The following is a 57,671-nucleotide window of genomic DNA, read 5'->3' on the forward strand; positions in this document are numbered from 1 at the left end:
CCTTTCGGAATGTTGGTTTGGCGATTGACATTATACCATAAAAAGGGAGGTCAATGCTCTTTTATTTGCAAACTCCCATAAAATCAAGGTTTGAGTAACAAAAAATTAGGTAGGATTTGACACTACCAACAAGCGATTGGGGGTAAAAGGTATGATGAAAGCATTATTGGGATTACAGCTCTTTGAAGTCAGTGCCGTTACAGGTGCAGGGACGGTTCCGCTTTTGGGAATTGTGGGAGGCGTGTTTCTTCTGTTTCTCCTGCTGATATTTGTGACGGGATATGTGAAGGCGCCGCCGGACACCGCAATGATCATCTCCGGACTGAGAAAGAATCCCAAAGTACTGATTGGAAAGGCCGGCGTTAAAATTCCTTTTTTTGAGAGGAAGGATGAACTGAATCTGCAGTTGATTCCCATTGATGTAAAGACTTCAAATGCCGTTCCTACAGCAGACTACATAAATATTAATGTGGACGCAACAGTAAATGTCAAAATCAGTGACAATGAAGAGCGGCTGAAGCTGGCGGCTCAGAACTTCCTGAACAAGAATGCCGAGTATATCGGCAGAGTGGCCAGAGAAGTTCTGGAGGGTAATGTCCGTGAGATCGTGGGGAAAATGGCTCTGGAGGAAATGGTTTCTGACCGTCAGAAATTTGCCGTACTGGTGAAAGAGAATGCAGAACCGGATCTGGCGGCTATGGGACTTGACATTATCAGCTTTAATGTTCAGAATTTTGTGGACGGCAACGGTGTCATTGAGAACCTGGGTGTGGATAACATCGTGAAGATTCAGAAAAACGCCGCCATATCCCGCGCGGAAAGCGAAAAGGAAATCGCAAAAGCGCAGGCCAGCGCCAAACGGGAGGCCAACGAAGCCGAGGTGAACGCAGCATCCGAGATTGCCAAAAAGCAAAATGAACTGGCAATTCGTAAGGCTGAGCTCAAGAGAGAAGCCGATATCAAGCAGGCGGAAGCGGATGCCGCTTACCGTATCCAGGAGGAAGAGCAGCGTAAAACCGTTGAAATCACCACGGCAAATGCAAATATTGCAAAACAGGAAAAGGAAATTCAGCTGAAACAGCGCGAGGCTGAAGTCATGGAGCAGTCTCTGGACGCACAGGTTAAGAAAAAGGCTGAGGCAGACAGATTCGCCAAACAGCAGCAGGCCGACGCAGGCTTATATGAACGTCAGCGCGAAGCCGAAGCAAAGAAATTCGAGACTGAGAAGGAAGCCGAGGCCATGAAGGCACAGGCCGAGGCAAAGCGCTATACCATGGAGCAGGAGGCCGACGGTATCCGGACAAGGGGACTGGCCGAGGCGGAGGCCATTCGAGCCAAAGCGGTTGCCGAGGCGGAAGGTATCGAGAAAAAAGCGGAAGCTATGGCTAAAATGGGCGAGGCCGCTGTACTGGAAATGTACTTTAAAGCTTTGCCTGAAGTGGTTAAGAATGCCGCCGAACCCCTTGCAAATGTGGATAAGATTACCATGTACGGAGATGGAAATTCTTCTAAGCTGATGAAGGATGTCATGGGAACTGTGGTACAGATTACGGACGGTCTAAAGGAATCAACCGGCGTGGATCTGCAGGCTGTTCTGTCCGGATTCCTGGCAGGCAAAGTGGCGACCACGCAGAATGTGAAAAAGCAGCCGCAGGAGAATACTCCGGAAGGCTGACAAAGATTCCAGGCAGAGAATTTTATAACACATGCTAAATCAGTTGAAGATATTTTTTCAGTTCAGGCCGCCCGTTTGGGCGGCCTGAACTTCTTATCTCAGCAGAACTCGGCAGGATTATAGTCTATTCCTTCAGATATTTCCATAGAGTAGTGCGGCTGATCTGCAGCTTCTTTGCCGCCGCACTTTGGTTGCCGCCTGTTTCCCTGACGGTTCTGTGGATAGCCTCCCTGATGATATCTTCCAGAGAGCCCTCCGGAAGACTTCCGCTTCCGGAGTCGGTATTCTGTCCCGGAACGTTGAAGCAGCGTTCTGCCTCCAGAAGACGATTTACCTCGTGGGCCTGTATGTAAGGTGTGGTGGCAAGCACTGCCAGTTCCTTGAGAACCCGTTTGAATTGCGTGTAGTTGTGAGGCCAGGGATATTGCTGTAAAAGCTCCATGGCGTCCGGCCGGAAGCCTGCAATCTGTTTGGAGAGCTCGATGTTCAGGGAGTTTAGATACAGGCTGGAAAAAGAGGGGATATCTTCCATATTATCCCTGAGAGGAGGCATATTCAGGATCAGGCAGGACAGATCATGGATAAACTCCAGGATCAGAGGGGCAATTCCGCTTTTCTCCGTTGTGGTGCAGGAGAAAAGGATTTTGTTGGTTTTGTGCAGTTCCTGTTCGATGATGGTGGACAGAAGCTTTTGCAGCTTCTCCTCCGGAAGACTGTCAAGATGATCGAAAAACAGTGTATTCCCCCGGTCATTCAGAGGAGAATTATAGTGACTGATCAGGAAATTCCATTCTTTGCCGCTAAGTCTGACGCAGTCTATGACGATGAAAGGATGTGTCTTCATGGTGCTTTGGGAATAGAGTACTTCCGCGGCGTATTTTTTCCGGGTTCCGCTCTCACCCAAAATCATGATGGGATAACGGTTTTGGGCATAGGAGGAGATGCATCCGCACAGGCCTTCGGACAGGGAGACGACACCGTAGAAGCTGTTGAACATGGACTTTTCCGCATCCTTCAGATTCAGGTAGGAGACTCCATGTCTGGTTTTCAAAAGGGATGAGTGGCTGTCGGCAAGGTAGAATGCCACATACTGCTTCTCGCCGGTCTGAAATTTTCGACTTTCCACGGCATAGAGAATGCCTCCACAGAGCTTGAAGCATTTGTAGTCTGTGCCGGCTGCGGCTGCGGGAATCTCCTGGGACAGCAGAGAAAGCAGCTCCGTGTTGAGCTGCAGACCGGAGGAGCTGTAACACAGCTCCCCTGCCGGGGTGAAGACAGCAGTCTGCATGGAAGAGTGCTGTAACAGGCTGTCCAAAAAGAGTTGTCTTTCCTCCATATGTCGAAATGTTCCATGGGTTTTCACGGCGCGGTTCAGGGCTTCCTGAAGGCTTTCCATTCCTGAGGTAATCAGAATAGCGTTTATCTCAAGAGACCTGGCAATGCTGCTGGTAACCACATCGCAAAGTACAAGCCGGAAGCCTTCTTTCTTCAGCTCTGCCAGCAAATTCTCAGCTTCCCGTGAGCTGTGTATGGTGTGGATGGGAATATCATACTGCAGCAGATCACATAAAAGTCTCGCACTGGTGGTAATGCTGGGGAAGCCAACGATGGCGTATTTGCCCCGATAATTGTCCGCCAGCCGGATAGTGTGCAGAATGTCATATACGGAAATATTGATTTCCACTACAGGTATCGTGGTATTCTGTTCGATAAGCCGGGAAGTGCCGCCTCTGGAGATGATGATGTCATAATCTTCCATATGAAGGCTTTTTACAATCTCAACGCCTTTCGACAGGTCGCCCACATAAACATCCAGAGACAGGTCATCTCTGTTTTCCGCCAGAGATTCCAGGGCGGGCTTCATGGCTTCATAAGGTACAATTCCCAAAATATTTGTTTTCCGTGAGTTCATGAATTTCTCCCTTCTGCTACAGCTTCTATTTCCGTATTTTATCACAGATATCAGGAAAATCAATCATTATGTACAATATTTGTACACATAATTTACAAAAAACTCTTTTCATAAAGAAAAATATGGTTTATATTATAAACATAGTATAAATAAACTATAAACAAATAACGCAGAGAAAAGGGTATGTTCATATTTTGAACATCAGGCTGATGAATGGAGAGCAGATTGAAATTATTGGTGATAGCGGATGATCTGACCGGTGGTCTGGATACCGGAGTGCAGTTTGCTTTGAGGGGCATCACATCCCGGGTGATGGTAAACCGGCGCAAATGGCAGAACGGAAAAATCGATGAGGGTCAGGTGCTGATTTTGGACACGGAGACCAGAGGCATGGAAGGGCCAAAGGCATATAAGACGGTGAAGGATATCGTGAAGGATGCCTGCAGGGATGGCGTGAACTGTATCTACAAAAAGACGGATTCCGGGCTTCGTGGGAATATCGGTTACGAGCTTCAGGGAGTGCTGGACGGTTTGGACGGAGGGCTGCTGCACTATGTGCCGGCCTATCCGAAGAAGGGAAGGATCACGCGGCAGGGGGTTCATTATGTGGACGGGGTGCCGGTGGCGGAGAGCTCCTTCGGGGCGGATCTGTACGAACCGGTGAAATACTCCTATATTCCGGACATTATACATGAACAGAGTCGGATTCCGGTGGAGAGGGATGGCAGCCAGAGTATCGCGGAAGACGGCGAGAAGAGAATCCGGCTGTATGATGCATCCGATGAAAAGGAATTGGACAGGATTGCAGGCCGGGTGGCAGGCTGGGAGGATGGAGGAGTCACATTGATGGCAGGCTGTGCGGGATTTGCGGAAGCACTTTGCCGCACGATCCGGTACGAACCTGAAGAGGGGCTCAAGCTGGAGAAAAAGGATAAGTTTTTAGCAGTGATTGGAAGTATCCACCCTATGGCAGAACGGCAAACGGATTTTGCGCTGCGGTCGGGATTCGAAAGGTTAGAACTTTCGGAGGAACATTTGAGAGAAAGGTACTGGGAGAGGGAAGAAGGATGTATGCTTTTGGAAATGTGGAAAGAAAAGTGTCGTGAAAGTCAAAAGATTCTGTTGGATGCCGGCAGACTGTTTGGAGAGCATGACATTACGGATTATGCGGAAAGGGCCGGCCTGGAAAAGGAGACAGTCAGAAGGCGAATTGCCGACTGTCTCGGCACGGTGACATGCGCTCTGATGCAGGATACGGAGAGTGTGGCTTTAATGGTTACGGGGGGAGACACTCTGGCAGGGGTGATGCGGAGCCTGAAGGTAGAGGAACTGATTCCCAAAGGAGAGCTTCTGCAGGAGGTAGTGTATTCGGAGTTTGTCAGGGATGGCAGACATGCCGGTCTGCTGTCGAAATCCGGCAGTTTCGGGGAGGAAAGCCTTTTGGCGGATCTGGCAGCCATTCTGCTGAAGGAGGAACCGGCGTAAGCCCCATCTGAAACGGGATATTCTATGGATATCATATAAATCATATTTACTTATTAAGAAGATTGGAGGAAGAACATGAAGAAAAAGATTGTATCAGCTTTACTGTGTGCGACTCTTCTGTCAGGTCTTTTGACCGGATGTGGAAACGTGGGGGCGGAACAGCAGGGAAGTGGTGAGACCGGTTCGTCGGATCAGTCCGCGGAGAAGACATCGGAAGTGTCGGAAGATTCTCAGAGCAGTGCCACAGAGGAGACACCGGCGGTGCCGGAGGATTTTGATCCCAGGACCGCTGGGTTGAGCGATATTTTCCCGCTGGAGGAGCCCATTACCCTCACCTATCTCATTCGCCAGAATGATGCCATGGCGGCGACTATGGATACCTATGCGGACGTGGAGTTCCTGAAGCGATTAGAGGAGCTGACCAACGTACATATCGAGTGGAACCATAACTGCAGTGAGGAAGCCTTCGCGACCATGATCAGCAGCAAGCAGTATCCCGATCTGATCAACTATCCGTTGATGGGCGTGGCGGGAGGCCCGTCAGCTCTGATCGAGGACGGTGTCATCTTAGACCTGACAGAGATGATACCTCAGTACGCGCCCAACTATTGGGCATGGATGAAGAATAACCCGGACATGGATCTGGCGAACCGTCTGGATGACGGAACCATTTTTTCCCTGGGATGTCAGCTGGGCAACTGGGAGACTTTGAAGTTTGAGAAGACCTATATCTCCGGCCCTCAGATCAGAAAGGACTGGCTGGATAAACTGGGGTTGGAAATGCCCACTACCATTGACGAGCTGTATGAAGTATTGGTGGCTTTCAAGGAGAACGACTGTAACGGCAACGGAGATCCTGATGATGAGATTCCCTACGTCATCGCAGGCGGCGACAAGCGCCTTGGCGAGACCATGTATACCCTGGCTCAGTGCTTCGGCACAGGCAACAGCTTCATCATGGACGGGGACACAGTGGTGTACGGACCTCTCACGGATTATTACAAGGACTTTGTGACCTTCATGAACAAGCTGTATACGGAAGGTCTGATCAATTCCGATTTCCCCATCAATGAGGATGCATTTAATCTGATCCTGCAGGATCAGGGCGGCTTCACTATCGACGCCATGAACTCCGGCGTGATCGCGGCTCATGATCTGCTGAAGCAGACAGATGATTCCTACAATTACGTCTCCATGGCATGGCCCACCGGTCCCGACGGACAGCAGGTAGGCATGGGCAGAAGCGGCGGCGGCGGAAGAATGACGGCCATATCTACCCAGTGCGAGTATCCTGAAATCGCTTTGGCATGGTTAGACTACGCTTACTCCTATGCAGGAAGCCTCAACGCCACCTTCGGTATCGAGGGCGAGAGCTATGACATGGTGGACGGATATCCTACCATCAGAGAAGAAGTGAAGACTACCAACGACGCATGGAACGTGGAAGAAAATCTGTGCAGGTGGATGGTAGGTTCCATCAACTACCCCTGCATCCGCGACATCCGCTTCTATGAGCAGATGAACTTAGTGGAGGATTACCAGAAGGAGATCCAGGCGAACTGGGGACCTCAGAAGGAGGAATATGGTACCGGCATGCCTGGCGTCGTGTTGACCGCGGAGGAAAATGATGAATTCTCCGACATTATGGCGGATGTCAAGACTTATGTGAGTGAGTGTACCCTGAAGTTTATCAGGAATGAGATGAGCCTGGACGAATGGGACAGCTTCACGGACAACATTGAGAAGATGAATATCGGCAAAGCCCTGGAGATCCAGCAGGCCGCGGTGGACAGATTCAACAGCAGACAGTAATAAACAGCTGAACAGGCATTGTATTTGAAGGTTATGGTTCCTTTTGCTGAGACCTGAGACAAAAGGAACCATATTATATAAAATCGGTTTTCATCTTTATACCCCTGGCACGCTTCGGCGCGCATACCTATCAATATTTGAAAGGAACTTTCAAACTTATATGCAGGAGGAATCAATGAAGATAAGAAAAAAAGAAAAGGAAAAGAAGAGGAAGATAACCCTTGCGATGCTGAAGAAGGATTTAATACGATATAAATGGCTGTATCTGTTCTTTGCGCTGCCTGTGGTGCTGTGGTACGTGATTTTCCACTATGTTCCCATCTACGGAATCCAGATCGCCTTCCGGAACTACAAGCTCACGAAGGGAATATGGGGCAGCCCTTTTGTGGGATTTGACAATTTCCTGAAGTTCTTCGAAAGCATTTACTTCGGACGTCTGATCAGGAACACACTGAAGATCAGTATCCTGCAGATGGCAGTGACTTTCCCCTTTCCCATCATATTTGCTTTGCTGCTGAACGAGGTGCGGAGCAAGCTCTTCCAGAGATCTATCCAGACCATTACCTATCTGCCGCATTTCATTTCTTCGGTTGTCATCTGCGGTCTGTTGGTAACTTTCTCAGCGAAGGACGGTCTGTTCAATATTATCATGGAGTTCTTCGGACATCAGAGAACTGATCTGCTGCTGAGTAACTCGAGCTTCCTGCCGATCTACCTGGCCAGCGACGTGTGGACCAGCTTTGGCTGGGGAAGCATCATCTATTTTTCCGCGCTGGCCGGCGTGGATCAGGAGCAGTACGAGGCGGCTTACGTGGACGGCGCGGGACGATTTAAGAGGATGTGGCATATTACTCTGCCCGGAATCATGCCCGTAATTGTGATTCAGCTTATTCTGAAAATCGGTGGTCTGATGAGCGTGGGAGGAGAGAAAATCCTGCTGCTCTATTCCCCCCTCACCTATGAGACGGCGGACGTCATTTCCACCTTCGTATACAGGAAGGGTATTTTGGACGCCGACTACGGCTTCAGTACGGCGGTGGATCTCTTCAACTCCATCATCAATATCATACTGATAACGACGGCGAACAAGATCAGCCGCAGGGTGAACGAGACCAGCCTGTGGTAGAAAGGGGCGACATATGAACTTTTATAAGAAGAAACCTTCGGATTACGCGTTTTCTATTTTAAACGGGGCGTTCATGATCTTTCTGGCGGTGATCACCATATACCCTTTTCTGTATGTGTTGTTCGCCTCTCTGAGCGACGCGACGAAATTCATGACCTACAAGGGCGTGCTGCTGCACCCCATTTCCCTTAGCCTGGATTCTTACAAAGCTGTTCTGAATAATCCCAATATCCTCACGGGGTATCGGAACACCCTGTTTATCGTGGTCGTGGGTACAACGATCAACGTGATATTCACCAGCATGGGAGCTTATTTCCTGTCCAGAAAAGGCCCGCTTCTGAAGAAGCCGGTCATGCTCCTGATCATGATTACCATGTTCATCAGCGGCGGAATGATCCCCAAGTATGTGCTGGTACAGAATTTAGGGATGTATAACACGCTCTGGTCCCTGATGATCCCCGGAGCGATTTCCACCTTCAACATGATCATCATGCGGACGGCGTTCCAGTCCATTCCGGCCAGCTTAGAGGAATCTGCCATGATAGACGGAGCCAATGACTGGGTGATCCTGTTTAAGCTGATCCTGCCTCTGTCCCTGCCCACCATGGCGGTAATCGGGCTATACTACGCAGTGGGACACTGGAACTCCTGGTTCACCGCCAACCTCTACCTGGCGGACAGAAAGCTCTATCCTTTGCAGCTGATTCTGCGTAATATAATAGTGAACAGTGAAGTGGACGATATGACGGTGGGTATCGGCTCGGGACAAAGCTATGCCATGAGCTTTACCATCAAATATGCCACGGTAATGGTAGCCACGGTGCCGATTTTACTAGTCTATCCCTTTATCCAGAAATATTTTGTAAAGGGCGTGATGATCGGCTCATTGAAGGAATAGTTTTTCCGACAAAAGTGCATGAAAACACCTTCGCGGAAACGACTGTAAACAGGAACAACAAATTATAACTCGGGGAGGAAATGCGGAAATGGAGTTTGTCAACAGCCAGGGCATGGCTTTCGTAAAAGTAACGGCGGGAACCTTCCGAATGGGCGGCGGCGATCCGAAGGATAATCCGGACGCTCTGCCGGTCCATGAGGTAGAGATCACAGAGGATTATTATATCGCCAGGGAGCCAGTGACATTGGAGCAGTTTAAAGTGTTTCGGGAAGAATGCCTGGGGACGGAAGATGTAAGCGACCTGGACCAGTGGATGGGATATCTGCAGAGCGTGAGCTACAGGGAGGCGGAATGCTATACAAAATGGCTGTCGGAAAAGGAAGGGCGAAGATACTTCCTGCCCACGGAGGCGCAATGGGAGTACGCGGCCAGGCACAGCGGGGAGCTTTCCATAGACAGGATGTGTGATCCTCACATTCGGGAATGGTGTTATGACTTCTATGCCCCTTACGGGGAAGAAAAGGAAAAGGATCCTGCGGGGCCCGGGGATGGGATGCTGCGCTGTGTACGGGGCGGCTTTCTGGACAGGCCGGACAGGTATAATCAGTACCCTACGGATCCCTGGTACCGCTGTGCTCTGCCGCCGGATTACCGACATAAAAAAGAGGATACGGAAAATCCTTTCGGAAGACATCCCATTGGCTTCCGGGTGGTCTGCGGCCCGGAGCCGAAGCCCTGCGGCAAAACAGCTCCGCTTTTCTTAAGCCTGGGCGTCAGGCAGCAGACGGAAGAGTTCCGGTGTGCAGGACCCTGCAGTGAGAAACCCTACTACCGGAAACGGTTTCTGTTCCCGGTTCCGCCGGACAACTGTACGGCGGAAGAGATAAATGCGGCTGGATTCTCCTCTTCCTTCCGCCATCACCACCACTCCCCGGGCTTTACGGCGGCGCCCAACGGAGATTTGCTCTATTCCGTATATTCCACCTATCATGAATACGACGCGCAGTCCGGGCTGGTGGGATGCAGGTTCCGCGTGGGAGCGGATCAGTGGGAGTATCCGGACCTGTTCCTAAATCCGGTGGGCGTCAACGACCATGCTCCCATGTTTTACACAGGATCAGACGGTACGATTTATCATTTCTGGGGATGGCCCCGGCTGGAAAACGCTTATCCTTTCCAATATATAGAATCTCATGATAACGGGGAGACCTGGAGCGAGGTAAAATTTCCGCTTTTCACCAATCATGTGGACAATCTCTGTTCTCAGCCGGTAAACAGTTGCGTGGAGACCTCCGACGGGACTTTCTATATAGTCTCGGATTCGGATTTCCGCAGGGAGACAGATGACACAGGAGTGCAGCATCTGGGGGCTGCGTCGGTGCTCTGGCGGTCAAAGGACGGTTGTACCTGGGAGAACCCCAAGGGAAAAACAGCAGGGCGCCACACTACTGCAGTAGAATTAAAGGATGGAAGTCTATTGGCCCTGGGCGGTAAGAATACGGATATAGACGGTTATATGCCCGCCGCCGTAACGAAGGACGGGGGAGATTCTTATCAGGTATACAGAACCTGCTTCCCTGCAATGAACTCCGGACAGCGGCCCTGCATCCTGCGGCTTGCGTCGGGGAGACTTGTGGTGTGCGGAGACTGGCAGACCAAGAAAAACCTTAAGCCTGCCGCATATGCAGACAGGGCGGGAAGCTATGTGGCCTGGTCGGAGGATGACGGGGAGACCTGGCATTTCAGGCAGCTGTGGGGGACGCAGAAGCGGAAGAAGACGCCCCATGAGTTCGGCGGTGCCTCTACCATTGGCTACAGCGTCATGAGACAGAGCCCGGACGGTCTGATCCATGTGGTGTGCAGTAATGTACAGCCTCTGCTGCATCTGACCTTTAATGAAGCCTGGCTGCTTTCAGAGGAAACAGAGGATCCGGGAGACGAAGTGTTGATGCGCTCTTCCGCCGCGAAACTGGTAACGGAGAGAAAGGAATACAGGGAGCATTACCCGGACGGCACCCTGAAATGCCTTTATTATGGCGCAATAGCTGACGATGGACGTTTTCTGCTGGACGGGCCGGAGAGATTCTGGTATCCGGACGGCAGGATCTGTATGGAGTCGGAATATTCCCTGGGCAAAAGAACAGGGATAAATACCTGTTATCATCCGGACGGCACGCCCTGGAAACGGTTTCACTGCTCCGAGGAGGACGGCGTCCCGGTGGAGGTGTACGAAACCTTCTGGCCGGGCGGCGACAGGGTGAGGACACGGACAGTCTTCCGTAACCGGCATGCTTCGGGGGAAGCATTTCTGTATGATCGGGAAGGCAATGTGAAGTCTTCGCATATATTTACGGACGGTAAGTTTACAGAGGACTTTTCCCTGTTGGAAAAGTAAACGGAATGTAAAAAGAAATGGAGAGGGACAGATGGAGAAGCAGAAAAGCGGCGACAGGGAGGAAGCGCTGTACTATGAGAAGCGGTGTCTGCGCACCAGAGAAGGAGCGCTTTTGTTCGGTCCCTGCGGAGACCGCCTGGCAGTGGATGTGCTGAAGCCCGTGCCTGGCTTTCAGGGCTGTATTGATTTTATCCACAAGATGAACGTGACGGAGCTTTTTACAGTGGAGGCGGAAGAGGCGGCCCTTCCGGAGGATCCGGAGATGACCTGGTATCCCGTGAAGAATACAGGGCTCTGGGAAAATGAGGAAATGCGGATCCGGGAATCCAAGACAATCACAGCCCGGGATGTGGCCTTTTCCCTGATACAGTGGGAAAACCTCTCCACCAAAAGACAGAAGATTGTCCTGCGCTCACAGCCGGCTGGTTTTGTGAAAGGTACGAGTATCGGAGCAGACTCCGAAATCTGGACGAAAGCGGAAAGCAGAGGGATTGCCGGGAACAGAGAGGATTCCAGGGCGGCAAAGGGCCGGGAGGCCGGGGAGCCGGAGGAGAATGTCTGTGCCGGACTGTACCGGGAGAGCGGCGTCCTGCGCTTTGGTATCCGTATGGGGATGGCCGTTTTCTGGAGCCTGCCCGGGGAATCCTTTGTGTTGGAGCCGGGAGAGACCGCAGAGTTTTATGTGGCCTGTGCGGTGGGTAACCTGTGCAGTGAAGGAGCGGATTCCTCCAGGGCCTCCGGAGAAGACATGGGAGTGCTTGCCCGGAGAGCGCTGTCCTATGTTAGAGAAGCGAAAAAGGACGGAAAGGCCTGTTGGAATCGAATGATCGCCGAAAATGAAAGATTTTATCGGGAGGCGCCGGCATTTTTGTGTGACGACCCCAGGATGAACGCCTGCTGGAAATATCGCTGGTATATTCTGAAGAACAGCATGAGCCGTCCCGGGATGGGGCGGTTCCGGGAGACGGTTATGTACGAAGGCAGGGATCACCGCATGACAAAGGAGCCCCTGTCTCCCGCCGGATGGGAGTTCAGTAAGCTCATCCCGCTGTCCACACCTCTGCAGGTCACTGATTTGAAGTGGCATCCGGATTACGGACTTACCCGGGAGATCATACGGTCCGCTTTCGCGGCGCAGGATGAGGACGGCCTGATCTTAAGCGCCTATGTGGAGGGAGAACAGAAATCCTATGCCAACTATATGATTCACGCCATATGGCTTTACTATCTGGTAAGCGGGGACAGAGCGCTTCTGGAAGAGCTGCGGCCCGCCATGGAACGTTATCTTGCCGGACATGAAAAGGTATACGGCAATCCTGCCGACGGCCTTCTCACGGAGCATACCCATTCACTGACAGGGAAGGAATATCAGCCCAGTTACTGGTATTTCAAAGGATATCTGGAACTGGGACGTTATCCCGATAATCCTAAGGACAGGCAGTATTTCACACCTTTAAAGCGGGTTGACAGAAGCGTATATCATTATCTGAATCTGAATGCATATGCCTCTATCCTGGGTGTGCTTAAGGGGAAGGAACAGAAGTACTACGCTGAGAAAGCGGAGAAGGTAAAATCGGATATTCTGGAGAAAATGTGGGATCCCGCCACGGGATTTTTCTATGATTTACATTATGAGACAGATGAGAAGGCCATGGTGCGAAATATCGTGGGTATCTATCCCTTCTGGGCCGGAATCACAGGTGCGGAACACAGAGCGGGGATTTTGCCGCTGGCAGACCCGGAGGCATTTCATACGGGCTCGGGATTTTCTTCCGTGTCAAAGGACTGTCCGGTTTTTTCCCCTGCCGGGGGCTGGAAGGGAAATTATTTTAAGGGCAGGGATGGATGTGTCTGGTGCGGTCCCTCCTGGCCCTATACCACGGGAATTGCACTGGAGGCCCTTGGGATGGAAAGTCTTGCCGACGGTCATCGTCTGGACGAGTATTTTGACGAAGTCCTGGGGGAGTATACTTTACAGCATTTCCGGGATGGTGACCGCCACAGGCCGTATCTGGTGGAACATTATAATCCTGTCACAGGAGAGCGGCTCAGCGATGAGGCGGATTACAATCATTCCTTCTGGCTGGATATTGTGATCCGCTTTGTTGCGGGGGTGAATGTGGAAGAGAACGGCATACGGATCGCACCTCTGAGCACCCATCTGAAGCGGTGGAGCCTGAATGGGCTGAAGGTACGGGGACATGAGCTGTCTCTTTCTTATGGGAAATCGGATCGGCCGGGGAAGGATCTGCAGGTATTTGTGGACGGTATCCTGCGGGCGGAGACCGGTCTGGAACAAGGAACATTTCTGGAAATATAACGACTGGGGAATGGGTTCCTTATGCAGGCTGAATGGTATTAACTCATAATGATAGAATAAAGGTAAAAATCAATATCCGCACAAGGATGGAACAGAAAGAAGGACAGGAATCATATGGAGATGAATAAAAAGGGATATCAGGCAGTATTTCCGGGAGCGCTGTATGCGGGCTTTGGAAGCCTTCTGGAGATACCGGACATTCTGGTCAGGGAAGGCGCAGGGAAAGCGGTTCTTCTGTTGGATGACGCCCTGAAGGAGAACAGCGAAATCAGAGGACTGCAGGAGAGGCTGGGCGCTTCCCTGGCAGGCACACTCACAGGTCTTCCCATCGAGCCTTCCCGGGACAGTATCAGGGGTGTATATGACGTCGTCCTGGAAAAGGGAGGAGATCTGCTGATCGCCGCAGGCGGGGGCAGCATCATGGATATGGCAAAAGTAGTGGCGGCGGCGCTTACAAACGAGACGTTTGCGGAGAGTGGATTTTGTGACACTTCCCTGATCCGGAAGAAGGCTCTGCCCACAGTCATGGTGCCCACTACCGCGGGAACGGGTGCGGAAGCCACGCCCAACGCCATATTTCTGATACCTGAACAGGAGCTGAAAGCAGGGCTTGTATCACCGCAGTTTACAGCATCCTATTGTGTGCTGGATCCGGCGCTTACCCTGGGACTTCCCCGGAATCTTACGGCTTCCACCGGGATGGACGCGCTTTGTCATGCGATAGAATCCTATCTGTCGAAAAAGGCCAATCTCTTCAGCCGGATGCTTTCCGGCTATGCGGCGGCGCTGATTGTCGCCAACATAGAACGGGCCTGTGAGGACGGCTTTGATCGGGAGGCAAGGGAAAACATGCTGTTGGGTTCGTTTATTGCGGGGATGTGCCTCTCCACCTCCGGAACGGTAGCTGTGCACGCTCTGTCCTATCCCCTTGGGGGAAAGTTCCATATTCCCCATGGCGTCAGCAACGCAATTCTGCTTCCGGAGGTGCTGAAGGTCAACCTGCCTTACTGCAGGGAGCAGTATAGACAGCTTGCAGACCTTATGCTGCCAGAGGCAGAGTGGAGTCGGGAAGAAAAGCCGGAGCGCTTTGTGGAATATGTGGAGTTGCTGTGCAGACGGCTGAGAATTCCGGAGAATCTGACGGAATACGGTGTCGGGGAAGAGGAAGTGGAATTCCTTACGAAGCAGGCCATGGAAGTCAGAAGACTGTTGGATCAGAATCCCCATGCTCTATCCGAAGAGGAGATTGCGGGGGTATATCGAAAGCTGCTAAAATAAAAAACGACATAACAGGAAATATGCAGAGCTGGAAACGGTAATTGCAGAACAGGAGAGAATATATGTATCGGGAAAAAGTGAAAGGAGTTATCACGCCGCTGATCACACCCATGAGAGAAGACGAATCGATTCATGAAGAGGAGCTGCGCAGACAGATCAGACGGCAGCTTGCGGGGGGAGTACAGGGGATCTTTACCGCCGGCACCAACGGAGAGGGGTATATCCTCAGCGAAAGAGAGAAGGAGAGAGTCCTGGAGATTGCCATAGAGGAGGCCGGGGGAAAAGTCCCTGTCTATGCGGGGACCGGCTGTATCAGCACGGCGGATACAGTCCGTCTCTCCAAACGGGCACAGGATATGGGCGCTGATGTGCTCAGTGTAATTACGCCTTCCTTCGCCCAGGCGTCTCAGGAGGAGCTGTTCGAGCATTATAAGGCAGTGGCCGCCGCCGTGAAGATCCCCGTGGTACTGTATAATATTCCCGCCAGAACCGGGAACGCACTGTCCCCCGACACGGTCCGGAGACTGTCCGGGCTCGACAATATTGCCGGCGTAAAAGATTCCAGCGGAAATTTTGACAATATGCTGCAATACATAGAAGGCACTCGGGGAAAAGATTTCGCAGTGCTCTCCGGGAACGATTCTCTGATTCTGTGGAACCTGCTGGCAGGAGGCACGGGAGGGATCGCGGGCTGTGCCAACGTGTACCCGGAAAATATGAAAAATATTTACTGTAGATTCAGGGAAGGAAATCTGGAGGACGCGCGAAGCTGTCAGGACAGAATCCGCTCCTTCCGCAATTGCTTCCGCTACGGCAATCCCAACACAGTGGTGAAGACGGCGGTGAGACTTTTAGGATACGAGGTGGGAAAATGCAGAAAGCCCTTCGATCATCTTCCGGAGGAGGGAATCCAGGCAATTTCCCGGGTTTTGGAGGAAAATGAAAGGGCAGGTATGCGATGAGACCGATCATAGGAATTACCATGGGGGATCCGGCGGGAATCGGTCCGGAGATCACGGTAAAGGCACTGGCACACCCGGAGGTTTATGAGCGCTGCCGTCCTCTTATTGTGGGAGATCTGTCTGTGCTGCAACAGGCGGCGAAGACGGTGGAACGCGTTTCAGGGGGAGAGATATCCGTGCCTGGATTCCGGGAGATATGGGAGCCGGCGCAGGGAGAGTACCGATACGGAATGGCAGATGTGCTGAATGAAAAGCTGGTGGACATGGAGCATCTGGAGATTGGAAAGGTCAGCTCCATGGGCGGGAATGCTGCCTTTGGATATGTGGAGAAGGTGATCGGGCTGGCCATGGAAGGAAAGGTAGACGCCACAGTCACGAATCCTCTGAACAAGGAGGCCCTGAATCTGGCGGGGCATCATTTCGCAGGACATACGGAGATTTATGCCCATTTTACGGGAACAAAGCACTATACCATGATGTTGGTTCATCAGAATCTGCGAGTGGTACATGTGTCCACTCACGTATCTCTAAGAGAAGCCTGTGACCGGGTAAAAAAAGAGCGTGTTCTGGAGGTGATCCGGATTGCGGACCAGGCCTGCAGGGACATGGGAATCCATACGCCCAGGATCGGCGTGGCAGGGCTGAATCCCCACTGCGGAGAGAACGGGCTTTTCGGCAGAGAGGAATTGGATGAGATTGTGCCTGCCGTCTGTCAGGCGATGCGGGAAGGGATCCGTGCGGAGGGCCCTGTCCCGCCGGATACGGTTTTTTCCAGGGCAAGGGGAGGCATGTATGACATTGTGGTGGCCATGTATCATGATCAGGGGCATATTCCGCTGAAAGTGGTGGGCTTTGTGTATAATCAGGAAGCTGGGAAATGGGATACGGTGGAGGGAGTCAACATTACCTTGGGACTTCCCATCATCCGTACCTCCGTGGATCACGGGACAGCCTATGATCAGGCGGGCAAGGGAACGGCCGGCGAGCTGAGCCTGTTGAACGCCATCGACTATGCCGCGCGTTTTGCCGGGCGGCCGGGGGAAAGTAAGTATGCCATGCAGGAAAATGCGGGAGAATGACCTGTGGCTTTGAGCTTGTCTGGTCGTAGCGGCAGGCAGAGGCAGGTCGAAATAAAGGAGCAGGGGAGAAATGGAAGAGAAAAGTGTAATGAGGACCGTCAGAATCCCTCTGACATGGATGAGGAATACCGTTTGCGAACTGGAACCGGCCCGGATGCTCTGGTACAGCACAGGGAGACCCTGGAAGCTGGAGGAGCAGGAGTGGAAGGTACTGTCCTGGGACGGGATTTCGGAAACGATGGTTATGATATCGGGACAGATACGGGCAGAGCTTCGGGTGGTGAAGCCGGAAGAAGTGCCGGAAGGATACGGCTGTCTCAGGCTGAGAGTACGTTTTGAGAACATGGGAAAGGAGCCTTTAGCCTGCTTTGCCGGTGGGATTTCCCTGCCGGTCCGCGGGAAGCCAAAGCAGAAGGTGACCATTCCACACATGATATACAATGACAATCCTTCCGCAGACCCGGAAAGGGTCGTTCCACACATCGGCGATGAGCCCGGAAAGGGACTTATCGTGGAAGAGCACAGGCTTCCCATCCCTGCTGTGAACGTGGAGTGGCGGAAGAAGACAGGATATCCTTTTCTGACGTTGCTTTCCCTTCCCCGGGTGGAAACCGGGGAGGATGAGGACTACTGGTCTCTGGGCGCTCTGCGTGAGGAGGATGGGGTCCGTATCACGGCGGCAAGCGGCGTCCTGATGTTCAACGGAATGAAAGATGTGTTCTACGGCGGCAGATGCACGCCTCTGTCCTATATGAAGGGGTATCGGACTCTGGCATCCGGGGAGTCTTTAAAAAAGACCTTTTACATAGCCTGGGGAGTGGGAAAAAAGGAAGGAAGAGGGTACCGTAATCTCACGGACCTTGGCTACCGGGTTCTGAAACCCAGGCTGGAACCTTTCCATTCCTGTGAGGAAATGATCGAATATAAACGCAGGGTATTGGACAGCAGGTATGTGGAAAATGAGAAATATGCCGGATATCTGACCTTTGGCTCAGCCAATTCTTTCGGAAATATATCGGGCAGGCCGGAATATTTCCTGTATGGCTGGACCGGGCAGGCTATAAAGCTGGCCTGGTGTGACTGTATGCTGGGACTTGAGGCAGAAGAGAAGTTCCGCCTGAAGCGTGGAATGCAGGTGACGGACTTCTTCCCGAGAAATGGGGAAAGCGGCACCATTCCCGGGCTGATGCGTGGATACTACATGATTGATACCGGAGAGTTCAGAGGCGCCTGGAATGATAAAGCCGCGCCATTGTCTTCGAGGATACAGGGGGAGAGCATTGCCGACTGTCTGGAAGTCATGTTGCTGCTTCGAGCCCATGGAATTGATATCCCGGCGAAGTGGGAGGATACAGTGCGAAGAGCCTGTGCCTTTCTGATGAAAGAGGAGGGCCGGACGGATAAAGGGCTGTATCCTCTGGCCTGGACACTGGATGGGAAGCCGGAAAGCCATGAGATCAATGCGGGCGGAATGCCCTGTGTGCTGGCTCTTGCCGCGGCGGCGGAGTATTTCAGAGAGGAGGCATATCTTGCCTGCGCCTGTATGCAATATGAGAGATATGCGGTCTGTCACATGGATACATTTGAGATTCCGTTTGCTCATGCCACAATGGATGCCCGGTGCGAGGATAAGGAAGCGGGACTGTACTTTTTCGTCACAGCCGCGAAGCTGTATGAACTGACAGGAAGGGAGTGCTTCCGGGAATGGGGAAAGCTTGCGGCGGACTGGATACTAACCTTTGTATATCATTGGAATACAGGATTCCGGCCGGGGACACCCTGTGCGGAGAAAGGCTTTCGTTCCACAGGCTGGCCTGGAGTGAGCGTCCAGAATCATCATTTGGATGTGTTTTTCCCCACCTATGAGTTGTACCGGTTCGGGAAGCTGACAGGGGACGAGAGACTGACACAGATGGCCCGGGTTATCAGCGGCGCCATGACGCAGGGGATTGCCACCCAGGAGGGAGAATGGGGGTATACGATAATTGGGGAACAGGGGGAGCAGTATTATCAGACGAACTATTTTCAGGTGCGTTATCCTGCTATTCTGAAATATCTGGAGCATTACAGGGGAGGCATGCAGGTGTGGAATCCCTCCTGGATTACGGCGCAGGTGATGAGCAGCGCCCTGAAATTCCGGTATTGGGAGTCTTTTGCGTGAGAGCCTTCTTCGTAAGCAGGAAGAAGGAAGAGCTTAAGACAAAGGGAAATCGAATGATAGAGACAGAGAGCCTTTTGAGGAAAGGAAGAAGGGGAAGAAAAATTATAAGTAAGCAGGGGACAGGAGGCGCAGGATGATAAAGATCAGAGAATTTGAGGAGTACTACAATGAGGAAAGGGGCTGGACGGGAGCCTTTCAGCAGGCAGTGGCACATTTGGAGCGGGAAGGGGGAGGAACTCTTACCGTGACACCCGGAAAGTATGAGACTTATTCCATAGAGCTGAAAAGTAATGTCACACTGCATCTGGAGGCCGGAGCAGAACTTCTTTTTAAGCAGGACTGTGGAGGATATCGGGTGATCAGCACAGAATATGAGGGAAAGCGCACCGACTTATACATGCCCTGCATCTATGCAAAGAATGCGGAAAACGTGACTCTATGCGGTCAGGGAGTCCTGAGTGGTCAGGGAGAATACTGGTGGAAAAACCAGGGGAAACTGCCCGCGGGACGGCCTTACCTTGTGTGCTTTGAGCATTGCTGCAGGGTGAAGGTGCTTGATGTGAAGATGACCTGCTCTCCTGTGTGGACCCTGCATCCGCTATACTGTGACGATGTGGAGATCAGGGGCGTCACCATCCGGAATCCCCGGAATTCTCCCAACACGGACGGCATTAATCCCGATGGCTGCAGCAATGTGCGTATTGCGGACTGCCTTGTGGATGTGGGGGACGACTGCATTACCCTGAAATCAGGAACAGAGGAGACGCCGGACAGACGTCCCTGCGAGAACATCACAATCACAAACTGCAATATGATCCATGGCCACGGAGGAGTGGTAATCGGCAGCGAAATGAGCGGCGGCGTTCGCAATGTGGTCATTACGAACTGTGTATTTCAGGATACAGACAGAGGGATCCGGGTGAAGACCAGACGGGGCAGAGGCGGTTCAATGGAAAGTATCCTGATCTCCAATGTAATAATGGACAGGGTACTGTGTCCCTTTGTGTTCAACATGTTTTATCGCTGCGGCATGAACGGAGGAACCTACAAGGACAAATTCGCCCATAAAGTCACGGAAGGAACCCCGGTGATCCGTAATATTCAGATACAGAACTGTATGGTGACCGACGCGCGGTCGGCGGCGGGATTTTTCTATGGGCTGCCGGAGATGCCGGTGGAAAATGTCAGCATGACAGACTGCAGTATCCGCATGTGCCGCGACGCAGAGCCCGGATATCCGGGAATGATGGAGGATCTGGAACCCATGAGCAGGGAACGGATTTACATGCGCAATGCCCGCAATGTAAGATTCCGGAATGTGAGCATACAGGGATACCAGGGAGAAAAGGAAGGGAAAATGCCCTGGGACATAGATGAATCCTGTGAAAATGTTGATACAGGGGAACAGGCGACAAAAGCGAATTAATTGATAGAATTTAGTTGAATGTGCGATAAAAAGCCAGCTTTAAAATGTAACAAAGTTTGACGAATAGTTGAGCGTCCCAGGCGGCGACATAACCCATCAAAAAACGCTTAACTATTCGTTAAACTTGTCTTTTGCGAATAGTTAGATCAATCCTCTCCCGCAAAGCTGTATGCCGCCATTTGTGCTCTGGAACTGAATGGCTCTGTCTCCAGAAGCTTTTTTACTTCCTGCCTGGTATAAAATCTGGCGTCAATTTGTTCGTTCTCTGAGGTATGGTCCTCAAAGTTACCCTCAACCTCCGCAAAAGCAATATAAGTTGTAGTATCTGAAATGGCCACGGCTGCAAAGGAAGGCGGCAGAATCTTTCTGATTTCTTTTACTCTGAGACCGGTTTCTTCGTAAAGTTCTCTTGCTATACATTCTTCGATGCTTTCGTCGGGCTCAATCATTCCCGCACATAGATTATAGATGGCCCGGTTGACCCCCATTCTGAATTCATGAAGCAACAACAGCCTGTCGCCGCATGTGGCGACAATGGATACACCGCTGGGCCTTCCGCCGATATCTGCGATATCAGTCAGTTCCCTGCGGCTTACCATTTCATATTTCTTTTCCTTACCGGCTTTGTTTCTGTAAGTAAGTTCATAATTTTTTAAGTATTTACCGTCTCTTACCTTTTCAAATTTTATTAATTCCATCAGGATCTTCCTTTCTCGGACAAAGCTTAAATTGCTCCCGCAGCGGTTTGTTAATTTTCTTACGTGTGATTTCCATCAGTCCCAAAGGTGTTATATCTATAATCCTTGTGGATATCCTGTCCTTTGCCGTCAATTCTTTCATATGGTGCAGAAGCTCCTGCCTGTATTGACCGGAGCGCATATTGATGAAGTCTACAATGATGATTCCGGACAGATTGCGCAGCCGAAGCTGGCGGGCTACTTCTTCTGCCGCCTCCAGATTAATTTTGCGGAATGTCTCATCGGCATCCCTGCCGGCTACATATTTACCGGAATTGACGTCAATTACCGTCAAAGCCTCCGTGGGCTCTATCACAAGAAAGCCCCCCGACTTCAGCCATACATGGCTGGAAAGCGCATTTTCAAGCTTTTTTTCCAGAGAATACAGGCTGGAAAGCGACAGAAAAGTATCCTGATAAAAACGGATATTCAGTTTGTCTCCCCGTTCACTTTCATATGTTTTCAGCTCGTCATACATCTCCTTCCGGTCTGTGACAATTTCTACAGGCAGATTTGAGATGCAGGATGAAGATTCCCCTTCGAAGCAGAACTGTTCTATTATGCCCTTGAACCTGTTCTCTGCCGCCCGCATGCAGGTAAAACAGTTCCGGTACATGGCACCATATAATAATCGGATAAGCTGCGCGGAAAGGGAGAAAAAATGTTGCAGCAGCACTCTCGCACTCTCCGCTTCTCCCGCTCTGGTCCGGATAATCAACCCTATGGAAGGAAGAGAAATGATTTCCGGCCGAAGCCCTTCTGCCTTCATTTTTTCCTCTTCCGCTATGGATAACAGGCTCTCCCGGCCCTGTATGAGACAATCGTCCTGTATGAGTGCCATTTCTGTAAAAACCCTTTTCAGGGCATTTTTCCGTTCATTGCTTAACTTTAAAGAATATCCCACTTTCGTGGTTCCTGTTGAGAGAACAAAATATTCGTTGGACAGAGAGAGATGTGCCGTTACAGAAGCTTTTTTTGTCTTCTGTGCATCACGTACCACCTGTACAAGAAGCTCATCTCCTTCCAGAATCCGGCCGTCGAAACGACGGTTTACCAGATAAGGTGCCGTGGCATTTCTCAGAGAAAGAAAGCAGATTTCTCCTCCTGCAATCTCCACAAAACAGGCATCCATATTTTTCGCCAGACTTTTGATCTTTCCAATGTAGATTGCTCCGATTTTGTCTGCATCACCTGAAAAAAAGAAAGCTTCCACAAGCCGGTCTTTTTCAAGAAACAGAGCACAGCTCCTGCCCTGATAAGAAGTAAATAACAGTTTTCCTCTCTCCGTCTTCCGCAATGCCGCTTCTTCGTCGGTGAGCGTCACGGAAGGTTTCGCTTCTATTTTCCTGCTCATGACAGTTCTCCTTCGACAAATCCTATCTCATTAAGAGACAGCAGCTTCTCTCCGCTTTCATCCCTGACCTTTGTGTATACATCCTCTCTGGTAATGATAAGGGCATTTTCCTGCAGGCTTTCACCGGTTTCCGCAAGAAGAGCTTCCATCACCTGTCCCGGCTTGATATTTCCGCCGCTGGAGGCATCCACAATCATACTGAAAATCCCATCCGAATACGTAAGCTGAAAAATGCCTGCTTTCAAATCTATCTCCCGGGTTCCGTTTTTGGTCTTCCTGGCAGTCCATATATGCTCTTTTGCTAGAAAGTCAGGTAAAATTTCAGAAAAGTCTGTCAGGGGCGTCCGGTCTTTTCGGAATTGCACTGTATAAGCCGCAGCCGCCACACTTGCCATGGCGTTCCCGGCCGTCTCGGGCAGTATTTTGACGGAAATGATTTCGATTCCCGGGACACTGGCCTGATTCAGCTTTTCCATTATGTCCTGGCAGGAGGTGACGGAATGTACTTCTATATCCATATATTCTCCGTTGCTGGTAATGCCGACTCCGAGAGGAGCGGCAAAAGCCATAATCTGATGGGGGCTGAAACCGTTTGTATATGCCACATCAATTTCTGCTCTGCGGATGGCTTTCTGAAAAAAACGCATTACATCCAGATGTCCGATATAACGAACGGAGCCATATTTACGAAATTTAATACGCAGTCTCATACAATTCTCCTTTGGAATCTTCTCTTTGCAATTCATTATAGCATTATTACGCCATGGAAAGCAACCGAAACATACTTACATGAAACTGTGCGTTGATCCGGCGTTACTGTTCACGGCCTTGCCGTAAACAGTAACAGTTCAGGAGGCCTGCGGGCGACAAAGTACCCCGGCAGACACTGGACATTTCTGCCATTTTTCTGTATAATGATAGCAGTTTGGCCAGCCTGCAGAGAAAGAAAACCACAGAACGGTCAGACAGAATCAGGAGGAAGGGAAATTATGGAAGTTATATTACAGAATCTGACGAAAAAGTTCCCGGGCCGTGACAGAAGGAAAAAGAAAGACATAATTGCTGTCAGCGATTTCAGCTTCAGAATTCCGGACGGCAAGCTGATCGGACTGCTGGGACCGTCCGGATGCGGGAAAAGCACCACTCTGAATCTGATCAGCGGTCTGGTGAAGCCCACTGCCGGAAGAATCTTCTTCGGGGAGGATGATGTCACCGACCTGCCGCCGGAGCACAGGGGGATTGGTCTGGTATTTCAGAATTACGCGCTTTATCCTCATCTGACCGTGATGCAGAACATTCTGTTTCCTCTGCAGAATCTGAAGGGCAGAGACAGGCTTACCAAAGCTGAAATGGCGGAAAAAGCAAGAGAAGCTGCAGGCCTGGTACAGATTGAAGAACTTCTGGACCGCAAGCCGGGAGAACTCTCCGGAGGTCAGCAGCAGCGCGTGGCCATTGCAAGGGCGCTGGTAAAAAGGCCGAAGGTACTTCTTCTTGATGAGCCGCTCTCCAATCTGGACGCCCGTCTGCGTCTTCAGACAAGGGAGGAAATCAGAAGAATTCAGAGGGAGACCGGTATCACCACAATCTTCGTGACTCATGACCAGGAAGAGGCAATGAGCATTTCAGATATGATCGTTGTCATGAAGGAGGGAATCGTCCAGCAGATTGGCAGACCTCAGGAAGTCTATGACAATCCGGCTAATCTTTTTGTGGCCAGATTTCTGGGTACCCCTCCTGTCAATGTATTTGACGGGAAAATCCGGGACGGCAGACTGTACATAGGTGCGGAGGCAGTTCTGGAAGGCCTGGAAGTTTTTGCGGATCCAATGCCGGAAGAGGTCTGTGTCGCCGTCAGACCGGAGGGCTTTCGGCTGCGTGAGAACGGTGTTCTGAGCTGTGAATTAAGCGGTGTGGAGGTAATGGGCCGCGATATCAGCGTTGTTTCCAGAAATAAATTTTCTCTGAATCCTCAGATTCGATCGATTATCAGTACGGAGAACCAGCCTGATTTTGAGAGCCATGTTGTCCGCTTTGACCTGATTCCCCGGAAAGTCTTTGTCTTTCGCCGGGATACGGAAGAACGGATTGGTTTTGCGGTTTCAGGGGGAGGCGTGCAATGAAAAGAGACAGAAAGAGTTCAGCAGCAGGGACAACCATCCGGAAAAAGCTCGGCAGCCTGAAGGCCTGGCTGTATCTTCTTCCCGCATTGTTGTTTCTGAGCGTTTTTATGATATATCCATTGGCAGACGTTTTTATCTATTCCTTTGAAGAGGGATATAATTCCGCATCCCAGACTTATTTTGGTACGGGATTCTATAATTATTCTTATGTGCTGCATGATCCTTATTTTCTGCAGGCGGTTAAAAACACTTTCCTTCTGGTGATGATTACCGTGCCGCTGTCTACAGGAATTGCACTGCTGATTTCCGTGGGTCTGCATTCCATCACGCCGTTTCGGAATTTCCTGCAGACGGTTTATTTTCTTCCTTATGTGACCAACACACTCGCCATTGGTCTGGTATTTATGATTCTGTTCAAAAAGACCGCATACTCCGACGGTCTGATTAATCTGCTGATTACCTGGTTTGGAGGTGATTCTGTAGATTTTATTGACGGTCCGTACTGGGCGAAAATGTTTGTCCTCTGCTTTTATACCATCTGGGTGGTTATGCCCTTTAAAATACTTATTCTGACCGGTGCGCTGTCCTCTGTCAATCAGGAATATTACAACGCAGCCAGAGTGGACGGTACCTCAAGGCTCAGAACCTTTTTGAGAATTACGCTTCCGATGATATCACCCATGGTATTTTATCTGATTATCACCGGGTTCATCGGTGCATTCAAAGCTTACAGTGACGCGGTTGCCCTCTTCGGCACAGATTTAAATGCGGCCGGAATGAACACAATCGTTGGATATGTATATGATATGCTGTACGGGGACAGCGGCGGTTATCCTTCCTATGCTTCCGCGGCGGCAATTCTTCTGTTTACCATCATCCTCACGATTACCTGTATCAACTTACTGGTCAGCAGGAAAAAAGTGCATTCCTGAACCGTTTACAGAAAGGCATATTCTCATGGAAAATAAAATTGATTACGGCAGAATCGAAAAAAATGCGGCAGTCCGCAAACGAATTGTCAGCACGATTACCTGTCTGTTTTTAGGCCTGTGGGCCATAGTGGTACTGTTTCCTTTTTACTGGATGGTGCTCACTTCCGTAAAAAGCTACGGTGCATACAATTCGGAATATATTCCGAAATTTTTTACCCTGTCTCCCACCGTACAGAATTATGCGGACGCTTTCCACACGGTACCCCTGGGCAGATATCTCATGAATACTGCACTTTTCACTGTGATAACCACAGCGCTGATGCTGATTGTCATCACCCTTGCCGCCTTTGCCTTTGCAAGGCTGGAATTCAGAGGCCGGAATATCGTATTCGTTCTGTTTCTTTCTCTGATGATGATTCCCAGTGAGCTGGTGATAATCACCAATTTTGTGACCGTTACCGAATTAAACATGCGCAACACCTTTTCCGGGTTGATACTGCCCTCTGTGACCTCCGTCTTCTATATTTATCTGCTGAAGGAGAACTTTGAGCAGATACCGGACAGTCTATATTATGCGGCTAAGGTTGACGGTACTTCCGATCTGAAATATCTTCTGAAAGTCATGGTTCCCATATCAAAGCCCACACTGATTACCATAACGATTCTGAAGGTAATCGAATGCTGGAACTCCTATGTGTGGCCCCGTCTGATAACGGACAATGAGGACTATTACCTGGTCTCCAACGGCATTCAGGAGATTCGGGAGAACGGATTCGGACGGGAAAATATACCGGCGATGATGGCTGCGGTGGTGGTGATTTCCACACCGCTGATTATACTGTTTCTGATATTCCGCAAAAAGATAATGGCCGGCGTGTCGAGAGGAGGAATGAAAGGATGAGACAGGTATGGAAGAAGAAAAAATTATTGAAAAATACTCTTCTGCTGTCGTTCATGTTGGGATCTGTATGGATGCTCACCGGATGCCATGGCTCCCGGCAGGGGCTGGAACCCTTTACCATCCCTGCAGCCTTTGATACTTCGGCGCAGCATGAAATTACTTTCTGGGCCAAAAATGACACCAATAAGACCCAGACCACCATATATGAACAGGCTATTGCCGATTTTCAGGAGCTGTATCCCAATATCAGGGTGAATCTGCGCCTGTATACGGACTATGGGAAAATTTATAACGATGTCATTACAAACATTGCCACCGGTACAACCCCCAATGTCTGCATTACCTATCCGGACCACATTGCCACCTATCTGACAGGATTCAATCTTGTGGTTCCGCTGGACGACTTGTTTTATCATGAAAAATACGGCCTGGGAGGAAGCGAAGTTACCTTTGACGCTCCTGCTGCAGATGAGATTATCCCCCAGTTTCTGGAGGAATGTTCTATTGCGGGACATTATTATGCCGTTCCCTATATGCGTTCTACAGAAGCCTGTTATATCAATAAAACATATGTGGAAGCACTGGGCTACAGACTGCCTGAGGTTCTCACCTGGGACTTTGTCTGGGAGGTGGCGGAGGCAGCCATGGTGAAGGATGCGGAGGAAAATTATATCATAAACGGCCAGAAGGTGATGATTCCCTTTATCTATAAGTCCACAGACAATATGATGATTCAGATGCTCAGACAGAAAAATGCCGATTATTCCACTGCGGAAGGAGAAATCCTGCTTTTTCATGACACCACTGAAGATTTGCTGCGTACCATAGCGGAACATGTGAAAAGCGGTGCTTTCTCTACGTTCAAGGTTTCCAGCTATCCGGCCAACTTCCTGAATGCAGGCCAGTGTATTTTTGCCGTGGATTCCACGGCAGGCGCCACCTGGATGGGAACAAATGCTCCGCTTCTGGATATCAGTGCAGATCAGCTGGTGGAATTTGAGACAGAGGTCATGATGATACCCCAGTTTGCCCCGGAGCACCCGCAGATGATTTCTCAGGGGCCATCTGTCTGTATCTTCAACAAAGAAGATTCTCAGGAAGTACTGGCCTCCTGGCTCTTCGTCCAGTATCTTCTCAGCGATAAGGTTCAGATAGCATACTCGAAGACGGAAGGCTATGTGCCGGTGACTTCAAAGGCCCAGAACACTGCGGAATATCAGGCTTATCTCTCCGACTGCGGCAGGGACAACACCGAGCATTATGACGTTAAAATCAGGGCGGCGGAATTATTGCTGGACAATACCGGCCATACTTTCGTCACGCCGGTGTTCAATGGTTCGGCATCCCTGCGGGATGCCGCCGGGATGCTCATCGAACAGACTGTGAAATCTGTCCGTCGGGGACAGGTGATTGACGAGGCTTATTTTGATACACTTTACAGTGATATCACTTCCCGATATCGCCTGGATCAGCTCGGAGAAAGCAGCGCTTCTGTTATCAGTGGGAAAAGCGACCTGGGGGCGCTTCCCGGAACTTCAGTCCTGCTTCTGGCGGCAATCGGAGGAACCTGGGTTCTGATTCTGCTTTATGTCATCGCCCGAATCCTGAAACGGAAAAAGGAAGAATCCACGAAAAAATCTTCCTGAAGAGCATGAAATATGTGCAAAAAATAAAAATAAGGCATAAATTTTATGGACAAATGAGTAATTAATACTATTGTTTTATTGCAGATATCGTGTATAATTATTTTCAACGTTTTCAGATAGATTTTCAGACAGATCCGCTTTCTTAGTATCGGAGAAGTTTCGGAAAATGTATGATGAGGACGAAACGCTGCCCCTGAGGCAGTCTCAAGAGGAGGAAAATGAAAAATGAAAAAAATGACAGCGCTGTTTTTGTCACTGGCCCTTGTGTTCGGCTGTGTTGGCTGCGGCAACGATGACGGGCAGGCATCCGGTTCCAGTGACAGTTCAGGTACGAGCGTGGAAAGCAGTGATGCATCTGACGCATCGACAGAAAGCAGTACCGAAAGTACTGCTGAGGCACAGGAGTCTTCTTCTGAAGCATCTGACGCCGGAGAAGACGTAAAATCCGAGGGGGTAATGACGTATGAAGAGTATGCGGCTGCCGCCCTGGATACAGAGGTGGTAATCGAAGCTTATGTGCAGGCAAAGCAGTCCTGGTGGGAGAAGGACGGACAGGGATGCTGTACTGTCTATGCCCAGGATAAGGACGGCGGGTACTTCCTGTATGAAATGGCCTGTTCCGAGGAGGATTACGCAAAGCTGGTTCCCGGAACCAAAATCAAAGTAACCGGTTTCAAAGCAGAATGGTCCGGCGAGTTTGAGATCATTGATGCCGCTTTTGAGATCGGCGAGGGAAGCTACATAGCCGAGGCGGAAGATGTCACTGCTCTTCTTGGACAGGATGATCTGGTAAATCATCAGAACAAGTTCGTTTCCTTTAAGGGAATGACCGTAGAGGCGGCAAAGGATCCGGAGGGAAATATCATAAAGGATGAAGCCGGAAATGAAGCGGCTTTCCTGTACAACTGGGATGGTTCCGGCCAGGATGGCGATGATTTGTATTTCAATGTATCTGTTAACGGTGCAACCTATACCTTCACCGTGGAATCTTATCTCTGTGACAGCACAACCGATGTCTATGCCGCTGTAAAAGGCTTAAAGGTAGGCGATAAGATTGACATGGAAGGTTTCCTGTACTGGTACAACGGCGTTAACCCTCATATCACTTCTGTGAAGGCAGCCAATTAATCCATACATGACTTCAACAGGAACAGCAGTTCAGACCTTTTGTCTGAATCTGCGGTCAATAAAGAATGGTACAGAAAAAGAGGCCCGGGTATCCGGAAGCCTCTTTTTCTTATCTCAAAGATGTCTCACAGGACTGTCATGAAAAACAGATGCCGCAGTCAAAGCGCGCCGCACCGCAGCCCTGACATTTCTGACTGCAGTTCTCAGAGACTTCTTCCCGCTGTGCCTTCTCCCACTCCCGTATAAGAAATGCCTTTGTGACGCCGCAGTCGATGAAATCCCAGGGCAGGATTTCATCCAGCGGCCGTTGTCTGTGGGTGTAAAAGGCAACGGATAAGCCGCACTCTTCCATGGCTTCCAGCCATCTGTCATTGTGGTAGTACTCTCCCCAGGCATCATAGAAGGAACCTTTTTCATATACTTTTCGAATAACCTGACAGAGCCTTCTGTCTCCTCTGGCCAGAACACCTTCCATAACGCTGGCGTCGGCCTCATGCCAGTTATATTTGATACTTTTCTGATTCAGCTGCTCTGAGACGGCTGTACGTGTCAGATAGGCTTTATCCAGAAATTCTTCTCTGGTACACTGTGGGGACCACTGGAAGGGCGTGAAGGGCTTTGGTACGAAAAAAGACGTACTCGCCACAATCTGCACCCGGTTTCCGCCGCGTTTTTCTTTGGGAATCATGTCAAAATAAAGGGCGGCTATTTTATTGGAAAGGACGGCTATTTCCCTGATATCTTCCGGTGTCTCTGTGGGAAGCCCCAGCATGAAATAAAGCTTTACTCTGGTCCAGCCACCCTCGAAGGCAAGTGCCGCTCCCTTTAAAATCGACTCTTCCGTCAGACCCTTGTTAATCACATTCCGCAGCCTTTGACTTCCTGCCTCGGGAGCAAAAGTCAGGCTGGATTTCTTCACATCCTGCACTTTGCTCATGACATCCAGGGAAAAGGCATCAATCCGCAGGGAGGGCAGAGATATATTGATATGTCTCCTGCTGCACTCTTCCAGGAGGAAATCTACCAGTTCCGGCAGAGCAGAATAATCACTGGAACTTAAAGAGCTTAGAGAAATTTCTTCATGTCCGGTATTCTTCAGGATTTCCATGGCATATTTTTTCAGTAATTCCACCGGCCGTTCTCTGACCGGGCGATACAGCTGGCCGGCCTGGCAGAAGCGACAGCCTCGAATACAGCCCCGCTGAATTTCCAGAGTAGCTCTGTCCTGGGTTACTTTGATGAAGGGGACAACAGGCTTTGTGGGATAGCAGGCTTCCGCCATATCCGTTACCAGCTCTTTCTGAATCACGGGCGGTATTCCCTCTTCCACCGGGAAAAAGCGTTCTATAGTGCCATCCTCATGATAAGTGACATCATAGAACTGCGGGGCATAAATCCCGGGAAGTCTGGCGGCACGGCGCAGGAATTCTGTTCTGCCCAGATGATTTCCACGGCATTCCTGATAAAGCGTAAACAGGTCATGATATCTTGTCTCGCCCTCTCCGATATAAAATAAGTCGAAGAAATCAGCCAGAGGTTCCGGATTGTAGGTGCAGGGACCGCCGCCGATTACAATGGGGCAGTCTTCCCCTCTCTCCCGGGCATGAAGGGGAATCTGTGCCAGATCCAGGACCTGCAGAATGTTCGTATAGCACATTTCATACTGAATGGTAATGCCCAGAAAATCAAATGATTTTACCGGGTCCTGCGATTCCAGTGCAAATAAAGGGATATGCTCTCTGCGCATGATGGCATCCAGATCTGTCCATGGGGAAAAGACTCGCTCACACCATACATCCTCCATGGAATTAAACATTTCATAAAGAATCTGCATTCCCAGATGTGACATACCGATTTCATATACATCCGGAAAGCAGAATGCAAAACGGATGCTTACCCCGGAAAGGTCTTTCATGACAGCATTTACTTCCCCGCCGATATAACGGGCCGGTTTCTCGACACGCATCAGGATATCGTGGTTTAATGCCAGTTTTCTCTCATACATACAGATATTCTCCCAGTATTCTCTCTTTATTCCCGCGAGCAACGAGCCAAGCGGGCATGCTTGCATGCACATTTGGCGACTGCCGCGAGGGTCAAATACCAAAGTGTCCTTTGGACGCTTTCTGCTCTGCAGCGCTACAAATTTGATGCCCCGTTGCTTACAGCAGGGTATTTGACTGTCTGCAGGCCTCTTTCATTTTCTTTACCTCTGCGCCTGTCATCTCACGTCCGGAGTAGCGGGCCAGCTGGTAAATTTCAGCCATACCTTCTGTCTCCAGCTTTTCTTCCCATTCTTTCGCTGTATACAGTCCCAGCCGGCTTCGATCCTCTTCCGCTTTTCCCGCCGCTGACTGCAGAACTTTCTTCTTGTAGAGCTTTCGGATTCTCTCCTTTGGAGAAAGCACACTGAAGAGACTTTTTCTCTCTTTGTCAGCGGACTTCTCCAATTCACATTTTTCTCTGAAGTCAAAGGCATCCTCTTCTGACTGTGAAGTGCGCTCGGAAAACTGAAGATGCATATATTTTCGAATTACCTGAATAAATTTTCGGATGAGAAATATGACAACACACAGGGAGCCCAAAAAGAAAGCGGCTATCACGATAAATTCCAGCACCTTCCAAATCCAGTGTGATTCTCCTCCCCCGGGAAGCGGCATGGCTCCCATGCCGGTATTTACAGGCTCTTCCACAGGTATTTCCGTCTGCTGTTCTTCGCTTCCTCCCAGAGAAAACAGAAAGCGCAGCAAACGCAGCAAAAGCACCTTTATGGGCTGCAGGATTCCGGATACCCATTCAAACTGGGAACCCAGAAGCAACAGCACCGTCCCCAGTGTGGTATACAGCAATACCAGCCCCATACCGGAATGAAACATTTCCCTGGCCGGCAGAAAACCGGCGCTGCTGTTGTTCATGGCAAGGAAATCCAGGTAATGCTCTATGTAATAGATAATAAAATACAGCGCGATTTCTGCGATCAATGAAAAAAGATAATAATGCTCCCAGCCCTCTGTCCCCTGATAATGCTGCAGCAGCGCGGAAAACGCGGAAATTGCCACTGCAAAGGGCAGCTGTATGGCGCCGGTATACAGAGTATTATTCTTCAGTCGCTGGACCAGAGAGTACAGTGCATATCCCAGGGCACAGACGATACAGACAATTCTTTCAATCAACAGCATCTGCGGCATCAGGACAAGGGCGATTATGGCGCTCACCACAGCCAGATGCAGAAGTACAAAAAGGATGAGATGCTTTACACTGCATCGAAGCAGCAGGAACACCGGCGGAATAAGACCGCAGAGAAGCCAGACCAACAGGTTGGGCTCTCCTTCTCCCTGCATTTTCCTGGATATCCCCATAACCATCAGCATCAGTGGATACAGCATCCAGTGATTCATCTGTTCTGTCAGCAGCTCATTAAAAAGGCGGATTTTTTTAATGTTCATAAAGCACCTCCACACAGCTTTCCAGCGCCGCAGGCACCTCCGGCTTACTTTCATCTGCCACAGGATAAAACCACACAAACGGATTGCCCTTATCCTGATATCTGGTCAGAAGCTCCACAAAATCGTCATATTGATTGGGAGCAACGAAATAGGTAAAGGTTCCCTGTGCCTTTTGGAACAGAATCTCTTCGAAATATTCAGTAAAATTTACTGTGGGATGTCCCACGTCAATTCTGGCAAGAGCACGGTAGATGGTATCCATCTGTCCCTCTCCCGCCTTTGCCTTCACAGAGAGGGGACTGTGTGTCACAATATCCACACCGTTTCCATGACAGGAAACCTGTATGCCCTGACGCAGGAAAAGCTGACAGAGGGAAGCCACAACCCGCAGGGATAACTCCACGGAAGATTCCCTTTTCAGAATGTGATCATCCTGAATATTGAAAAAAATGCGCACACTTTTCAGAGATGTATAATTCCTCTGATTGACCTTAAAATCTCCGGTTTTGGCCGTCGCCTTCCAGTTAATACTGCGCATATCGTCATAGGGCTGATATTCCCGGATTCCGCGGTATTCAAAGGGATCTTCCAACAAGTGACGCCTGGAGAGAACCTCTCCGTTCAGCTGAATCAGAGACTGACGCAGCCTGCTGCTGTCAAAAGGCCGGGGATACACATACAGCTCCGTCCGCACAGGCTGCTCCGCAACCATCTGATTCAGCAGAAACAGGTCGGAGGCCACCAGACTGATTTCATCTATGGTATAATACCCCCGCCTTCCGCCTTTGAATTTCAGGGTGCGGGTCACTCTCTCCCCGCCCCCGATTCGAAACACATCATTTCGGTAATACTGGTCCGTGGTCCGGGAGCCTTTTTCATTGCCGAACAACAGGTGCCTGTCAGTCTTGAACTTTACCTTCAGCATGGAAAGCGGTAGCCTTTTTCTGTTTTCTATGACTTCCTTCAGCTCTCCCTGCTCTCCTTCAAAAATATGATCTGCTCCAAAATGAATTCGCACATTCAAATGCCTCTGCCAGAATTTTTCATAGAAATATTTCTGGAGTATCAGGAGCAGAAATCCGATTATGCCGATTCCGATTATTCTGGTCATCTCTCAAATTCCTCAGTGGGCACGGGAGTGGATGCAATAATTTTCTCAATGAATTTTACGGTTCCGTCCATGCCGCCTGAGCCGTAACCCAATACAATACGATGTGCCAGCACAGGCACCGCCAGAGCCTTGATATCATCCGGGATGCAGAAATCTCTGCCCTCCAGCCAGGCATATGCTTTTGCACAGCGAAGCAATGCCAGGTTGCCTCTGGGGCTCACGCCCAGAACGATCTCCTCTCCGTTCCTGGTAGCTTCCACAATATCCACCATATACTCACGCACACATTTATGTACAAAGACGCGGTTTATTTCCTCCTTTGCCTGGGCGAGCGCCTCCAGCGTCAGCACACTTTCCAGCTCCGCAAGAGGCTCTTTCTCCATATATTTCTCAAGAATGGCCAGTTCTTCTTCTCTGGCCGGCAGTCCCATGGACAGGCGCATCATGAAACGATCCATCTGCGCTTCCGGCAGAGGAAAAGTTCCTGTGGTTTCCACCGGATTCTGGGTGGCGATTACAAAAAACGGGTTCCCCGGCGTGTAGCTTTCGCCGTCAATGGTCACCTGGCGCTCCTCCATACATTCCAGCAGACCGGCCTGTGTTCTGGGTGTGGCTCTGTTAATCTCATCGGCCAGAAGAATATTGGTAAATACAGGTCCCCGGCGCAGCACAAATTCGTTCTTCTGTCTGTCATACACATTTAACCCTGTGATGTCGCTGGGGAGCAGATCCGGTGTAAACTGAATTCTGGCGAAATCGGCACTGACGCTTTTGGCCAGTGTCTTCGCCAGCTTTGTCTTCCCTGTTCCCGGTACGTCCTCCAGCAGAACATGACCGTCAGCCAGCAGTGCCGTCAGCAGAAGTCGGACAGTCTGCTCCTTTCCCACGATCACCTTTGCGATGTTGGAAAAAAGTTTTTCCCCAAATTGCTTTCCATTGCCTTCCATATAGAATTACCTCTCTCTTTCTCGTAAATAGTCTCCTACGGAGCCGATTTTCTCAGGATATTTCTTCCCCATACTCTTTATTTTATCATAATATGGTCACAAATGCCATATTTTTAAATAAGCTTCCGAAAAAGACTTTGAGGAATTACAGAATGAGTAATGTGACCACAGAACAGAAGCTGCAGCTTGTGCAGCAGGTGCGTTCCAGATATCATGAAGATCAGTACGATATGTCTAACAGAGAGAGGCTGCTATACGGCAGGAGCAGCATTCTTCCGGAAAAGCAGGGCTACTCTTCCGCCTGGGGCGACCCTTATAATGAGCCGCTGCAGCCTGGAGAGGAAAGCTTTACCTTCCTGAAGCTGCGATTCCTGATTGCCCTGTTTCTGGCGGCGGCGGTGATTGTGATGGATGCCAATCACATGAGTGTGGCCGGAATCACCTCGGAAAAAATATTCCAGGCGATTTCGGCCGATTATGAAGATGCTATAGAGGCCTGGGTGGAAACCATCTCCACTTCACGCTGAGATCAGAGCTTTCCGCACAGATACGCACAGGCATTGAGGATGGTATCCTGTTTTTTCCCTGCAATGAAGTAATAATCCAGCTGTCCGGTACTTTCCATATGGAAATAGGAACCGTATGCCGGAATATCACAGCTGAATATGGGACCGTCTGCAGCTATGAGAATGCCGTAGCCTTTGTCGGACAGCAGGAAGGGAAGACACTTTTCCCGGGAAAGGTATCGGGCCGTATCCCGCAGGCTGATTCCCGCTTCCCCTTCCGTACAGAAGCCATAAAGCTGTTCTTTTTTAGCCAGTTCCAGGAACTGCCAAGCCTTCATTTTCCCGGCGGCGGCACTTTCCAGCTGGCGGCATTCTCTGCCGCGTTCCGCGAGTAAAAGCTTTCTGTCTCTGGTCAGATAACAGATGGATCCTGTGGCTTTGTCCACGCGCAGGAGAAGTTCGTCCGTGGTTAGCTCCACAATGCTTCCTACATCCCTGTACATCCAGAATTTTTCCGTCCGATCCACTGCAACCAGGGGATGCACTTCTCCGGCGGGCTGCCCGTTTTTGGCAAAGGTTACACGTACGATGGCACTTCCCACAGGAGAAAGGCGCAGTGTGCCGTATCTGCTCTGCAGATAAAGTCCGTCCGATTGTTTTGCTATCCAGCGGACTGCAAGGTCAATTCTGGAATGCCCCTGGGGACGAAGCTTTTCCGTGGGAGGAATCTCTCCAAAAGTCGGACCGCTTTTTCGTTCCTTCTCAGCGGAGCGCTGCCGGGAAAGCTGCTTTGTTTCACCTTTCTCTGCGGTTTTGGCGGCGGGAGCCGGCCTGCCGCTGTATAATCCGGTAAGCGAAGGACCGGTTTTCTCTGTGCTGCCCGAAAGCTTTGGCTTCTGTGGCAGCAAGCTTCTCTTTTCCCGTTTTTCCGCTTTCCCGCCGGCGGCCGATGCAGACTGCGTTTTCCCAGGACCGGTATGCGGCTGAGCCGGCCGGATATCTGCCAATGGCTGAAGCGATCTTTTCTCCGGAATCGGATCGGTAATCAGACCGGTCAGCTCCTCCTGGTGAAGAATACACAGCTCATGAAGCGCGCGGGTTGCCGCCACATAAAGCAGCTTTGCGTGGCCGTCATCCACTGGATAATCTTCTCTCGTGGGATCCAGAATGAGCACGGCATCAAATTCCAGTCCTTTTGTATACTCCACCGTCAGGACCATGACACCGCTTCCGAATACGGCTGTCTCCAGATCATTTTCCATGATTTCAATGTATTTTCCCATTGCTTCTGCGGCCTTGTCCGCACCGGACTGACTGCGGCAGACAACCGCTATGGTGTCGAACCCTTTTTCTTTCCAGCTGCGGCAAATGTCCGCCGCTGTTTTAAAGAGTCCCCCTTCTCCGGCGCGCAGAATCCGAACAGGATCTCCATGGCGGATAATGGGCTCCACAGGATAGCTTGAAAACTGTCCGTGGTGCAGAATATTGATGGCAAAATCCGAAATTTCAACGGTGTTGCGGTAGCTTTTCTTTAATATTCCAAAACTGTCCATTTTGTCGGGAAGGAGAAGACGCCGCAGCTCCTCCCAGTCGTTGAGGCCAAAGCCGAAATGGATATTCTGGGAGACGTCTCCCATAACAGTGTAAGTACATGCCTCAATGCAGAAATGCAGAACCCGGTAAGCCATCATTCCGAAATCCTGCGCCTCGTCAATGACAATATGATGTGCTTCGCTGATGACTTCCGTCTCCTTGATTCTTTTGTAAATATAGGCCAGTGCAGCCAAATCATATACATCAAAGGCATTGTCCGGAATATCTGTCTGCATTCCCTTCTCACTCTGCTGTCTCAGAAAGCTGCGATACAGTTCGTATATGGAACCCTTCCACTCTCTGCCGCCATACCTGCCGCGATATGCTCTCAGAATAGCCTTTTTTTCCGATTCTGTGTATTTGACACCCTTGCCGAGAAATTCTTCCTTTATCTTGATAATCAGACGTTCGTTGAGCATATTGATCTTATTCTGCATGGATATCTTCGGATTCTGCTGAATATAGCGTTCCACCGCTTTCCCATCTACAAGAAGTACAAGATTCCCGGGATCCGTTTCTTTTCCGTCTGTTTCGTCATAGACACCGGCTTTTCCGTCTCTGAGACCTTCCACAAACTGTCTGGGATTGAGATAAACAGATTCCTTCAGGATGCTGTGCCATTCCAGAGCATCACAATAGTCTTTCAGAGCTTCAAACCAGCCGGAAGTCCCTCTGATACTGCCCTGATTGCTGTTCTGTGTGCTCTTTTTGATGCGGTATCTCCGCTCATCCCAGTCCTCGTACAGGAGGCGGACAAAAAGCTGCTCCATGGTCATCTGCCGCACACCGTACACATCCAGATCGGGAAGGACTCCGGTAATATAATTCAGCAGAATCCGGTTGCTGCCCACGATGTAAAAGTCATCCGGTTTAAAGCGCTCCGGATAATTGTAGAGGATAAAGGAGATTCGATGCATGGCAACGGTGGTCTTGCCGGAACCGGCCACGCCCTGAACAATGATATTGTGGTAAGGTGATTTGCGGATGATTTCATTCTGTTCCTTCTGGATGGTGGCAACAATCTCATTCAATACAGCCTGCTTGTTCTTTGCCAGGTACTTGGTCAGAAGCTCGTCATTTGCCACCACTTCACTGTCAAAGTAATCCAGAAGCTTTCCCTTTTCGATTTCATAGGTCCGCTTTCGCTTCAGATCAATGGGCATCTGGCTGCCGCCCGGTGCGGTATAGCTGCATCGGCCCAATCCGTTTTCATAGTAGGCATTTGCCACAGGTGCCCGCCAGTCCACCACCGCCTGATGTGTGGTGTCTATGGATATGCCGCCCTTGCCGATATAAAGGGTTTCTTCCTTATGCAGAGTTTCATCATGGAAATCAATTCGCCCGAAATAAGGTTTGTTCTGTGCCTTTTCATTCCGTTCCACCACCCGCTTCAGATGCTCATGGAGCGTGATGCTGTTCTCCAGCAGATTAATCAGCTCCGGATTATCGTCATGAAAATGGTCCAGCATCTCATCGATTTCTCCTCTCATCTTCCGTACCTGTTCACCGTAGTTTTCCAGGTTGTCGCGGATAATGGCAAGGGTTCGTTCCAGAAAGGCCTCTTCGGCCTGACGGGAAATACCCTGTATCCTGTCTGTCTGACTCATTGGGGTTCTCCTTCCTTTCCGTATGGATTTTAACAGTTCAGTGACCTGTCTGAACGGTTATTTGATGTATGAATTCAGTATATAAAAAAATGAAAATAATACTAGACTTTTATTTTATTTTTTGGTAAGATGATATATAGAGTCGTACCTGAAAAAAGCTGCCGTTTATCGGCAGCTTTTTTACGTTATTATGTTTTCATAGCGCCTTACTGCCAAAAACAGGCCAAAAGTCTGTGTCACTTTTGACCTGTTTTCTGTATATCAGCAAGCTTTATCCTGGGATAATTTAATGATTGGCAAAACACAATTTATGGTCAATGCTGCGTATTGTAAGCATGAGCCAGCTGGTTCATATTTTTGATCAGAATGTGCATTGCCACAAACTGACCAATTCCGCACAGGAACGAACCGAAAATCAGCCACATCAATACAGTGGTGCCGTTTTCCGTAAAGGTAAGTCCGTAACGGGGCGCATTTTCCGCCAGCCTGTTCCCCAGTCCATAGTACCAGAACCAGGCATAAATTCCGCAGGTACACAGTGACAGCAGGATAAAGGCAACCAGACCCGCTGTCTGCTTCCCGTCTCCGGCACAGACAGTATTCGCATCCTGTGCCATGGTATACAGGAAATAATAGCTGTAAATTCCACATGTGACAAGTGACAGAATAATGTACATTCCTAAAGATCGATCCTCTTTGATTTTCATTTCTCTCTTCCTGATTTTATTCTGCAGCGTTCTCAAAGCACCTTACTCAGTGTGCTCAGACCGCTGCTGATTAAAGTCCTGCAGGATTTCAGAAGCCTGCCGCTCCTGCGGACCGCCCTGTGAAAGTATTCCACAGTCGAACAATGATACCTGATCTTAAATCTGCGGTAACTATGTAATCGCCCGGCAGAAACATCCGAACAAAATAAACCGCTCCAAACAAAAATATCACTGCCCATAATATGCCTTTTCGAGGTTTTGCAGGGATTTTTTCCCAGAACAGATACAGCAGTACCAGGAAAGGCAGCATCCAGAATAGTGGATGATAATGGAGTGCTTTACCGAACTGAAACTGAACTGCATAAAATACTGCCCTTGTCATTCCGCACCCGGCGCAGCTGACTCCCGTCAGCCATTTAATCGGACAACCGATTCCGCTGATGGTGGTAAATATAAGGACAAGTCCCAGTCCGGTCAGAAGAATAACTGCTTCTTTCAGTTTTTTCAAGATATTCACCAACCAGTAAAATTATTACTTGCCATACCTATCCTATCATAACTGTATGGCGTTTTCAATAGTTTTTTATTTTTTCAAAAGAATTTCTTTAGAATCTCCTGAAAATTTTAAGGAAATTTATATATTATTTATAAAATCAGACACGGATAACTCTTTAATATCACCGATTGGCAAGCTCGGCGGCAAGCTCTTCCCAGCTGATATCCTTTTCTGCCATCAGCACCATCATATGGTAAAGGAAATCGCTCATTTCGTATTTTACTTCATTGGCGTTGGGATTTTTGGCAGCAATCACAATTTCCGTTGCCTCTTCCCCAAGCTTCTTCAGAATCTTGTCCAGGCCCTTCTCAAAAAGGTAATTGGTATATGACCCCTCTTTGGGATGGATTTTTCTGTCTCTGATAATGTCCAGAACTTCTCCCAGGACCTGCAGAGGGTTATTGGTTTCTTCATATTCTTTTCTGGTAATTTCATTGAAGAAGCAGCTTCTCGCCCCTGTGTGGCAGGCAGCTCCCACCTGAGAAACTTTAGCCAGAATGGTGTCCATATCACAGTCTGCGGCCAGGCTTTTCACATACTGGAAATGCCCGCTGGTTTCTCCCTTCAGCCAGAGTGTGCGGCGGCTTCTGCTGTAATAATGCATCCGTCCGGAGCCAATGGTCTCCTGATAGGCCTCTTCATCCATATAAGCCATCATCAAAACTTCTCCGGTGCGATAATCCTGCACAATCACAGGCACAAGTCCATCGCTGTTTTTCCGGAAATCCGCCCACTGAAAGGCAGCTTCAAAGGTTTCCACCAGAATGTTATTTTCCTTACACAGATTCTTGAGGGCCGGAATATCACGATAATTGTCATTGATGGTGTTGCCTGTAACACCACAGACATTTTTATAGGCGAAAATCTCCATCAGTTTGTTCAGCGCAATCTGATTTACCTCTACAAAAAAAGGCAGCTCCGTTATTTTCTCTGTCTCTCTGATCTGATGTGGATTCAGCAGGAGAAGCGCGGATACGTATTTCTCCAGCAATTCTTTCCGTCCGGAAATCTCCTCCACAGTTCTATAAGAAGCAAGAATCTTATCTCTGCCGAATTTCAGGGACACTTCCTCTGTGACAGCCACATTGCTCTCCCTGCTGTAATCCAGAATCGCTTTTCTGCAGCCCGCATATAACAGCTTCTTGACATCTTCCATCCGCCTGATATTGCCTGCCCCGATTACATCCATTTCCGCAGCCCCGCAGATTTCCTTGATCACATCCAGGGCTTCCTCATGAGCTTCGTCGGTATCGGACATGTCAAACACAATCAATCCGTCTGCGTTGTTTTCATTGTAGAAGCGCACCAGACGAAGCGGATCCGTCTCTACGACGGAAGGGTCATTCAGCCGCCTTACCGCATGACCGTTATAAAGATAAATACAGGGTACAAATTTCTTGACAATCATTGTATTCCTCCGTGCCTACACACTTCTTTCTCAGTAGTTTATGATAATCGTTCAGAATTTACAGCATTCCCTTTGTGCTGAGTACATCTCTGATGCGTGGGTCTGTTTCCACCGCCTGGTCCAGCGCTTTCGCAAATGCCTTGAATATGGCTTCTGCCATATGATGGGCATTGCTGCCGCTCAGCAGTCGAATGTGGAGATTCATACCGGCGCTGTAGGATACCGCATAGAAAAATTCTCTCACCAGTTCCGTATCCAGCCCGCCCACCCGCTCTGCGGGAAAGTCACAGTCAAACTGTAAAAAAGGCCGTCCGCTGAGATCCACGGCACACAGCGCCAGCGCATCGTCCATAGGCAGAATAAAATATCCGTATCTGCGGATTCCCTTCTTATCACCCAGGGCTTTTGCCAGGGCCTGTCCCAGCACAATGCCGGTGTCTTCCACCGTGTGATGACCGTCCACATGCAGATCTCCTTTGACCTGACATTTCAGATCAAAGAAACCATGTCTGGAAAATCCTTCCAGCATATGGTCAAAAAAGCCAATACCTGTGGAAATCTCCGATATCCCTGTTCCGTCCAGATTCAATGTGATGGAAATGTCCGTTTCCTTTGTGGTTCTGTCAACAGATGCCGTTCTCATTTTGCTCTCCTCATTCAGTTCCTGTCTCTTCCATTTGAACCGGTTCCGCTTTGCCTGATTACTCAAATCTCACTTTTATGCTGTTGGCATGAGCTGTCAACCCCTCGCTTTCGGCGAAAAGTTCAATTTCTTTGTGTACTTTTTCCAGCGCCTGTGCGGAGTAGGAAATAATGCTGGTCTTCTTCATAAAATCCTCCACATTCAGGGGAGAGAAAAATTTCGCGGTGCCGTTGGTAGGAAGGATATGATTCGGCCCGGCAAAGTAATCGCCCAGAGGCTCCGAGGAGTATTCTCCCAGGAAGATGGCTCCGGCGTTCCGGATTTTCGCCATCACTTCATAGGGATTTGCCGTCAGAATCTCCAGATGCTCCGACGCAATCTCATTGGCGGCATCTATGGCATCCTCCATGGTTTCCGCCACCAGGATATAACCATAATTGTCCAGAGACTTCCGGATGATCTCGCTTCTGGACAGTTTTCCTGCAAAGGCCTCAGCCTCTGTTGAAACCTGCTCTGCCAGTTCCTTTGAGGTGGTGATTAAAATGGCGCTGGCCAGTTCATCATGTTCCGCCTGAGACAGAAGGTCCGCAGCCACATATCTGGGGTTGGCCGTCTCGTCCGCCAGTACCAGAATCTCACTGGGACCGGCGACAGAGTCGATTCCCACGTAACCATATACGGCTTTTTTCGCCAGAGCCACGAAAATGTTGCCGGGCCCGGTGAGCTTGTCCACTTTGGGAATGGATGCCGTTCCGAAAGCCATGGCGGCCACCGCCTGTGCTCCGCCGGCTTTATAGATTTTATCCACTCCGGCAATATGCGCCGCCGCCAGAGTTCCCGGATTTATTTTACCGTCTGCCCCGGGAGGAGTCGTCATGATAATCTCTTTTACGCCGGCAACTCTGGCCGGAATCACATTCATCAGCACACTGGAAGGATACGCAGCCTTCCCGCCCGGGACATAAACCCCGGCTCTCTCCACAGGAGTAAATTTCATTCCCAGGAGACTGCCGTCCTCTCTGGTATCAAACCAGCTGCACCGAAGCTGTTTCTGATGAAACGCCCGGATATTCTCGGCGGAACGCCGGATGACCTGAAGAAGGTTCCCGTCCAGACTGTCGCAGGCCTTCTGGATTTCCGCCTCCTTCACCAGAATATTGTCGGCATCCAGAGCAAAGCCGTCATATTTCTTCGTATATGCAAATAAAGCCTGGTCCCCTTTCTTCCGGACATTCTCCAGTATTTCATTTACCGTTTTTTCATATTCAGAATAATGATTCGGACTTCTCTTCAGCAAATCATTCAGCAGATTGGTTCTGGTTTCAGGTGTCAATTTTACAATTCTCATTTTGTGCCTCTTTTCTTTCATGCCCACATTCCATATGCAGCCGCAGGAATTCCGGCCGCACAGCGTTTCAGTCAGCTCTGTGGGATTCCTCCTCCAGCTTACGCCGAAGTCCTGTCACCAGCGCCTGAATTCTCGCCCTGTCCATCTGCATACTCACCGGATTTACAATCATCCGCGCGGACAGAGTACAGATTTCTTCCAATACTTCCAGACCATTTTCCCGCAGTGTGGAACCGGTTTCCACAATATCCACGATCACTTCCGACAGTCCTGCCAGCGGTCCCAGCTCCACCGAGCCGTTCAGCTTGATGATGTCCACGGTTTGATGCTTTTTATTGTAAAAGTAGTCTTTGGCAATATTCGGATATTTGCTGGATACCCGGATACGCTCGTGATGCAGCAGAAGGTCTCCTGCACAAGCCGGACCACACACGCACATACGGCATTTGCCGAATCCCAGATCCAGCACTTCATATACATTCCGGTTCTCTTCCAGAATGGTATCTCTGCCCACAATGCCGATGTCGGCGGCGCCGTATTCCACATAGGTGGGCACATCCGGGCCTTTTGCCAGAAAAAATTTCAGCTTCTGCTCCTCGTTCACAAAAATCAGCTTCCGGGATGTTTTATCCTTCATTTCCTCACAGAAGATGCCGGCTTCTTCGAACAAAGCCAGGGTCTGATTTGCAAGCCGTCCTTTTGTCAGAGCAAAAGTCAGGTATCTGTTCTCACTCATTGGACACACCTCCAGATTCTGCCGGAATCAGTGCCGCCGATATTCCCCGGCCTCGAAGCGCCTGTGCCTCGGCCAGCTTCTCTCTGTAATCCCCGGGGCGGTAGTAAAGCTTCCGGGGCGGTTCGGTGACCGCAATCTCAATATTCTGACCGGAAAGCGCCTCCAGAATACTGTCAACTACCATGACAAACCCCACCGCCGGGGCCGGCTTTCCGAATTGCTGCAGCAGTTTATCATATCTGCCGCCTTTCACAATGGCTTCCCCCACTCCGTAAGTATAAGCCTTAAAAATCATTCCCGTATAATATCTGTATTTGCTCAACATTCCCAAATCAAAAGAGACATAGTCGGCTGTCCCATACAGCTTCAGAAGGGAATACAGTTCTTCCAGTCTGCGGATGGCGGAAAGGGAACGGGGATTGCAGGCCATGGCGCCGGCGCCGGAAAGAGACCCCAGATCGCCGAACAGATCTGCCACTTTCAGCAGCCTGCTCCTGTAAGGCTCTTCCACATTGCGCTCCTGCAAAAGCTCCTGGGCGGCAAAATAATTTTTCCCGGAGATCAGCGCTCTCAAATCCAGTTCCGTCTCCTCATCCAGTCCTGCCTCTTCGCAAAGTCCCTTAAAATATTCCACATCTCCGATGGCTATCTGGAACCGCTTTAAACCCGTGTTCAGCAGTGCCCGAATCACCAGACTGAGAATCTCCGCGTCCGCTTCCATGGAGGGCTCATTGACAAGTTCCGCTCCCAGCTGGGTCACTTCCTTCAGCTTTCCCTGAAGATTGGAGGTGTTTGTAAAGGTATTTCCCATATAGCTGAAACGTAAGGGAACCTGCTCCTCACAGAAATATTTTGCGGCACATCGGGCTATGGAAGGGGTAAAATCAGGACGAAGCACCAGCGTATTGCCTTCCTTATCGAAGAATTTATAAAGCTCCTTGCTTGGCGTCGTGCCGATTTCTCTGGAAAACACATCAAAAAATTCAAAAGTTGGTGTCTGAATCTCCTCATAGCCATAGAGGCGAATGCTTTCTTTCAGACTGTTTTCCACAGATAACTTTCTGGCGTACTCTCTGCCATAGATATCGCGAACGCCCTCCGGCGTATGTAACAGTTTCTGACTCATGAAGTTGTCTGCCTTTCTCTGCTGTCTGCGCCTTTCTCATCTGCACAGAAAATCCTGTTGTCTCAGCGACGTTTCCACGGGACTTTACCAGAGTAACGCGCTGCTACAACAGTGAATCAAATTGTTTGTAGTATAGCGAAAAAAAAATTTACTGTCAAGCCCTGTCCTCCAAATCCTTTTGCAGCATATCCAGATAGGGAACCATAATTCCATGCTTCCTGGGCAAAATATATTCCGGATTCAGTTCTTCGTATCGAAAGCTTTTTCGGCCGCCTTCTTTTGCACGGTTCCAGAAAAAAAGCAGCATCTGAAGAGGCAGATAATACAGAATATCCTTATGGGTGTAATAAATCAGAAAAAAAGCGATTCCTCCCTGTTTTTCGAATTTCTCCATGAAAGTCACCTGATGTTCATGAATATTCTGCAGGGCAAAAGTATCCACGGCACATTCCTTTGCATCGAAGCATACGGGAATTCCCTGCACCGCACCGATATAGTCTACCGTACTTTTCTGCTCAAAGTAGGCCAGCGTAATCTGGCGATGTTCCCTGTCCATCTTAATAGGAGTAATGGGTGTGGGCACCTTCTGAATCAGCGCAAGACCGGCATCGGAATACTTATCATTTGTTCTGTTAATCATATCCTCCAGTGTGGACCCGCGCAGGCCTCTGGAATTCCATGTAGCCATAACTCACCTTCCAAACAGTTTGTCTTCCAGTTCCGTAAATAATGCCGGACAGGGCGCACAGATACTTTTTCCGCTCAGATTATCAGCTGATTCCCTTAAGGTTTCCGGAAAAGTGACTCTGCAGGCGTGAAGCAGATGATGTTCCAGACCGTATTTTCCCTTCAGCATTCGGTTTACGGAGGCTTTTCCGTATTTGTGATCTCCTGCCAGCGGATGGCCGATTTGAGCCAGGTGGGCACGTATCTGATGGCTTTTTCCGGTAATCAGTTCCACTTCCAGCAGTGTGAACGCATCTGTGACAAGAATGGGCGAGCATACCGTATGGATGGGAGATGCTTTTTCGTCCGGAGCCTGGGAAGAGGGGCTGCCGGAAACCGTCACACGGTTTTCGACGCTGTTTTTTACCAGGTAACCCTGTATGTTCACAGCCTCCTTCAAAGCTCCCACGCAGATGGTACGATAGAATTTGCGGATTCTCCGTTCCCGGATTATGCTGCTCAGAGATTGCAGTCCCGGCAGACTTTTTCCGCAGAGCACAATTCCGCTGGTATTTCTGTCCAGACGGTTGCAGACGGAAGGACGAAAGGTGGAAAGCTCCTCTCCAAATGCGGGATTCTTCTGTAACAGATACCCCGCCAGCCATTCATTTATGCTGATATCTGTACGGACGGCTTTCTGTGTCAGAATACCGCAGGGTTTATTCACAATCAGACAGTCCTCATCTTCGTACAATATGGTAATTCCCTGAAGTCTGGCAAACGCATTCTCATATTCTCTGACTTGCGAAGTGACCCTGCCGCCAGGGAGAGCTTTCCCGGTCTCCGAAGGCGGCCCCGAAAACGAAGGCTGACCTGAAAATTTAGCAAAGGTTTCCTCGGAGAAAAAAAGTTTAACCTCGTCATTCAGCGCAAGAATCTCATTGCCTTCCGCTTTTTTTCCGTTGAGTGTAATGTTTTTTTTACGAAGCATTTTATACAGAAAGCTGTTACCTGCCTCGGGAAGAAGCTTGCGCAGAAATTTATCCAGCCGCTGTCCGGCCTGATTTCTCTCTATTTTACAGGAGTGCATCGTTTTCTCTCCCCCATTCCCATTCTGGCGACAGCCTGTCAGAGTGCAACACTTTTCAGCGAAGCAATCACTGCTTCCGTCCGGGCCACTTCAGCTGTCAGTTCCTTCATCTGTTCCAGCCGTTCCCAGTAGCGCGGCAAACTGGTAAAGATTTTTACCGTGACATTTTTATGTCCGTCCAGTTTCAGGATTTCACTGATATGTTTATTGAACTCGTTTTCCGCAAAATCCGTTCTTTCCGCATAGCCGCAGACTGTATTGCCGCAGACCGCCAGATGGCTGACCACGAAATTTCTCCTGTAAGAGGTGAAAACCATATCGTACAGGCAGCGCAGCCCCTGACTGTGCTCCTCGATTTCGGCGGCTGCCTGTGCTTTGCAGCTTTTGAACCGCAGAAACATCACCGCGCTTACCGCACTTTTACTGGCGGGAAGACAACCCAGAACAGCTACAATACTCAGCAGATTCGCTCTTCTTCCCGTCTGAAGATAACCGGCTGTAAAAAGGGAAATGGAAATGGCAAAATAAATGATGGTGCGGATCACTTCATATTTTTTCTGAGTGCGCAGATAGTTTTTGGTCCCTTTTACACTGCCGGTGGAAAACATTCGTTTCAGCTGCATCTTTACAGTCCTTTCTTTTTCATCTGATTTGTAAGCTCCAGAAGCACTTTATGAGGCACTGCTTTGGAAAGCAGCAGAAATGCTTTCATGGGCAGGCCGCAGACTGACATGGAACGTCTGTGGTAAGCATCCTTCAGGGCAAGCCGCACTACCCTCTCCGGCGTAACCATGGTATATTTCTTTATGGAAAGCGTGGAGCCTGTGGCTTCCGCCAGCTCGAAAAAAGGTGTGTCCACCGGCCCCGGACACACACAGGTAACATAAATGCCGGCAGGCTTCAATTCTTCCCCCAGCGCCCTGGAAAAACTCAGCACATAAGCCTTTGTAGCCGCATATACCGCAAAATCAGGCTGCGGCAGAAATGCGGCGCTGGAGGCGATCTGAATGATACGACTGTTTCGCCGCATATAGGGAAGCACACAGTGGGTTATACCGGTGAGGGCCTGGCAGTTCAGCCGAATCATTCCCAGTTCCATATCCGCATCCTGCTCCGAAAAGCTTCCCATAATGCCATATCCCGCACAGTTAATCAGCATTCTGACTACTGCTCTGTGCCGCAGCAACGCCTGCTTCAGAGAGTTCAGCTCTTTTGTGACATCCAAAGCGAAAATTCTCGTTCTGTGTGTCAGAGTTTCCGCCATCTCTTCCATTCTGTCACGTCTTCTGGCAATCAGCCAGAACTCATCTATATTGTCGAAAAAGGAATCCATCTGCAGCATAAATTCTCTGCCGATACCTGATGAAGCACCTGTTATGATGACAACATTCATATCCATCCCTCCTGCTTTCTGAAATTTACTGCCCTTTCTTCCGCTCTCCGTTTCAGCCCTCCGAGATAAAAAGGCCTCTGAAATCATTGATATAATAATCTGCCAGCGCTTTCTTCTCCTCTCTGCTCTGCAGAGAATAGGCGTCTTCCACAGCGCAGACGCGCATGCCGGCGCTCTTTCCTGCGAGAATCCCCGGCACAATATCCTCGAATACCAGACATCTTGCCGGTGCCACTTCCAACTGCCTGGCTGCTTCCAGGTAGATATCCGGCGACGGCTTTCCCCTGGCCACATCGCAGCCGGTGACAATACTGGTAAAATACGCTCTCAGATTATGAACCTCCGCAACATTTTCCACCAGCTCTCTGGAGTTGCTTGTGGCAATACCCAGTCTGATGCCGTTTTCTCGGCAGCCGTTCAGAAATTCCGGGATACCGGGCTTCAGCGGCACTTCATGCATATATTTATCCCATGCCATCCGGTTCCAGGCAGCCTTGATTTCCTCCAGGGAATCCGGTATGGGAAAATGCTCCTTAAAATAAACGGCCGTCTCACTGAAGCTCATTCCTTCTATCCGGGATTGCAGATCCTCCGGCAGGGAGATCCCGTAGCGCCCAAGGTACTCGATATCAATGGCTTTCCAGAGCCACATGGAATCTACCAGAGATCCATCCATATCGAAAATAACGGCGTCCATATCCCACAACATTTTATGTCTCATTTGCAGCCTCCCAAACTTTTCAGCTTTTGTATTTCTGTTTCCGTAAGCGCTCTGTATTCTCCGGGCTTCAGGTTTTCATCCAACTGCAGGCAGGCGAATTCAGTCCGCTTCAGCGCCAGTACACGATTGTCCACTGCCTGCAGCATACGCTTGATCTGATGGAACTTTCCTTCATGAACCGTGATATATATAATGCTGCCCGTTCCCACAGAGACACGGGCGGGAAGGGTCAGATGTTCTTCACCGATATCCAGTCCCTGTTCCAGTCTGCTTATCTCTTCCTGCGTGAGAGAATGCTCCACTGTCACCTGATAGGTTTTATCCACATGTCGCTTCGGAGACAACAGTAAATGAGCCAGCTCTCCGTCATTGGTGAGCAGAAGCAGGCCGGTGGAATCCTTGTCCAGTCTTCCCACGGGAAAAATGTCCCTTCTCCTGTCCTCCCCCAGCAATGAGACAACCGTATCCGCTGTGTTGTCATTGGTGGCAGAGACAACACCCTCCGGCTTGTGTAACATATAATACACATACTTCCGGTATCGGAGAGACTGTCCCTTAAAAGTGACCTGATCCGTGTTCTCATCAATTTTTTCATCGGGAAACTTTACAGGCTTTCCGTTTACCGTCACCATTCCCTGACGGACAAATGCCTTTACCTGTCCTCTGGTTCCCATATTCATTTCACACAGAAATTTATCAAGACGCATATTACCGCCTTTCCGGGGCACTCATTCCTTTTGCATGATCCGCTGACTGCTCACATACATTGTAGAGAAGGAGTGATTTTCATGAAATTACTGACTGTTGCGTTTCTGATATTGCTGGGCTGTATTCTGACACATTCTCAAATCAGTCTCATTTATGCGGCCATGGGACTGGAACTGTGGTTTCAGAAAATGATCCCGTCTCTGCTGCCTTTTATGATTTTATCCGGGATTATGGTGCGGATGAAATTGACGGACAAAGCGGCCATGGTGATTTACCCTGTTGTCAGACCGGTATTCCGAGTTCGCAAAAATGTATGCTATGCCATGTTAATGGGATTTCTCTGCGGATTTCCCATGGGTGCAAGAGTCGTGGATGATTTATACATACGTGATATGATCTCCAGAAGAGAAGCCGAATATCTTCTTGCATTCTGCAATAATATCGGACCTGTCTACTTTTGCAGCTTTGTGCTGCCCCTTCTGGGCAGAAAACTGGTGCTTCCCTATTTGTTTGGTATGTATGGAATTCCTCTGCTATATGGCTTTATCCTGCGTTACACTTTATTTCAAGATTTGCCTCCATTCCGGGAACCGGAAGGTTCTCCTGCCAAAAGGCATTTTCACCCGGAATTTTCCGAGCTTATCATCTGTGAAGCCGCCCCCGCGAAACGTTCCTTTGCCGAACAGCTTCTGGAGGAGACAGACAATTCCATTCATACTTCTGTTCAGAGTATCCTTTCTCTGGGAGGATATATGATTCTGTTTAACCTGATGAACCTGATTCCTCATATACTGTTGGGACATCCGCTGCCTTTTCTGTCTCCTCTGCTGGAGATTACAGGGGGCCTGAAGCTGCTGGGCACATCCGCACCGCTGTACAGTCTGCTGGCTCTGATTTTCGGCGGCTTTTCCTGTATCGCCCAGACCTATAACTGTATCGGCAATTCGGATTTATCCATTGGATCCTTTGTCAGACACAAACTGTTCCTGACAATGCTGGGCGGCATTTATTACCTTTTCTGGTTTCTTGTATCCCCCGCCTCTTTCCTTCGCTGAAGTCTTTTCTTTTTACGGTTTCGACGCACAATACACTGAGAAACAATGACAAGAACGAGAAGAAGCGCTGCAAAGACAAGGCAGATTTCCAGAAAAACGAGAAAACTCACATCCCGGTCCGCATCCTCTCCGGTATTTTGTACATTTATATCCGCACCCACAGGTACAACTTCAACAGATTCTCCGTCCCCGCTGTCAGGATTCTGGTCAGCCGAAGCTTCCTCCTGCTGAGACGGAAATACCTGGGGGCTGATGTAACAGTTGCTCTCGGTGTATAAATCATACTGGTTATAGGCACGAACAATTACTTTCGGCGCCGTCCCCGGCTGTATGTCCAGATTCAAAGTAAAGGTATCCGGATAATCCCCTGTCAGAGTATCACACTCCGGCCAGCCTTCTCTGGCACTGTAAGTCTTCCCGCCGTCTGTGCTGCAGCTGTAATACAACAGGGGCGAATCGTAATCGGCAGCCGAAACCGCCAGGCTCAAGGTCCCATTTTCATAGTCAGCCTCCAGAAAATCCAGCAGACAGAGATCCGGTTCGGTACTGTCTACCTTTGTCCTGGAAAACGCGGCATCTGCCTCTGTCAGCTGATAATCGGAATAATCCACATTCAGCACACTGCTTTTCAGACCGAAATACTTTGCCACAGCCTCCGCATCCGCCCGGCCGAACTCTCGAAGCTTTTCCTCGCTGTCACAAAAGGAGGCATCCCGGGGTTCGTCCACGTGACAATGTTCCATAATCACTGCCGGGATTTCCCGCTCCACGGATTCTCTGATGATACCATAATAGTCCAGACCATCTTCTCCCAGACGTGTCTTAATGCCTCTCACAAACAGCCCCTTTTCCTTCATAGCCGACAGAAATTCATGGCCGAACTGGTATCCGTATGTATTATAAGGCGCTTCCAAAGGCACCCATACTTCCGAACCGAACAATTCATGATTCAGCGAGGCATTGTAGTGGATGCTGAACAGAAAATCCGCATCTACTGATAATGCAAACTCCGCTCTTTCTTTCAGGGACAAATCCACATCTTCCGTGCGGGTCATATATATCTCCACATTATCGTAAAGAGACAGTTCCTCATACATGGCAAGTGCGGTGGTCAGAGTCATCTGCTTTTCTTCATGATTATTCTCTATAGTCCCCTGGTTTTTACCTCCGTGTCCGGGGTCTATTACTATAATCACTTTCCCGCCTGTATCCTGCAGTCTCGGCGCTGCACAGGCCTGGACAGGAATCAGCAGTCCTGTCATAATCACGGTTAGCAATGTAATTAGAAACCGATACATAAATCATCCTTTCCTGAAAGCCCAGAACCGGGTTCTGCTTACTGTCACTGAAATACAGGAAAGAACCAGCTCCCATATGAAAACCGGTTCTTATCTGTGGTATATGAAATACAGCTTACAAAACATCCAGACTGTCATTATCGGAATGCTTGTCCATGGAAATTCCATCCAGACTATCTTCCACAGGATGAAACGCTCTGATATTGGACTGAATTAAATCACGATATTGTCCAAGGGAGCCCAGCAGTTTATCATAATTTGTACTGGAAGACTGAATGGCAGACAGGACAATGGACTCCAGTTCCCCAAGCCGTTCCTCCGTATACCGGGAAGCCTGCATGCGCAGCTCGTTTGCCTCCATGGTAGCTTTATCCAGGATCTCCTGCGCCTGCCTTGCGGCAGTCGCCACAATTCCATTTGCCTGCGCATAAGCCTGCTGCATGATTTCGTGTTCACTGATCAGCTCATTGGTATGTACTGTAGCCTCGTCAATCAGGGCCTGTGCCTTGGCCCGGGCATCATTCAGAATTGCCTCTTTATTGCTGATGATCTTCTGGTATCTTCTGATTTCATCGGGAGTCTTCATGCGCAGTTCACGCAGCAGTTCGTCAATCTCTTCCTTATTTACGATAATCTCCGAACTGGACATGAATTTAGGCTTACAGCTTTCAATATATTCCTCTAATTCGTCTATCAATTGTTCAATTCTACTGCTCATAAATGCCGCTCCTATTCCGAAATGAATCGCCTTATTCAGTTACCTTCTTACAATACAGATGCCCTGTACTTTTCCTTCATCAGCTTTGCCACAAATTCAGGCACACATTCACTGATGTCTCCGCCGAAGCTTGCAATTTCCTTTACACTGGAAGAACTTAAGTAGGCGTATTCCAGACTTGTCGTGAGAAACACTGTGTCCAGCGCGCCTTTGGACAGCTTTCTGTTGGTCTGGGCAATCTGCAGTTCATATTCAAAGTCCGTAATCGCCCGCAGCCCTCTGACGGCCACATGCATGTTATGTTCAGCCGCATAGTTAATCAGAAGACCGGAAAAGCTGTCCACCTGTACATTGGGAATCTCTTTTGTTGCTTCCTTCAATATCTTAACACGTTCCTCCACAGAAAACAACGGGCTCTTTACTTTATTATTCAAAACACTGACCACCAATACATCAAACATTTCGGAAGCACGTCTGATGACATCGAGATGTCCGAAAGTGACAGGATCAAAGCTTCCGGGATAAACGGCACGTTTCATGATAAATTTCCTTTCTTCAGAAATAAATGTTTGTTGGTTTTATACTTTTTTTCCCTGATGACAGAAAAACCAAGATCCGAAACATAGGAAAAATCCGTCCCCATGGACGCTTCCACAATGATAACGGTATTCTCTGCCGCTAAAGCCACATGATTCAGGACACGAAGAACCTCTCTCTCCAGTCCGCAGTCATAAGGAGGATCCAGGAAAATGAAATCAGCCTTCTCCTGTCCCGCTCTCCTGCCGATACTCTCCAGAGCGATACAGACATCCTGTTTTATTACTATAGCACGATCCGCTGTTTTCGTAAACGAAAGATTTTGCTGAATACAGGATATTGCTCTGGGAGACTTGTCCACAAAGTATGCTTTCCCGGCCCCCCGGCTCAACGCCTCAATCCCCACAGCTCCGCTGCCGCTGAACAAATCCACAAACACACTGCCCGGTATATCCCATTGCAGCATATTAAACAGCGTTTCCCTGATTTTATCTGTAGTCGGCCTCACTTCCAGCCCCTGGGGCGCTTTCAGCGGCAGACTTCTCGCCGTCCCGGCAATTACTCTCATATGTTCACCTCATTTCGAAGCTATGCTTTGATCCTGGTTCCTTTTCCGTCTCGCTTTGCAGTTTTCAGCTTATTGAGCGAAATCTGCTTCCCCTTATATTCAATAAAGGTCTCCACTGTGTTCTGAATGTAATACACCTGTTCCACCGCATCTCTGACGCCGAGTTTCATTCCCCTGACCCCCAGGGCATTCTTCTTCTTCTCCGGGATTTCCTCCAGCGGGAATTTCAGGAAGTATCCTTCTTTTGTTTGCAGCACAATGCTGTTTCGTTCCAGAATAGGCATCACACTGACCACACTGTCGTCCTCGCCCAGTTTGGTGGCTGCCACTGTGCGCTTGGAGACATCAAATTCTCCTCCGTTCACCAGCTTTACCATAGACTGGGCCGTCACAAAGACCACCTGGCGCAGATTCAGCTCTGTCTGACTGGTGATACAGATAATCTCTTCTTTCTCGGAATTGTAATTGCTGATATTGTCAATCGGCACTCCCTTGTCACGAAATCTTCCGTATGGAATGTCCATGACCTTAATGGTATGCAGCTGTCCGGAAGAAGTAAAGAGACAGATTTTTCCTGTATTTTTACAGGGAAATACAAAGCGGCTTTCCGCATCTGCCGCCTCCTTATTGCGCTCATAGACAGCCAGATCCACCGTTTTGGCATATCCAAAACGGTCCATGAGAAATACAACATCTGTTTCTTCTATTTCTTTTTCCTTATAGACAGCTTCCCGGGCGTTCTCAATGACCGTTCTTCTCTTTCGGGCATAGGCTTTTTTATAGCTGTCCAGCTCGTTGACAATGACCTGTGCCATGGAGTCTCTGCGCTCCAGAATATCTTCATAGCGGTAGATATTTGCCATGGTATCGTCATGTTCTTTTATCAGCGCCTCGATTTCCAGACCGATTAATTTATAGAGCCGCATCTCCAGTATGGCGTTGGCCTGCTTCTCCGTAAAGGCCAGCTGCTCTGCCATGATTCTGGACTCTCTGGACTTAAACTTTATGCCTGCTGTTTTTCCTTCCACCAGACAGGCTTTCGCCATATTTCTGTCCCGGGATCCCCGCAGAATTTCTATGATCAGGTCAATGACATTACAGGCCTTGATCAGTCCCTCCTGAACTTCCTTTCTGTCCAGCTCCTTTGCCAGAAGATTATTATATTTTCTGGTGGCAATCTGAAACTGAAAATCCAGATTGGCTTTCAGGACTTCCTTCAGTCCCATGATTTCAGGCCTGCCGTCGCAGATGGCAAGCATGTTGACACCGAAAGTATCCTCCAGCCTGGTCTTTTTATAGAGCAGATTTACAAAATTCTCTGCGTCGGCATCCTTTCGAAGCTCAATGACGATACGGATGCCTTCCTTGGAGGACTGATTCGAAATATCTGTCACATCCACCGTTTTTTTCGTTTCCACCAGCGCAGCCACGTCGGACAGAAATTTTGCGATATTCATACCGATCATAGGATAAGGGATTTCCGTGATCACCACATTGATTTTGCCGCTCTTTTGCTTTTCAAACTCTACCTTACCCCGCACTTTGATCTTGCCGGTGCCGGTCTCATATATTTGTAACAGATCATCTTTATTGGTGACAATGCCGCCGGTGGGGAAATCAGGCCCCTTGATGTAGCGCATCAGTTCTCCGGTGGTTATGGCATCATTCTGCATACAGGCCTTCATGGCGTCGATCACCTCCCCCAGATTATGCGGAGGTGTGCTGGTGGCCATTCCCACTGCGATTCCCTCGGAGCCGTTTACGAGAAAATTGGGAATTTTCACCGGCAGGACTGAAGGTTCTTTTTCTGTCTCATCAAAATTGGGAACAAAATCCACCACATCTTTATCCAGATCCCCCAGGAAGGCTTCCTGTGTCACCCGCTGCAGTCTGGCCTCTGTATAACGCATGGCAGCGGCGCCGTCGCCTTCTATATTGCCGAAGTTGCCGTGACCATCCACCAGAGGAAGCCCTCTTTTGAAGTCCTGTGTCATAACCACCAGCGCATCATAAATGGAGCTGTCGCCGTGGGGATGGTATTTACCCATAGTATCCCCTACAATACGGGCGCTTTTTCTGTAGGGTCTGTCATAGCGGATACCAAGCTCATACATGTCGTACAGGGTACGGCGCTGTACAGGCTTCAGCCCGTCTCTGACGTCAGGCAGCGCCCGGGCGATGATAACGCTCATTGCATAGTCAATAAATGACTTCTGCATCTCCTCGGAATACTCTGTTTTTATGATTCTGCTGTCGTCCATTCTTATCTAACCTTTCTTTATTTCTGTTTTTGTAACCGCTTCTCATCATAGCTATGCCATAAATCTCATTATCAAAGTTTTATTATACTATCTTTCTCGTAAAATTGCTATCTTTTTCTCGCGGCAGAGGGGCTGAACTGTTACCTTGCGTAATCATCGGAAAAAAGGTATAATGGATTTATTCAAACATACAGGAGGTTTTCTTATGGAAAAGAAAAACGATTACGAAGACGAGGAAATGACGGTAGAGTTGGAACTGGATGACGGTACAGTGGTAAACTGCGCCGTAATTACCATTCTGACCGTGGAATCCAAAGATTACATCGTGCTGCTCCCCCTGGACGAAAACGGGGAAAACGAGGACGGTGAAGTATGGTTCTACAGCTACAGTGAAAATCCGGAGGATCCCAACGAAGAACCGGTGCTGGATTATATCGCGGATGACGAGGAATATGAAAAAGTATCCGAGGCTTTTGACGAGTATCTCGACAGCTGTGAATTTGACGAGCTGATAGACGAGTGAGAGAAAAGCGGATTCAGAAATCTGGAAGGCTGCCTGGGGCGTTCTTTTGTACCGGTCAGGTACAGAAGCTCCAGGCATTTTTTTGCCCTTGTCATAGCCACATAAAAAATCCGCCTCTCCTCTTCTACTGTCTTCTCGTCCGGCATGGAGCCATGAGGAAAAATTTTCTCATTGCAATCCGGAATCCACACTCTGTCAAATTCCAGCCCCTTTGCCCCGTGTACAGTCAGCAGCTGCACCGGATTCATCTTACACTGGCTCGCTGCCGTTTCCTTTCCCCGGGGATACTGCCGTCCGGAAGCAGCTTTCTCCTGATTCTCTTCCAGAGACTTTGTATAATCCCGCTGAAAGCTCTGCCATTCTTCAAGACTTTCATATGCGGCCGCATCTTCTTTCAGCCAGTCCAGCAGTTCCAGCCATTCCTGCCATTTATCGCTGTCCGTCCCGGAAAGTGTCTTCAGATACTGCTCATATCCCATTGCTTTCAGAATATAGCTGATTGCCGGGCGCAGAGAAAAGCTTCCGATACTCCGAAACTGGCGTTCAAAGCGCAGCAGTTCTTCCGTCACATGAGTTTTCTTCGCTTCCGGCAATGGAGCTCTGACATAATAGGCCCGTATCCTCTCAAAATTTATCTCGCCTTCTCCCAGAGCTTCCCTGCTGATATAGCGGGACGGTTTATTCATGACACGCAGCATATGTTCCCGTTTCCCCTGCCCATACCCAATCTGCAAATAAGCCATAATATCCTGAACGATAAAATGATCATAAATGCTCTCTGTCCGCTCTTTCATCTCATAGGGCAGAGCCGCTGATTTCAGCCTGGCCGCAAAGTTCTGCATATAGGCATTGGTGCGAAAAAGCACAGCACAGCTTTCGCCTGTCTGAAGCCATGGGGACAGGGACTGTATCATGTGGCTGTATTGTTCATCTCTTTCGGCAAAGCCATAGAGAGCCACCGGCCCGTTAAGGCTTCCTGCTCCCGCTGTGACTGACTGTCCCGTTTCTTCCCCGCTTCTCTGTGCCGTCAGATACTCCAGGTCCGGTGGTTT

Annotated in this window: 48 protein-coding genes (1 of these 48 running past the window's edge); 20 read left to right on the forward strand and 28 right to left on the reverse strand. The window is 49.5% G+C overall.

Annotated features, from left to right (window positions below; genetic code table 11):
* Window positions 1–154: 154 nt before the first annotated feature.
* The gene (locus tag NSB25_RS21060; protein ID WP_103241564.1) at window positions 155–1,675 is read left to right on the forward strand and encodes an SPFH domain-containing protein; all 1,521 of its coding nucleotides are present in this window, start codon (window positions 155–157) and stop codon (window positions 1,673–1,675) included.
* Between the two features lie 124 nt (window positions 1,676–1,799).
* On the opposite strand, the gene NSB25_RS21065 is transcribed toward NSB25_RS21060, so the two are convergent.
* Window positions 1,800–3,587: a sigma-54-dependent transcriptional regulator gene (locus NSB25_RS21065; RefSeq protein ID WP_103241555.1), complete on the reverse strand. Its 1,788-nt coding sequence runs from the start codon at window positions 3,585–3,587 to the stop codon at window positions 1,800–1,802.
* 225 nt (window positions 3,588–3,812) lie between these two features.
* Here NSB25_RS21065 and NSB25_RS21070 point away from each other — a divergent pair, with 225 nt between their 5' ends.
* The 11 genes from NSB25_RS21070 to NSB25_RS21120 all read left to right on the forward strand — a co-directional run bounded on the left by NSB25_RS21070 (window position 3,813) and on the right by NSB25_RS21120 (window position 20,529).
* On the forward strand, window positions 3,813–5,072 hold the full coding sequence (locus tag NSB25_RS21070; protein ID WP_172455235.1) for a four-carbon acid sugar kinase family protein: 1,260 nt from the start codon (window positions 3,813–3,815) through the stop codon (window positions 5,070–5,072).
* Window positions 5,073–5,147: 75 nt separating this feature from the next.
* Complete coding sequence (locus NSB25_RS21075; RefSeq protein WP_103241553.1) at window positions 5,148–6,884, forward strand: extracellular solute-binding protein; 1,737 nt, start codon at window positions 5,148–5,150, stop codon at window positions 6,882–6,884.
* Window positions 6,885–7,059: 175 nt separating this feature from the next.
* Window positions 7,060–8,010 carry an ABC transporter permease gene (locus NSB25_RS21080; RefSeq protein WP_103241563.1) on the forward strand — a complete coding sequence of 317 codons (951 nt, stop codon included), beginning with the start codon at window positions 7,060–7,062 and terminating at the stop codon, window positions 8,008–8,010.
* A 13-nt stretch (window positions 8,011–8,023) separates the two neighbouring features.
* Window positions 8,024–8,908: a carbohydrate ABC transporter permease gene (locus NSB25_RS21085; RefSeq protein WP_103241552.1), complete on the forward strand. Its 885-nt coding sequence runs from the start codon at window positions 8,024–8,026 to the stop codon at window positions 8,906–8,908.
* Between the two features lie 88 nt (window positions 8,909–8,996).
* Window positions 8,997–11,303, forward strand: a complete 2,307-nt coding sequence (locus tag NSB25_RS21090; protein WP_103241551.1) for an SUMF1/EgtB/PvdO family nonheme iron enzyme — start codon at window positions 8,997–8,999, stop codon at window positions 11,301–11,303.
* A 31-nt stretch (window positions 11,304–11,334) separates the two neighbouring features.
* The gene (locus tag NSB25_RS21095) at window positions 11,335–13,623 is read left to right on the forward strand and encodes an MGH1-like glycoside hydrolase domain-containing protein (protein ID WP_103241550.1); all 2,289 of its coding nucleotides are present in this window, start codon (window positions 11,335–11,337) and stop codon (window positions 13,621–13,623) included.
* 114 nt (window positions 13,624–13,737) lie between these two features.
* Window positions 13,738–14,901 (forward strand): iron-containing alcohol dehydrogenase, encoded by a 1,164-nt coding sequence (locus tag NSB25_RS21100; protein WP_103241549.1) that lies wholly within the window; start codon window positions 13,738–13,740, stop codon window positions 14,899–14,901.
* Between the two features lie 62 nt (window positions 14,902–14,963).
* The gene (dapA, locus tag NSB25_RS21105; RefSeq protein ID WP_103241548.1) at window positions 14,964–15,863 is read left to right on the forward strand and encodes a 4-hydroxy-tetrahydrodipicolinate synthase; all 900 of its coding nucleotides are present in this window, start codon (window positions 14,964–14,966) and stop codon (window positions 15,861–15,863) included.
* Window positions 15,864–15,883: 20 nt separating this feature from the next.
* Window positions 15,884–16,942: a 4-hydroxythreonine-4-phosphate dehydrogenase PdxA gene (pdxA, locus tag NSB25_RS21110; protein WP_103241562.1), complete on the forward strand. Its 1,059-nt coding sequence runs from the start codon at window positions 15,884–15,886 to the stop codon at window positions 16,940–16,942.
* 70 nt (window positions 16,943–17,012) lie between these two features.
* Window positions 17,013–19,103, forward strand: a complete 2,091-nt coding sequence (locus NSB25_RS21115) for a hypothetical protein (RefSeq protein ID WP_103241547.1) — start codon at window positions 17,013–17,015, stop codon at window positions 19,101–19,103.
* Between the two features lie 133 nt (window positions 19,104–19,236).
* On the forward strand, window positions 19,237–20,529 hold the full coding sequence (locus NSB25_RS21120) for a glycoside hydrolase family 28 protein (RefSeq protein WP_103241546.1): 1,293 nt from the start codon (window positions 19,237–19,239) through the stop codon (window positions 20,527–20,529).
* A 146-nt stretch (window positions 20,530–20,675) separates the two neighbouring features.
* Here the strand turns inward: NSB25_RS21120 and NSB25_RS21125 are convergent, their stop codons facing one another.
* Genes NSB25_RS21125 through NSB25_RS21135 form a run of 3 tightly spaced genes read right to left on the reverse strand, consistent with a single transcriptional unit; the run spans window position 20,676 to window position 23,330 of the window.
* Window positions 20,676–21,227, reverse strand: a complete 552-nt coding sequence (locus NSB25_RS21125; protein ID WP_103241545.1) for an NUDIX hydrolase — start codon at window positions 21,225–21,227, stop codon at window positions 20,676–20,678.
* On the reverse strand, window positions 21,208–22,620 hold the full coding sequence (locus tag NSB25_RS21130) for a ribonuclease E/G (RefSeq protein ID WP_103241544.1): 1,413 nt from the start codon (window positions 22,618–22,620) through the stop codon (window positions 21,208–21,210). Before NSB25_RS21130 ends, NSB25_RS21125 begins: the two co-directional genes overlap by 20 nt.
* Complete coding sequence (locus tag NSB25_RS21135) at window positions 22,617–23,330, reverse strand: TIGR03936 family radical SAM-associated protein (protein ID WP_103241543.1); 714 nt, start codon at window positions 23,328–23,330, stop codon at window positions 22,617–22,619. The genes NSB25_RS21130 and NSB25_RS21135 overlap by 4 nt, the downstream gene beginning before the upstream one ends.
* 279 nt (window positions 23,331–23,609) lie before the next feature.
* On the opposite strand from NSB25_RS21135, the gene NSB25_RS21140 reads away from it, so the two are divergent.
* The 5 genes from NSB25_RS21140 to NSB25_RS21160 all read left to right on the forward strand — a co-directional run bounded on the left by NSB25_RS21140 (window position 23,610) and on the right by NSB25_RS21160 (window position 29,347).
* Window positions 23,610–24,740 (forward strand): ABC transporter ATP-binding protein, encoded by a 1,131-nt coding sequence (locus tag NSB25_RS21140; RefSeq protein WP_103241542.1) that lies wholly within the window; start codon window positions 23,610–23,612, stop codon window positions 24,738–24,740.
* Window positions 24,737–25,672 (forward strand): carbohydrate ABC transporter permease, encoded by a 936-nt coding sequence (locus NSB25_RS21145; protein ID WP_103241541.1) that lies wholly within the window; start codon window positions 24,737–24,739, stop codon window positions 25,670–25,672. Before NSB25_RS21140 ends, NSB25_RS21145 begins: the two co-directional genes overlap by 4 nt.
* Window positions 25,673–25,697: 25 nt before the next feature.
* Window positions 25,698–26,573, forward strand: coding sequence for a carbohydrate ABC transporter permease (locus tag NSB25_RS21150; protein WP_103241540.1), 876 nt, complete (start codon window positions 25,698–25,700; stop codon window positions 26,571–26,573).
* Window positions 26,570–28,219, forward strand: coding sequence for an ABC transporter substrate-binding protein (locus NSB25_RS21155; protein WP_103241539.1), 1,650 nt, complete (start codon window positions 26,570–26,572; stop codon window positions 28,217–28,219). Before NSB25_RS21150 ends, NSB25_RS21155 begins: the two co-directional genes overlap by 4 nt.
* A 225-nt stretch (window positions 28,220–28,444) precedes the next feature.
* Window positions 28,445–29,347, forward strand: coding sequence for a hypothetical protein (locus NSB25_RS21160; RefSeq protein WP_103241538.1), 903 nt, complete (start codon window positions 28,445–28,447; stop codon window positions 29,345–29,347).
* A gap of 136 nt (window positions 29,348–29,483) precedes the next feature.
* Here the strand turns inward: NSB25_RS21160 and NSB25_RS21165 are convergent, their stop codons facing one another.
* From NSB25_RS21165 to NSB25_RS21180, 4 genes are all read right to left on the reverse strand, one after another.
* Complete coding sequence (locus tag NSB25_RS21165; protein WP_103241537.1) at window positions 29,484–31,352, reverse strand: TIGR03960 family B12-binding radical SAM protein; 1,869 nt, start codon at window positions 31,350–31,352, stop codon at window positions 29,484–29,486.
* A 157-nt stretch (window positions 31,353–31,509) separates the two neighbouring features.
* Window positions 31,510–32,793 carry a hypothetical protein gene (locus NSB25_RS21170; protein ID WP_103241536.1) on the reverse strand — a complete coding sequence of 428 codons (1,284 nt, stop codon included), beginning with the start codon at window positions 32,791–32,793 and terminating at the stop codon, window positions 31,510–31,512.
* Entirely contained in the window at window positions 32,783–33,904 is a 1,122-nt protein-coding gene (locus NSB25_RS21175) for a DUF58 domain-containing protein (protein WP_103241535.1), read from the reverse strand. The genes NSB25_RS21170 and NSB25_RS21175 overlap by 11 nt, the downstream gene beginning before the upstream one ends.
* Entirely contained in the window at window positions 33,901–34,851 is a 951-nt protein-coding gene (locus NSB25_RS21180; RefSeq protein ID WP_103241534.1) for an AAA family ATPase, read from the reverse strand. The genes NSB25_RS21175 and NSB25_RS21180 overlap by 4 nt, the downstream gene beginning before the upstream one ends.
* A 152-nt stretch (window positions 34,852–35,003) precedes the next feature.
* On the opposite strand from NSB25_RS21180, the gene NSB25_RS21185 reads away from it, so the two are divergent.
* The gene (locus NSB25_RS21185) at window positions 35,004–35,378 is read left to right on the forward strand and encodes a hypothetical protein (RefSeq protein WP_146040149.1); all 375 of its coding nucleotides are present in this window, start codon (window positions 35,004–35,006) and stop codon (window positions 35,376–35,378) included.
* Between the two features lie 2 nt (window positions 35,379–35,380).
* Here NSB25_RS21185 and NSB25_RS21190 read toward each other — a convergent pair whose 3' ends face one another.
* The 14 genes from NSB25_RS21190 to NSB25_RS21255 all read right to left on the reverse strand — a co-directional run bounded on the left by NSB25_RS21190 (window position 35,381) and on the right by NSB25_RS21255 (window position 49,658).
* A complete protein-coding gene (locus tag NSB25_RS21190) occupies window positions 35,381–38,557 on the reverse strand; it encodes an ATP-binding domain-containing protein (protein ID WP_103241532.1) in 3,177 nt (1,058 codons plus the stop codon).
* A 314-nt stretch (window positions 38,558–38,871) separates the two neighbouring features.
* On the reverse strand, window positions 38,872–39,264 hold the full coding sequence (locus tag NSB25_RS21195) for a DUF4234 domain-containing protein (protein ID WP_103241531.1): 393 nt from the start codon (window positions 39,262–39,264) through the stop codon (window positions 38,872–38,874).
* 88 nt (window positions 39,265–39,352) lie between these two features.
* On the reverse strand, window positions 39,353–39,772 hold the full coding sequence (locus tag NSB25_RS21200; RefSeq protein ID WP_146040148.1) for a DUF2752 domain-containing protein: 420 nt from the start codon (window positions 39,770–39,772) through the stop codon (window positions 39,353–39,355).
* Between the two features lie 169 nt (window positions 39,773–39,941).
* Window positions 39,942–41,228: a bifunctional phosphoribosyl-AMP cyclohydrolase/phosphoribosyl-ATP diphosphatase HisIE gene (hisIE, locus tag NSB25_RS21205; RefSeq protein ID WP_103241529.1), complete on the reverse strand. Its 1,287-nt coding sequence runs from the start codon at window positions 41,226–41,228 to the stop codon at window positions 39,942–39,944.
* Between the two features lie 58 nt (window positions 41,229–41,286).
* Window positions 41,287–41,871, reverse strand: coding sequence for an imidazoleglycerol-phosphate dehydratase HisB (hisB, locus tag NSB25_RS21210; protein ID WP_103241561.1), 585 nt, complete (start codon window positions 41,869–41,871; stop codon window positions 41,287–41,289).
* Window positions 41,872–41,929: 58 nt separating this feature from the next.
* Window positions 41,930–43,219: a histidinol dehydrogenase gene (gene hisD, locus NSB25_RS21215; RefSeq protein WP_103241560.1), complete on the reverse strand. Its 1,290-nt coding sequence runs from the start codon at window positions 43,217–43,219 to the stop codon at window positions 41,930–41,932.
* A 67-nt stretch (window positions 43,220–43,286) separates the two neighbouring features.
* The gene (gene hisG / locus NSB25_RS21220; RefSeq protein WP_103241528.1) at window positions 43,287–43,955 is read right to left on the reverse strand and encodes an ATP phosphoribosyltransferase; all 669 of its coding nucleotides are present in this window, start codon (window positions 43,953–43,955) and stop codon (window positions 43,287–43,289) included.
* A complete protein-coding gene (gene hisZ / locus NSB25_RS21225) occupies window positions 43,948–45,081 on the reverse strand; it encodes an ATP phosphoribosyltransferase regulatory subunit (protein ID WP_103241527.1) in 1,134 nt (377 codons plus the stop codon). The genes hisG and hisZ overlap by 8 nt, the downstream gene beginning before the upstream one ends.
* 154 nt (window positions 45,082–45,235) lie before the next feature.
* Window positions 45,236–45,769, reverse strand: a complete 534-nt coding sequence (locus NSB25_RS21230; RefSeq protein WP_103241526.1) for a Holliday junction resolvase RecU — start codon at window positions 45,767–45,769, stop codon at window positions 45,236–45,238.
* A 3-nt stretch (window positions 45,770–45,772) separates the two neighbouring features.
* Window positions 45,773–46,837 carry an RluA family pseudouridine synthase gene (locus tag NSB25_RS21235; RefSeq protein WP_172455234.1) on the reverse strand — a complete coding sequence of 355 codons (1,065 nt, stop codon included), beginning with the start codon at window positions 46,835–46,837 and terminating at the stop codon, window positions 45,773–45,775.
* Window positions 46,838–46,875: 38 nt separating this feature from the next.
* Window positions 46,876–47,460, reverse strand: a complete 585-nt coding sequence (locus tag NSB25_RS21240) for a hypothetical protein (RefSeq protein ID WP_103241525.1) — start codon at window positions 47,458–47,460, stop codon at window positions 46,876–46,878.
* 2 nt (window positions 47,461–47,462) lie between these two features.
* A complete protein-coding gene (locus NSB25_RS21245) occupies window positions 47,463–48,230 on the reverse strand; it encodes an SDR family NAD(P)-dependent oxidoreductase (protein WP_103241559.1) in 768 nt (255 codons plus the stop codon).
* A 52-nt stretch (window positions 48,231–48,282) separates the two neighbouring features.
* Window positions 48,283–48,939 (reverse strand): HAD family hydrolase, encoded by a 657-nt coding sequence (locus NSB25_RS21250; RefSeq protein WP_103241558.1) that lies wholly within the window; start codon window positions 48,937–48,939, stop codon window positions 48,283–48,285.
* An 8-nt stretch (window positions 48,940–48,947) separates the two neighbouring features.
* A complete protein-coding gene (locus NSB25_RS21255) occupies window positions 48,948–49,658 on the reverse strand; it encodes a pseudouridine synthase (RefSeq protein WP_103241557.1) in 711 nt (236 codons plus the stop codon).
* 81 nt (window positions 49,659–49,739) lie between these two features.
* Between NSB25_RS21255 and NSB25_RS21260 the strand changes: the two genes are divergently transcribed.
* Window positions 49,740–50,714, forward strand: coding sequence for a hypothetical protein (locus NSB25_RS21260; protein WP_103241524.1), 975 nt, complete (start codon window positions 49,740–49,742; stop codon window positions 50,712–50,714).
* Here NSB25_RS21260 and NSB25_RS21265 read toward each other — a convergent pair.
* The 5 genes from NSB25_RS21265 to NSB25_RS21285 form a co-directional block, all read right to left on the reverse strand.
* Window positions 50,669–52,012 (reverse strand): N-acetylmuramoyl-L-alanine amidase family protein, encoded by a 1,344-nt coding sequence (locus tag NSB25_RS21265; RefSeq protein ID WP_103241523.1) that lies wholly within the window; start codon window positions 52,010–52,012, stop codon window positions 50,669–50,671. The genes NSB25_RS21260 and NSB25_RS21265 overlap by 46 nt on opposite strands.
* A 115-nt stretch (window positions 52,013–52,127) precedes the next feature.
* Entirely contained in the window at window positions 52,128–52,730 is a 603-nt protein-coding gene (locus tag NSB25_RS21270; RefSeq protein ID WP_103241522.1) for a hypothetical protein, read from the reverse strand.
* 47 nt (window positions 52,731–52,777) lie between these two features.
* Window positions 52,778–53,269, reverse strand: a complete 492-nt coding sequence (coaD, locus tag NSB25_RS21275; RefSeq protein WP_103241521.1) for a pantetheine-phosphate adenylyltransferase — start codon at window positions 53,267–53,269, stop codon at window positions 52,778–52,780.
* Window positions 53,266–53,835 (reverse strand): 16S rRNA (guanine(966)-N(2))-methyltransferase RsmD, encoded by a 570-nt coding sequence (gene rsmD / locus NSB25_RS21280; RefSeq protein WP_103241520.1) that lies wholly within the window; start codon window positions 53,833–53,835, stop codon window positions 53,266–53,268. The genes coaD and rsmD overlap by 4 nt, the downstream gene beginning before the upstream one ends.
* Window positions 53,836–53,855: 20 nt before the next feature.
* Entirely contained in the window at window positions 53,856–56,096 is a 2,241-nt protein-coding gene (locus NSB25_RS21285; RefSeq protein WP_103241519.1) for a DNA gyrase/topoisomerase IV subunit A, read from the reverse strand.
* 205 nt (window positions 56,097–56,301) lie between these two features.
* On the opposite strand from NSB25_RS21285, the gene NSB25_RS21290 reads away from it, so the two are divergent.
* Window positions 56,302–56,619: a DUF1292 domain-containing protein gene (locus NSB25_RS21290; protein WP_103241518.1), complete on the forward strand. Its 318-nt coding sequence runs from the start codon at window positions 56,302–56,304 to the stop codon at window positions 56,617–56,619.
* Here the strand turns inward: NSB25_RS21290 and NSB25_RS21295 are convergent.
* Window positions 56,526–57,671, reverse strand: partial view of an ATP-dependent helicase gene (locus NSB25_RS21295; protein ID WP_103241517.1) — the 3' portion only. It continues 945 nt past the right edge of the window; the window shows 1,146 of its 2,091 coding nt (coding positions 946–2,091); its start codon lies off the right edge, out of view — the gene reads right to left on this strand; its stop codon occupies window positions 56,526–56,528. The genes NSB25_RS21290 and NSB25_RS21295 overlap by 94 nt on opposite strands.

Source organism: Acetatifactor muris (assembly GCF_024623325.1).
In the GTDB taxonomy this organism is placed as follows: domain Bacteria; phylum Bacillota; class Clostridia; order Lachnospirales; family Lachnospiraceae; genus Acetatifactor; species Acetatifactor muris.

What these genes read in the sequence shown, in the direction of transcription:
- NSB25_RS21115 (WP_103241547.1), top strand. Translation starts at nt 17,013, where the DNA reads ATGGAAGAGAAAAGTGTAATGAGGACCGTCAGAATCCCTCTGACATGG.
- NSB25_RS21065 (WP_103241555.1), bottom strand. Translation starts at nt 3,587, where the DNA reads ATGAACTCACGGAAAACAAATATTTTGGGAATTGTACCTTATGAAGCC.
- NSB25_RS21135 (WP_103241543.1), bottom strand. Translation starts at nt 23,330, where the DNA reads ATGAGACTGCGTATTAAATTTCGTAAATATGGCTCCGTTCGTTATATC.
- NSB25_RS21255 (WP_103241557.1), bottom strand. Translation starts at nt 49,658, where the DNA reads ATGCGTCTTGATAAATTTCTGTGTGAAATGAATATGGGAACCAGAGGA.
- NSB25_RS21075 (WP_103241553.1), top strand. Translation starts at nt 5,148, where the DNA reads ATGAAGAAAAAGATTGTATCAGCTTTACTGTGTGCGACTCTTCTGTCA.
- NSB25_RS21170 (WP_103241536.1), bottom strand. Translation starts at nt 32,793, where the DNA reads ATGAACATTAAAAAAATCCGCCTTTTTAATGAGCTGCTGACAGAACAG.
- NSB25_RS21175 (WP_103241535.1), bottom strand. Translation starts at nt 33,904, where the DNA reads ATGACCAGAATAATCGGAATCGGCATAATCGGATTTCTGCTCCTGATA.
- NSB25_RS21290 (WP_103241518.1), top strand. Translation starts at nt 56,302, where the DNA reads ATGGAAAAGAAAAACGATTACGAAGACGAGGAAATGACGGTAGAGTTG.
- dapA (WP_103241548.1), top strand. Translation starts at nt 14,964, where the DNA reads ATGTATCGGGAAAAAGTGAAAGGAGTTATCACGCCGCTGATCACACCC.
- NSB25_RS21160 (WP_103241538.1), top strand. Translation starts at nt 28,445, where the DNA reads ATGAAAAAAATGACAGCGCTGTTTTTGTCACTGGCCCTTGTGTTCGGC.
- NSB25_RS21120 (WP_103241546.1), top strand. Translation starts at nt 19,237, where the DNA reads ATGATAAAGATCAGAGAATTTGAGGAGTACTACAATGAGGAAAGGGGC.
- NSB25_RS21190 (WP_103241532.1), bottom strand. Translation starts at nt 38,557, where the DNA reads ATGAGTCAGACAGACAGGATACAGGGTATTTCCCGTCAGGCCGAAGAG.
- NSB25_RS21265 (WP_103241523.1), bottom strand. Translation starts at nt 52,012, where the DNA reads ATGTATCGGTTTCTAATTACATTGCTAACCGTGATTATGACAGGACTG.
- NSB25_RS21125 (WP_103241545.1), bottom strand. Translation starts at nt 21,227, where the DNA reads ATGGAATTAATAAAATTTGAAAAGGTAAGAGACGGTAAATACTTAAAA.
- NSB25_RS21150 (WP_103241540.1), top strand. Translation starts at nt 25,698, where the DNA reads ATGGAAAATAAAATTGATTACGGCAGAATCGAAAAAAATGCGGCAGTC.
- NSB25_RS21080 (WP_103241563.1), top strand. Translation starts at nt 7,060, where the DNA reads ATGAAGATAAGAAAAAAAGAAAAGGAAAAGAAGAGGAAGATAACCCTT.
- NSB25_RS21195 (WP_103241531.1), bottom strand. Translation starts at nt 39,264, where the DNA reads ATGAAAATCAAAGAGGATCGATCTTTAGGAATGTACATTATTCTGTCA.
- NSB25_RS21235 (WP_172455234.1), bottom strand. Translation starts at nt 46,837, where the DNA reads ATGCACTCCTGTAAAATAGAGAGAAATCAGGCCGGACAGCGGCTGGAT.
- hisG (WP_103241528.1), bottom strand. Translation starts at nt 43,955, where the DNA reads ATGAGTGAGAACAGATACCTGACTTTTGCTCTGACAAAAGGACGGCTT.
- NSB25_RS21095 (WP_103241550.1), top strand. Translation starts at nt 11,335, where the DNA reads ATGGAGAAGCAGAAAAGCGGCGACAGGGAGGAAGCGCTGTACTATGAG.
- NSB25_RS21270 (WP_103241522.1), bottom strand. Translation starts at nt 52,730, where the DNA reads ATGAGCAGTAGAATTGAACAATTGATAGACGAATTAGAGGAATATATT.
- NSB25_RS21090 (WP_103241551.1), top strand. Translation starts at nt 8,997, where the DNA reads ATGGAGTTTGTCAACAGCCAGGGCATGGCTTTCGTAAAAGTAACGGCG.
- NSB25_RS21165 (WP_103241537.1), bottom strand. Translation starts at nt 31,352, where the DNA reads ATGTATGAGAGAAAACTGGCATTAAACCACGATATCCTGATGCGTGTC.
- NSB25_RS21155 (WP_103241539.1), top strand. Translation starts at nt 26,570, where the DNA reads ATGAGACAGGTATGGAAGAAGAAAAAATTATTGAAAAATACTCTTCTG.
- NSB25_RS21260 (WP_103241524.1), top strand. Translation starts at nt 49,740, where the DNA reads ATGAAATTACTGACTGTTGCGTTTCTGATATTGCTGGGCTGTATTCTG.
- NSB25_RS21230 (WP_103241526.1), bottom strand. Translation starts at nt 45,769, where the DNA reads ATGGCTACATGGAATTCCAGAGGCCTGCGCGGGTCCACACTGGAGGAT.
- NSB25_RS21085 (WP_103241552.1), top strand. Translation starts at nt 8,024, where the DNA reads ATGAACTTTTATAAGAAGAAACCTTCGGATTACGCGTTTTCTATTTTA.
- NSB25_RS21240 (WP_103241525.1), bottom strand. Translation starts at nt 47,460, where the DNA reads ATGCAGCTGAAACGAATGTTTTCCACCGGCAGTGTAAAAGGGACCAAA.
- NSB25_RS21285 (WP_103241519.1), bottom strand. Translation starts at nt 56,096, where the DNA reads ATGGACGACAGCAGAATCATAAAAACAGAGTATTCCGAGGAGATGCAG.
- pdxA (WP_103241562.1), top strand. Translation starts at nt 15,884, where the DNA reads ATGGGGGATCCGGCGGGAATCGGTCCGGAGATCACGGTAAAGGCACTG.
- NSB25_RS21130 (WP_103241544.1), bottom strand. Translation starts at nt 22,620, where the DNA reads ATGAGCAGGAAAATAGAAGCGAAACCTTCCGTGACGCTCACCGACGAA.
- NSB25_RS21250 (WP_103241558.1), bottom strand. Translation starts at nt 48,939, where the DNA reads ATGTTGTGGGATATGGACGCCGTTATTTTCGATATGGATGGATCTCTG.
- hisZ (WP_103241527.1), bottom strand. Translation starts at nt 45,081, where the DNA reads ATGAGTCAGAAACTGTTACATACGCCGGAGGGCGTTCGCGATATCTAT.
- hisB (WP_103241561.1), bottom strand. Translation starts at nt 41,871, where the DNA reads ATGAGAACGGCATCTGTTGACAGAACCACAAAGGAAACGGACATTTCC.
- NSB25_RS21140 (WP_103241542.1), top strand. Translation starts at nt 23,610, where the DNA reads ATGGAAGTTATATTACAGAATCTGACGAAAAAGTTCCCGGGCCGTGAC.
- NSB25_RS21100 (WP_103241549.1), top strand. Translation starts at nt 13,738, where the DNA reads ATGGAGATGAATAAAAAGGGATATCAGGCAGTATTTCCGGGAGCGCTG.
- hisD (WP_103241560.1), bottom strand. Translation starts at nt 43,219, where the DNA reads ATGAGAATTGTAAAATTGACACCTGAAACCAGAACCAATCTGCTGAAT.
- rsmD (WP_103241520.1), bottom strand. Translation starts at nt 53,835, where the DNA reads ATGAGAGTAATTGCCGGGACGGCGAGAAGTCTGCCGCTGAAAGCGCCC.
- NSB25_RS21180 (WP_103241534.1), bottom strand. Translation starts at nt 34,851, where the DNA reads ATGGAAGGCAATGGAAAGCAATTTGGGGAAAAACTTTTTTCCAACATC.
- NSB25_RS21185 (WP_146040149.1), top strand. Translation starts at nt 35,004, where the DNA reads ATGAGTAATGTGACCACAGAACAGAAGCTGCAGCTTGTGCAGCAGGTG.
- coaD (WP_103241521.1), bottom strand. Translation starts at nt 53,269, where the DNA reads ATGAAACGTGCCGTTTATCCCGGAAGCTTTGATCCTGTCACTTTCGGA.
- NSB25_RS21060 (WP_103241564.1), top strand. Translation starts at nt 155, where the DNA reads ATGAAAGCATTATTGGGATTACAGCTCTTTGAAGTCAGTGCCGTTACA.
- NSB25_RS21245 (WP_103241559.1), bottom strand. Translation starts at nt 48,230, where the DNA reads ATGAATGTTGTCATCATAACAGGTGCTTCATCAGGTATCGGCAGAGAA.
- NSB25_RS21145 (WP_103241541.1), top strand. Translation starts at nt 24,737, where the DNA reads ATGAAAAGAGACAGAAAGAGTTCAGCAGCAGGGACAACCATCCGGAAA.
- hisIE (WP_103241529.1), bottom strand. Translation starts at nt 41,228, where the DNA reads ATGATTGTCAAGAAATTTGTACCCTGTATTTATCTTTATAACGGTCAT.